We start from the raw sequence: 46847 nt of genomic DNA on the forward strand, positions 1-46847 counted from the left end.
GCGGTACACGATGTTGTCAAGGGCGGCATCAAGGTGAAGAAGTCCATTGAGTTGGTGGCGGAAATATCCGAAATCTACGTGCGAAACTATCAGAACATGCTGGCAGACCCGAACTACACGCCGGATGAACTCACCGCCATTTCAGCCGGGTACGCCAAGCTGCTCTCCGAAAGTGCGGACGTGTTGCAGGACTTGAAGAATGTAGTGAACGTGACGGGCATGTCGCTGACGGATGCCGAAAGGCTGGCGGTAATCAACAACGCCTATAAAAGCCTGCTCAACTACCGCAACCTCGTGAACTACTACACCCGAAAGAATATATCCGTGTCCTACCTGCGGGCGAAGAAGAAGAACGACACCGACCGGGTGCTGGCTCTCTACGGCTCGGCGGATGAACGCTACTGGTAACATATAAATCGGTATGCCTATGTTATTAGCAGCGGTGGATTTTGACAACCTGCACCAAGTGTTGCGGGTGCTGTACGATGAAATGATGCCCTTGTGCAGCAACATGACGGGGGTAGCCAAAGGGATAGCCGGGCTGGGAGCTTTGTTCTATGTAGCCGCCAAAGTGTGGCAGTCGCTCGCACGTGCCGAACCCATAGACGTGTACCCGCTCCTGCGTCCCTTTGTGTTGGGGCTGTGCATCATGTTTTTTCCAACTTTCGTGCTGGGGACTATCAACACGGTGCTGTCGCCAGTGGTGAAAGGGTGCAACCAGCTTATGGAAACGCAGACTTTCGACATGAACGAGTACCGGGCGCAGAAAGACCGACTGGAATATGAAGCCCTGATGCGAAGCCCCGAAACGGCTTACCTCGCATCGGACGAGGAATTTGACCGACAACTGGAAGAACTGGGCTGGTCGCCCTCCGACATGGTGACTATGACGGGCATGTACATGGACAGGACGGCTTATAATATAAAGAAGTCCGTCCGGGACTGGTTCAGGGAGTTATTGGAAATGCTCTTTCAGGCGGCGGGGCTGATTATAGACACGCTGCGCACGTTCTTCCTAATCGTGTTAAGCATACTGGGTCCGCTGGCGTTTGCGATTTCCGTCTATGACGGTTTCCAAAGCACGCTGACCCGGTGGATTTCACGCTATATCTCCATTTACCTGTGGCTGCCCGTGTCGGACTTGTTCAGCAGCGTGCTGGCACGCATACAAACCCTGATGCTCCAAAAAGACATCGAGCAGCTTTCAGACCCGGATTTCATCCCGGACGGGAGCAGTACCGTGTATATAATCTTTATGATTATCGGCATCGTGGGCTACTTCACCATTCCAACGGTGGCAAGCTGGATAGTGTCGGCTGGCGGTACGTCTGCCTATAACCGCAACGTGGCACGGGCTGGTTCAATCGCCGGAGCTGCGGTCGGTGCGGCAAGCGGGAAAGTAACCGGGAAACTACTCAAATAACCAACATCAATATTTAGTATATGGAATTTAAGTCATTAACGAACATCGAAACGAGTTTCCGGCAAATCCGGCTCTTTGCGCTGGTATTCATCTGCCTGTGCGCACTGGTGACGGGCTTTGCCGTGTGGAACTCGTACAGCTTCGCCGAAAAGCAGCGGCAGAAGATATACGTCCTCGACAACGGCAAAAGCCTGATGCTGGCACTCTCGCAGGACATGGCACAGAACAGACCCGTGGAAGCCAAGTCGCACGTGCGGCGTTTCCACGAACTTTTCTTCACCTTATCACCCGAAAAGGGGGCTATCGAAAGCAACATCAAACGCTCGTTGTTTCTCGCCGACAAGACCGCTTTCAACTATTACAAGGACTTGGCGGAAAAGGGCTACTACAACCGGGTGATTTCCGGAAACGTCACGCAGACGGTGGAGATTGACAGCGTGAAGTGCGACTTCGACCAGTACCCCTACAAGGTGAACACGTATGCCCGCCAGTTGATTGTCCGAGAAAGCAGCCTGACGGTGCGAAGCCTTGTGACCTCGTGCCGGTTGCTTAACGCCACACGGAGCGACAACAACCCGCACGGCTTCATCATCGAAGCGTTCACCATTACCGAGAACAAGGATTTGCAGACCATTAAAAGATAGCCTTATGGAGAGAAAACGAAACCACATCGAAAAGGTGCGGGACTGGGCGGACGACCGACTGCGCCGAATGTGCGGACGGATTACGCCGGGCAAAAGGCTGGCGGTTATCCTCCTAATGTTCTTCTTTTTCGGCGGCTTGTCTATCTACATCACCGTTTCATCAATCTACAATATCGGGAAACGGGACGGGCAAAGGCTGCAAATAGAACACATCAGACAACTGCCGTTGCACGGCAATGACACAACCCAAAGTATCAACCCGTTAAACAGACCGCAATATGGAAGAAGTACAGAAGAATGAGAACGGCACGACCGCACCGCAGGCGGACGGGAAGCCGAAAAAGGAAAATAAGCCCAAACGGGAACTTACCCCGCAGCAGGTGCAGCAGCGCAGGAAAATGATAGTCTTCCCGCTGATGTTCCTTGCCTTTGCAGGGTGCATGTACCTGATATTCGCACCCTCCGGCAAAGAGGACGTGAATGTGGAAAGCGTGGGCGGCTTCAATGCCGACATACCCCTGCCCGCAGAGGACGGGATTATAGCCGACAAGCAAAAGGCTTACGAGCAGGCGGTGACAAGCCGCAAACAGCAGGACAAGATACAATCCTTGCAGGACTTCGGTTTCACGCTGGATGATGATACGGAAGAACCACAAGAGGAAATCAACCTGCTGCCGGAAGAAGATCCGAAGCCACAAAGGGGCGGCGGTACTTCTTCACGGGCGGCTTACCGGGACATCAACCGCCAGTTAAGCACGTTCTACGAAACGCCCCCTGTGGACGAGGAAAAAGAGGACTTGAAACGGCAGGTGGCGGAACTGACCGACCGACTGAAACAGCAGCAGAACGCCACGCCTACGGCTGACGACCAAATGGCACTCTTGGAAAAGTCCTACGAGCTGGCGGCAAAGTACATGAACGGGCAGGACGGACAAAGGGGGCAGATTGCCCAAATACCGACAGCCGGGCAGAACGGCGGCGGCATCGGCACTCCGGCTATTCCGGTGCAGGCTATCCGGGAAACGACCATTTCGGGATTGCAGCAGCCCATGAGCGATGCCGACTTCATCCGGGCTTACAGCCAGCCACGAAACTACGGCTTCAACACGGCGGTAGGCACGGGGTACGCTATGGGAAAGAACACGGTAGCCGCCTGCATACACCAAGACCAAACGCTGGTGGACGGGCAGGCGGTGAAACTACGGCTGCTCGAACCCATGCAGGCGGGAAATATCGTTGTGCCGAAGAATACCCTTGTGGCGGGGACGGCAAAGGTGCAGGGCGAACGGCTCGACATACTGGTGTCCTCGATTGAGTACGCTGGCAACATCATCCCGGTGGAACTCGCCGTGTTCGACACGGACGGGCAAAAGGGGCTTTCCGTCCCGTCCTCTATGGAGCAGGAAGCGTTCAACGAAGCTATGGCGAATATCGGAAGCGGGCTGGGTACAAGCATTTCCTTTGCCCAAAGTGCCGGGCAGCAGGTGGCTATGGACGTGACAAGGGGATTGCTGCAAGGAACGTCCGGCTACCTCGCCAAGAAGTTCCGAACCGTGAAAGTGAAGCTGAAAGCAGGCTATAAAGTCATGCTGTATGCCAAACAACAATAACCATTTTATCAACCGTTAAAATTTCAATTAGCAATGAAACAGATTTTTGGATTGTTCGCCCTCTTACTGGGCGTGTGTGCGGCAAACGCACAAACCGCTGACACCGTGAAGTATGCGGCTGGCAACGACTTGTACCGGGGGATTACCCGGAAACTCCCGTACCGCCAAATGGTTACGCCCTACGGTGTGGAAGTGACCTTTGCCAAGACGGTGCATATCATCTTCCCCGCCGCCGTCCGCTATGTCGATTTGGGAAGCAACCACATCATAGCGGGCAAGGCGGACGGTGCGGAGAACGTAATCAGGGTGAAAGCCACGACAGAGGGCTTTCCGGGAGAAACGAACTTCTCCGTTATCTGCGAGGACGGCAGTTTCTTTTCGTTCAACGCCAAGTACGCCCGTGAACCGGAAATGCTCAACATCGAGATGAAGGACTTCTTGGAGAATGAAGATACGTCCGATTTCTCGCATACCCGGATGAACATCCATTTCCGGGAACTGGCGGGTGAAAGCCCGCTATTGGTGAAGCTGATAATGCAGAGCATCTACAAGAACAATGACCGGAAAGTGCGCCACTTGGGTAGCAAGCGTTTCGGCATACAGTTCTTAATCAAGGGGATTTACACCTATAACGGGATGCTCTACGTGCACACGCAGACAAAGAACAGTTCCAACGTGCCTTTCGACACGGACTTCATCAGGTTTAAGATAACCGATAAAAAAGTGCCCAAACGCACGGCTATTCAGGAAACGGTACTGGATGCGGTACGCAGCTACAACGAGGTGATAGAGATTGCCGGGAAATCGACCGTGCGCACGGTGTACGCCCTGCCGAAGTTTACCATTCCTGACGACAAGCTGCTGGTCGTGGAACTCTACGAGAAGAACGGCGGGCGGCATCAGACCATACGGGTGGAAAACGCCGACATCGTGAACGCAGAAGTGATTGACGAACTAAAAATCAAATAGGGAATGAAAAGACACATCTTTATAATGATGCTCTTTGCGCTGTGCCTGACCTCGTTTCAGGCACACGCACAAAGATACCTGCCGGGCATGAAAGGCTTGCAGGTCACGGCGGGCATGACGGACGGGGTGCATTGGAACGCTGGCAGTGATTTCGCCTACCACATCGGGGCGGCGTACAGCGTTTACACCAAGAACGCCAACCGCTGGGTGATTGGCGGCGAATACCTGCACAAGAAGTATGACTACAAGGATATGCAGATACCCGTGGAACAGTTCACCGCAGAGGGCGGCTATTACCTGAAATTCCTATCGGACAGACGAAAGACCTTTTTCCTTTCATTGGGCTTGTCGGCTCTCGCCGGGTACGAAACAAGCAACCGAAGCGAAAAGCTGCTGCCGGACGGCTCTACCTTGCTGGATAAGGACTGCTTCATTTACGGCGGTGCGCTGACGCTGGAACTGGAAACCTACCTGACCGACCGGGTGGCTCTGCTGTTGAACGCAAGGGAACGGGCGTTGTTCGGCTCGGACATCGGCAAGTTCCACACGCAGGTATCTTTGGGACTGAAATTCATTATCAACTGACCGCTATATAATAATGTATATGAAGAATGTAATGTATAAAATCATCATGGGCTGCTACATCGTGGCCGCCCTCGTGCTTGTCACCGCCTGTAATGACAACTTGGATATTCAGCAGGCGTACCCGTTCAGCATCGAAACACTGCCAGTACCCAAAAGGCTGAAAGTCGGGGAAACCGCCGAAATACGCTGCCGACTGGTGCGTGGCGGCTATTACCAGCCGACTGCCTATCAGATAAGGTATTTCCAGCCGGACGGCAAAGGAAAGCTGGAAATGGATAACGGCACGGTGTTCCTGCCCAATGACCTCTACCCGCTGGAGAAAGAAACGTTCAGGCTCTACTACACCTCGGCATCGACAGACCAGCAGACGATTGACATTTATATCATCGACAGCTTCGGGCAGATGCAGCAACTTACACTATCATTTAATAATGACAGCAGCGAAGAAGGAACGGAAACAATAACCCCCTAATAACAAAACGACATGGTAAAAATAGAATTGGATATAGAAGGCATCTCGTGGTACATAGAAACCACGTTGGAAACAGATACAGTTCCGGCAGTAGGTGACATCATCATTGTGGACAAGGACTGTATTTCCGAACGTGACAGTGCTGAATTATGGAAAACGCCGTCCAATCAGGTATTCAAATGGGCGGACGAAGAAGATGATGCGCCCGTAATGGTATGGTTCGATTGCGAAACGGAAATGCTTGTCACTAAGCGGACATGGAAATATGACATCGAGGAAGAAGAAACCGTGTGCATACTTGGTGTAAAATTTATTCACTATGAGGATTTATAGTTGCGACATCCGTTTTTATCATCCTCTTGGGAAACCGGGTATGGAATGATACGCAAAGCGTAAATATCGGGCAGACAGCCCGCCGGGAAGCATCGGCGGGCTGTTTCCATGATAGGGAAAACGAAAGGCTTCTTTGTTACTTTCTTCACCCGCTGGCAGGCTCACGGAAGAAAGTAACGGCGGCAAGCAGCCGCCGTCCTCTATCAACTGGTTTTAAGGCTCTTTATGGACGTGTATTTCTCTAACCACACCTTTACCTGCTCCATGTTATATTCGCCCGTGATGATTGCCGTATGGTCGTCTATGGCTACAAACCGGACACTTTCATAGCTGTTTACCCAGCCTTGCAGGGAACAGACGCCCCACGTGTCCACATCTGCAAAAACACTGCGGTCTATCCGGCTGATTGGCTCGCCGAAAACTACCGTCATTATCTGAAAGTCCGGTTTGTCCTCCAACAGTTGCAAATGATGCAGCGTGCCGAACTCGTCTATTTTGCGCCCCCACGCCCACACATCATTATACAAATCATCGCCCCACTGGTGCGGGTGGTCGAAACGGACTTTGACCGCTATGGAATGCTGGTCGTCTTGGATGTCCTCGATAACGCCCGTTACCATTAAGCCCGTAAAAATACACTCGCAACGCCTGCCGATAAGCTCCTTGTTTACTTCTGTCGTTTTCATGTCCCTAAAATTTACTTGTTTATTACTCCGTTCTTCTTCGCTACCCATTCGTCACGCCTGCGGCGGCACTCGTCCAGCGTTTTGGCTACCGTGCTGAAAAGTTCGCCGTCCGTGTGGCGGTAGTCATATTGATAATAAATTTGTCCCCTGAAAGCCCCTAAACGGCATTTCACGAACTTTTCTTCTCCCGGTGTTTGGGTGATGCTTACCCCGTTTTTGTTAAGTGACTGCATGATGTCTTATTTTTTTATGGTTATAAACTTGGTTGTTTTAAGCGGGCAGGGCTTTGACACCCCGCCCGGATTGGTTGTTATGCCGCCCGGAACACAAAGCCGTCATCAAACCAGTAATCGCACATGAACAGGTCACGGGCAAACTGTTTGTAATCGAAATAGGTCTTTGCGAACTCCGGCAGGTCGTAACATTCCTCTACAATTTCATAGGCGAAATCTTCTTCATCGTCATATTCCCCTTGATATTCATCCCGGAAATCACGTACAAGGTCGTCCGCATCTTCCTCGCCCAAATCATGGCTTTTATAGTTGCACCACACGAAAAAGGCTTCCTGCTCGGTGTCGCTCAAATCCTCCACCGCATCACGCAGGGCGAAGAAGTTTTCAGAAATCCAGCTTTCGTCGATTAAGCCCTCCGGCACGTTCTCCCAGTCCTGAAACATGTATTCCGCATCTTCCTCGTCCTTGTGAAGTTCCCGGCAGGCTTCATAAAATTCTTCCTTGTCCGAATAGTCCGAAAGGTCGAGCCATGCGCCGGACAATGAACCGTTGTTGTACTTGGCATAAGTGCCTACATAAACTTTTGCTTCCGATAATACCTTTGCTTCCATATTGCTGTAATTTTTAAGTTTTTAATTTTATGCGGATTTGAGAGGTGAGGGAGTTGAAGTTTCACTGAACTTTTTTCCTGTTTCCCGTAAATCCGACTTTTTTTTTATGCGTCTTCCGGTCGGGTCGGTCGTTTTCGTTTCACATAGGCGTAAAAGGGTAGTGTTTAGAGTTTGCAAGGTTTTGGGCAAAAAATACCTCGCAAGGCAGGGAAGATTTTTTCGCCAAACCGGAACGGCTCGACCTTGCAAAATCGTGAAGAACACGTAACTACCTTTGCCTATTGAAATGATTAAAACGACTGTCCCGGCTGGGGGACTGCGTAAGAGGAAGATTTACAGATAGGGAAACAGGGGAAAAGTGCCTGTTCTCTTTCATCTTTTAGGGAACACTCCATGCGGGCGGGAAAGGCAAGGGTGTTGTGAGCTTGCTTGCAATACGCTTGTGCGGGTTTCCAACGGCTCTTTTCACGGAATACAGTCAGCCATGCCACGCACGGCTGGCGTTTCGGGGAATGTGCCAGTTGGAAAAGGATATAAAAAATACGGGTAGTCGGTGGACTGCCCGCAAGGTGGAAGAATGTACTTCATTGGGATATAGTTTGTTAGGCGGAATTTCGTTACCGAAATCGTTACCTATTCGTTTTTGTCACGGTTATAGGTAACGAAACCTACCGGGCGGCGTTCTTTCTGTTGTTTCGACTGGCTCAAAAGCTGGGTAAGGGCTTGGTACAGTTCGTTGAACTGCGCATCGGTGCTTACCTCCAGTTCCTCGATGCGCCTTGACAGTTCCTCGTAACCGATTGCCATTTGGCGCATGAGGACAAAAGCCCGCATGATTGAAATGTTTACTTCTATGGCTACTTTGGAGCGGAGAACCGAAGAAAGCATGGCTACGCCCTGCTCGGTGAAAGCCATAGGCATAGCAACGCCGAAGTTGTAATCAGGGGGTATCACAAAATGTGATACCCCTATGGATAACAGCAAGTTAGCTTCCTCTCGGGTGAGTACAAACATAAAATCACCCGGAAAACGCTCGATATTGCGCTTGACCGCCTGCTTCAAGGCTCGTGTTTCCACTTGGTAGAGTTCTGCCAAATGATAATCGAGCATCACCCGGCAACCTCTGACCTCAAAAATCTTGTTTTGGATAATCTGCAAATCCATAATCGTATATTTTAGGAGATTTAGCAATGTTGGAATAATAGTAAGGACTGGTCACAAATTGTGACCAGTTCCATATAATCAAGATTACATGGCAACTTCCTTGTAAATCTTCTCGATGCCGACAAACTTCTTGTCAAGCCCCTGCATATCGCTGCCTATCTTGCTGTTGGTGATGCGGGCGTAGATTTGCGTAGTTTCTATGTTTGTGTGTCCCAGCATCTTGGACACCGTTTCAATGGGTACGCCCTTTGACAGCGTGGTGGTCGTGGCGAACGTGTGCCGGGCAAGGTGCACAATTTAAGCAAAAGCAACGGAAAGTGAATATGAGAGAAATGAACTGCAAGTGGTTGAGAATGAGCAATATTTCATAATTCTGCCAAATGTCTGCAAAGCAAAGCCGAGCAGGATATTGAGTTATTTCAGTTACCAAACCGTTAGCGGTCAGTTACCGAAACCAACACTGCTAACGAGGTGAAAAACAAATAGTTTGTCACCAGTGTTTGTTGCACTGTTCTGCACAACTTTCAATGACGGAGAATGCTTACTGATTGATTATTTTTGCAAACTAAAAAAGTAAGCAGATGAAAGTTGAAAAATTCAAGGTGTTGCTCTACCTTAAAAAGAGCGGATTGGACAAGAACGGTAAGGCTCCCATCATGGGACGCATCACCCTCAACCGAACAATGGCGCAGTTCGGTTGCAAGTTGTCATGTACGCCAAAGTTATGGAATCCACGTGAGAGCAGACTTGACGGCAAGAGCAAGGAGGCTGTGGAAGTGAACGCCAAGATTGACAAGCTGTTGCTGGCAATAAACTCAGCCTACGAGTCACTTGTGGAGCGCAAGACGGATTTTGACGCAAAGGCGATAAAGGATCTGTTTCAATGCAGTGCAGACACTCAGATGACCTTGTTGAAGCAGCTTGACGCCATCATTGCGGACATTGAGTCAAGAATCGGCATCGACTACAAGAAAGGCACACTTCCAAACTACCAGTACACTCGCCTGACATTGGTATTGTTCGTCAAGAAGCGTTATGGAACTGACGATGTGGCATTCGGTGAGCTTGACGAGCAGTTTATCCGTGAGTACATGGACTTTTGCTTGGACCAGAGAGGTCTTGCACTTGATACAGTCCGCCACTATCTCGCCATCTTGAAGAAGACCTGCCGAATAGCTTTCAAGGCAGGACACTCCGAGCGTTATCATTTTATGCACTTCAAGCTACCTCAAAAGAAAGAGAATCCACCAAAGGCATTGACACGTGAGGACTTCCTGAAAATTCGTGACCTCGAAATACCAGAGCGAAGAAAATCGTTGGCTTTGACCCGTGACCTTTTTCTTTTCGCCTGCTATACAGGCACGGCTTATGCCGATACTGTTTCTATCACGGAAGAAAACCTCTTTCGTGATGAGGAGGGCAGCCTTTGGCTGAAATACCATAGAAAGAAGAACAAGATGCTTGCACGTGTGAAATTACTGCCAGAGGCACTTGCCATGTTGGAGAAATACAAAGACCCGACAAGACCTACTCTTTTACCGCCACAGGAATTTCGAGTGCTGAGAGGTAACATGAAAAGTCTCCGAGTACTATCTGGCATAAGTATGGATTTGGTCTATCATGTTGGACGGCACAGTTTCGCATCGCTCGTTACGCTCGAAGAAGGTGTTCCGATAGAGACTATCAGCAGAATGCTTGGTCACAACAACATTCAGACCACGCAAATCTATGCACGTGTCACCCCGAAAAAGCTATTTGAGGATATGGACAAGTTCATCGAAGCCAACAAGGACTTCAAGTTTGTCCTGTAATATTATCACAAAATAAGAAAGGAACATAACAATGAGAAGTACATACAAGCAGTTTTATTATATCAACCGTGGAAGAGTAAAGGCAGACGGAACCACATCTATATTTTGCCGTATCACGATTGACGGCAAAGTGTCAGCCATAGCAACAGGTCTTTACTGTGCTCCCGAAGAATGGGACACGAAAAAAGGTGAAGCCAAGAATGCAAGAGTGAACGGACAACTGCAAGCGTTCAGACTAAGAATTGACGAAGCCTACGAGCAGGCAACAAAGGAAAAGGGCATCGTTACCGCCGAGATTCTGAAGAATGTTATTGTTGATGCAAATACTATCCCGATGACATTGCTTGCCACTGGCGAGGAGGAGCGTGAACGCCTTAGGCTGCGCTCCATCCGTATTAACTCAACATCTTCTTATCGCCAATCTAAGACATCGCAGCTCAACTTGCGAGAGTTCCTCGGGTTACGAGGAATGAATGACATTGCATTTGAAGATTTGACTGAGGAATTTGGCAAATCTTATAAGTTGTTCTTGATTGGCAAAGGGTATAGTGCATCCAATACGAACCATAATCTCTGTTGGCTGCAACGCTTGGTTTATATCGCTGTTGACAGAGGTCTGCTGAAATTCAATCCATTGGAAGATGTCGGATATGAAAAGACAGGCTCACCAAAGCGTAGACATATATCCAGAAATGACTTGCTGCTCATTATGGAGACTCCTATGGAGGATAAGGCTTTGGAGTTGGCACGCAGAATGTTTGTTTTCTCCAGCCTTACAGGTTTGGCTTATGTCGATTTACGTAACCTGTATCCACACCATATCGGGATGACGGCAGACGGTAGAAAATACATCCGTGAGAAAAGAGCAAAGACCAACAACGAAGCGTTCATTCCCTTGCATCCGATAGCTGAACAAATAATGTCGCTATACAATACAGCGGATGATAGCAAACCTGTTTTTCCTCTTTCTTCACGTGATTCCATGTGGTTTGAATTTCATTCACTCGGTGTGGCTTTGGGTATCAATGAGAACCTTACCGCACATGTTGCAAGACATACATTCGGAGTAAACATGGTTACTTCGGGCATATCAATGGAAAGCATCGCTAAGATGATGGGGCATTCCAACCTGCGAAGCACCCAGATCTATGCCGTCATCACCGATGACAAGATATCCAAGGACATGGACAAACTGATGCAGCGCAGAGAAACAAAAGAAACTGACCAGAATAAAAATAAGGAGGACGGGAAATGAACAGAGGGATAATAACAATCAGCGAGAGCGGAACGGTATCCATGCCGACCGATACTGTATGGATGACCATGCAGGAGATTGCCGACATGTATAATGTGTTCGGCTGCTATGTGCGCAAGGCTGTCAAGGCTGTATTCAAGGACGGCATTCTGAAAGAGCAGGGTGTGTGTCGTCATGTCAGGAAGAACGACCGCATCAGCTATGATGTGTATAGCCTTGAACTCGTCATTGCGGTAGCCTTCCGTATTGACAGCATTGAGAGCAGAGCCTTCCGGGAGTTCATCATGCAAGCCATCATCAAAAAGCAGACAAGCCGCACTAAACTGGTCTGTATCTTTACAGAGAATGCAATGGCATAGACCTGCCATAAAGCAACGTTCCTTGGAGGCTTTGCGCCTCCAGCCACTTGGGCGAACCACCGCAGTGTGTTTTAGCATGGTATTAGATTTATACAGGTAACACAAATGATACCCGGCAAACACGAACAACTCGGTATAGCCAATAAAACGAGGCGACAACCTATAACAACCACGCTCGGTAAGTTATACGTTGTCGCCTTGTTCATTTCACCCCACTCATCAAGGACATGTATTTCTCCTACAAGCCCTTCATTCTGTACGCCTCACGATAGTTAGCCATCAGAATCTTCTGAATGTCGGACTCGCGGTAGAGTATCTTTCCGCCAAGCTGGATATACGGGATGACACCGTTGTTTCGGTAGTCCTGCAGGGTTCTTCGGCTCAGTTGCAGCCTGGCACAAAGCTCCTTGTCCGTCATGAAGCGCTCACCGTCAAGCATGGGGCGGTAGTTCATCACGGCACGTTCAAAATTGTCAACCATTCGGTTGAGGTGGTTCACGATGTGGTTCATCCACTCGCTGTTTCTTGTCATTACTTCATTGCTCATAGTTGTCTCGTTTTATTGTTGACACTTACGTTACCCGGTTTACTTGCTGCTTTGGATTAAGTGGCTGTTGTATATTGACAGCCTAACCTGTGCGCTTGCGAAAGCGCATGTCCTTTTTCTTGTCCTCCACTACTGCTACGATAGCCATCACGTCCTCCGGCTTGTAGTAGGTCTTGTGGCTGATTTGCGTATAAGCCAAAGTTCCGTTGTCCCGAAGCGTCTGCACTGTCCGTGGGCAGATGTTGAGCGTCTGACACACGTCCTGCGTGTCGAGCCACTTGTTCATGGTCTTGTCCTCACTGCGCTCACGGATTCTGTCCATGCGCTTCACGAAGTTCTCCAACTGGGCATCAAGATAGTTGAATGCCTCTTCCTCGAATACGATGAATCCCATACTTTTCTTTTTTCTAAGTTAATACTATGTTGTATGTCGCAAAGCTCCACGCATATGCTGTGCTCCACGTTTGTGAGTGCAAAGATAAGGCACGGCAATCTAAAAACAAGCGTTTTCAATTTCTGTGGCAGTATGTTGCCGGGGTTTGCCGACTTCAACGCCAAAAACAACAAGAAAAACTTGCACGACTGCAACGAATACATGAACAATGATGAGTTGAGAAATACGTTGAAGTTCTCACAACTATCTCGGTATGCAAATAAGCAAGCCACAACTAAATTGCCACGTTACACCCAATCAGTTGCATGGCTGCACTCAGTACACTTACTTTGCACCCGACAATCGGTCAATGGTGCAAACCGTGACCACTATACTAACAAATAAAACAGCATAAGCTATGGCAAGAACAAAAGATGTAGTCTTGGCTCCTGAGCAAAAGGAGCTGATGGAAAAAGAGTATTTGGATTTTGTTAAACCATCTACGTATGGCAACAAAGCCAATCCAAGTAGTTGTAATTCTCTCTATGATGATGTAGAGAACCCAGAGTTGAGAGCAATTGTAGAGAAAGTTGCAGCAACAACTCCCTATAGAGAGGAAACATCACCGAATGAGGCTCAATCGCCACCGAATCCGCTGAAGCGCATCAGTGGCAAGCAGCGCAAGGCAACATTAGAGGAGTATCAGCAGACCTTCCTCCAAGTTCCAAGGATTGACGACCGCAAGCCGGTCTTCGTCAGTTCCGATGTACGAGACCGTCTTGACCGTGTCGTCCGCATCCTCGGAGGGAGACGCATGAGCGTATCGGGCATCATCGAGAACATCGTGCGCCACCACCTAAGCCTTTATGAAGAGGACTTCGAGGCTTGGCGCAAATTGTGAGAATTAAGGTCTGCGACCTTGGACGTGGATAGCTGAAAGGCTGTAGTTCCAACTAACGTGTTCTGAGAGGGAGCGAGGTTATGTTTTGGGAACCCCAAAACGCCTCGCTCCACCATGAGGGCGGAGGATTTTTGCTCCCGACGGTCGCAGAAAGTAAGTGTACCAACTGTAAACAGTATATCGAATGGCAAGCATACAGGAACAGAATAGGAAAAAGGGCGGAAGACCGCCTACGGGCAGGGTTCGCAAGCTGTCGAAGTCTGTCACGGTGAAGTTCTCGAAGCCAAGCTACGAGGCACTGAGACTGAGGGCGAGAAAAGCCAACCGCAAGTTGGCGGAGTATATCCGAGAGTCCGCCTTGAATGGCGAGGTGGTCAGCGGACACAACGCTGAGACGATAGCCATCGCTAAGAATCTCATAGGCATGGCGAACAACCTCAACCAACTTACCAAGCTGTCGCATCAGAGAGGTTTCCACGAAACCCATGTGTATGTGGTGGACTTGTTGAGAAGATTGAAATCCATCCTTGGCGAGTATCGCCAAGCAAGTCCAAAATCGAAGCCATGCGGAATAGGCAGAAAGGAGGATGCTACATGATAGGCAAGCTAAAGAAGGGCAGCTCATTTGCTGGTTGCATCCGCTATGTTACAGGCAAGGACGAGGCGAAAATCCTTGCCTCTGATGGTGTGTTACTCGGCACGAATGCCGAGATGACGCAAAGTTTCGAGCTACAAAGGCAACTAAATCCAAGGATTAAGAAGCCTGTGGGGCACATAGCTTTGAGCTTCAAGCCCGAGGACAAGCCACGTTTGACGGATGAATTCATGGCTAAGATAGCCCTTGAATACATGCAGATGATGGGGATAAAAGATACTCAATTCATCATCGTAAGGCATCACAACACGGACAATCCACATTGCCATATCGTGTACAATCGCATCAATAATGAGGCAAACTCATATCAGACGCCCACGATTACAGGCGTAATGAGCAAGTGACCAAGGCTCTAAAATCCAAGTATGGATTGACTTACGGAACGGACAAGAGCAAGACTAACACTCGCAAATTACGCAATGCCGAGCGAGCCAAATACGAGATTCACAATGCCGTCAATGATGCTTTGAAAGTCGCAGATAGCTGGCAAAAGTTCAAGAGTGGGCTTGAAAAACGAGGTGTTCACCTGGAGCTTGTCTATAAGGACAAGGAGTGGAGCAAGGTTCAAGGCATCCGTTTCTGCAAGGATGGATATAGCTTCAAGGGTACGCAGATTAGCCGAGACTATAGCTTTGGCAAACTGAATGCAAGATTTGAGGGAACGGAGAACCATGTATCAGCAAGAGCCATTTCTACTCAACAATATGAGCAAGGTAGTTTCAAGGACGAGCTGTTGTCATTCATGTCGGAGAACAGCCAAAACCCATGGAATGGTATTTCTTCCATTGGACTTTTTGCTCCAGCCAATGCTCAGACCTTTGAGCAATTCCCAGAGGATGAATCATCCAAGAAGAAAAAGAAGAAACGCAGAAGAGGCTTTAGTCTTTGATGCAAGTTACAAACCATTCAAACAACAAAAGAAATATGAAAGAAGAACTATTGGAAGCCATCTACGGCACAGTTGAGAGATTGGAGCAGAAAGTCGATGAACTTTCTGCCTCACCTAAGAACGCAGGAGCGGAAACAGTTCTCAGCCCTGCAAGTGTTGATACAAGCAAACTTGAAAAAGCCATCCTTTCTGTATCCGCAAGAGAAGAGGAAACTATTGGCAAATTAGCAAAATTAAGAGAGGCGATATGCGTCTATATCGACCTTACCAAGAAAGAAGTAAGCAAAGAGGAACAGCGAAGTAAACTCTTGTTTGATACCATTAATCAGGTGAAACAAGAACTGAATGACACATCAAAAGTTGTGCAGGACAAACTTCACGCAATAGGTTATACACCTCAAAAGAAGGTTGTCACCCACCGCTTAGAACCAACTTCAAAGTATGTTCTTCTTTTCATCGGGGGCTTGGCTCTATCCCTTATCTTCTCTATTTGGGGCAATCTCACCCAATGGCGAGAGCACCAAGATTGGGAGGAGGCAGACTTGAAGTATCGGGCATTGAAGATGGTTCTTCCATCTGACGACCCCAATGTTCGATACATCGAAAAGAACTTCTCTGTATGCCCTAATAAAGAAGTTATAGAGAATGTGAGAGCTCATGTAAATACTTACGAGGACTCAATTCGCTACCATATCGAAATGATACAGATGGCAGCAATTAAAGATAGCATTGCTAATAGCCTATTTAAAGAGGCGAATGAAATTAAAAAGAAAATTAATAAGAAATAATAGACAACGACCATCGGCTACAAGCGCATCCTTTGCTTCGATAAAGTAAAGACGAACGGTCTCCGTATCGTGTTTGATAGTGCAAGAACTTGTCCAATGCATCAGCAACATAGCAGAATCCTGACTTTTCATTAACTCTCAACTGTTCATTCGTGTCCGTGATGCCACTCGTTTGACATTGCGGACACTTTTTATTTTTATGATGGCTATGAAGAAGAAATAGATAATTATAGCAGTTTTGGTTATCTCACTTGTTGCATCTTATATCTTATGTGATACGAAACAAAATGATGCCGATATTGATTCCGTTAAAGCCGAAGAATATACGGCAGTCTAAGAAAACAGTATTGACTTGGATTCCATTGCAGGAACATATTGCGGTGTGTTGCCACCTAATGTTGAAACAACACTCACACTAAATGAAGATGGAACGTATTGCTTGAAGCAGGAATCTACAAACGATTCGGATAGTAGTGAAGTGTTGAACGGTATCTTCAAAGTGCTTGACGGCAGTATTCTGATGTTAGAACATTTGTCAAGTGGTTATAATATATTTTACAAGATAAAGAATGATAGTTGCATTATCTAATAGATTCATTTGGGAATGAGCCAAGAAGCGCAAAGACCGGTGTACTGAAGAAAAAATAATAAAAATAAAACCCGTGGGTTGTTGTGTCTCACTCACGGATTTTATTGATATTTTCTCCTAACTAATTATATATTCTTTTTATAGCAAAAATCTTTATAATTAAGGCTCTTGTAATTTCCTACTAGACTTTTCATCACACTTATAATGTAAATTTCCAGAAGAATCTGTATAAAAATACTTTATTATATTTACTTTAGCTCCCATCCCGTTATGTCTTATTACATATTGAGTGTTTGGTAATAGCCTTATATAGGAAGGATTATACCGAAATTCTTGCTTATAAGAAGACGATTCTATCGCTTTAAATTTCTTTGATATTCTTTTTTTTAAACAAATAGTATCCACCTCTCGACATGTTCCCTTTGTCCGCAAAAAGAAGTCATATGTATAAGATTTGCTAAAGCTATCTAATGGCTCAATAGAAAAATGCAACAGATTGTAAATATAAAAAGTCTGTTCCTTTTCATTGAATTCTACATCATGATTGTCACATGAACAAATCAAAAATAAACACATGAAAATTTCTATTATATATTTCATTCTCAAAAATCTATTGTGAATAGCCAAATCTTGACCATTCTTGTTAAACTTGTTTATTAAGACATTTTTTATATTGGGCGGTATTCACCAATTGTGAAACCGCCCAATTTGAGGTGTCTATAACAGGGTTTCATACAAATCTTTTTCTTCTATCGCAAAATTGAAGAAAATCAGATTCCAATATAAAACAACACTTTGTTACATAAAAAATGAAAAGTTCAAAAATCATTCACTTTCCTTATTCTTGTTTTGGACAGAAAATTCTTTCCACCAGAATTCTAAAGTTTTTATTTTTACCGATTCTGTTTTTTTACTTTTCAACAAAGAATCAATAGATGTATTGTGTCTCTTTTTAACAAATCGATTAAAACTATTAAATGTTTCTGTCCCATATTCAGCCTCTACTTCTCGTGGGGCATGGTCGTGGCTTAACGTTTTTATATACCCCCATATGGTTTTCATCAAGTACGTTCCTGTATCATTATCTCTGGCAATTTGCTTGATGTGACTAACTTCATGAGAAAATTCTTGCAACCAAAGTTCATAATCCTGTCCTCCTTCATTGTCATTTAGATAATATGGGGAGACAAGAATACGAACATTATTTGCTGAATTTCCAAGTGTTATGCAATTGCCAGATGGCTGATATTTGAACTCTAAAAGATCAGCATTTTTTATGTGTTCTATTGGAACACCAGAAACCAAAGACAACACATAAGCCGCAGACTCCGTGAATTTGTAATATGTTTCTTTCGCTGTATATGATACTACAGTGTTAGATATGCCAACAGCTTGAACTCTTTTAACATCTCGTGTATACTGTCTTACAAATTCTGTAGGGAATAGACCCTTTATATCTATATGGGTAATAGGTGAGTCGTAACAATATGTATATGCTCCCCAATGGACATATTTTTCAGCTAAAGGATCTACACTAATCCACAAACTCAACCTCGGGTCATAGTACCTCGCCCCATAGTAATACAATCCCGTCTCTTCATCGAATTCCTTCGCATTGAAAAGATAAGGCGTATTCCAAATGTTATTGCGCTCCTCAACGAATACTTCACCGAAAGGTACATACTCGATATGCTGCACTACCTCACCATCAAGATTGGTAATGTAACTACTGCTACCCAAATGGTCAGGGTGGTAGTAGAACTGCATCTTCTCGTATGCGTCGCCTTCTTGGAAGTTGTTCTTTGCAGCTCTCGCTAAAGCTCGTGTCTGAGCAGCCTCCAAGCTGCCGTCATTGCAGCAGAAGCCCTTGCCATCGACATAGTCGTTGTTGTCCTCGCCATTGTACGGCACTGCAAAGGTTGCATAATTATCCTTGATAACCTGCAACTGCCCGGTATATTTAGCTTTATAATCAACAGACAAGCCATCAGTCTCACTACCTGCATACTGGATGCGGCGTGGGTCTGATCCGTAAGAGTCGAAGTCTCCAATCTTGCTGACTACACGCTGACTACCAATATAGATATGCTTGGTATAGCGTCCGCCTTGGTTGGCAACGAGGTAAGGAGATACATACAATGAGAACTTGGCGGTGTTCGTGCGACCTCCAGCAAACTCTGAGTTCACATAAACCTGGTCACTCTCACCTGATGTCTTCACCGTACGCTCACCATCTGCATCATACCAATAGTTGGTCACGAAGCCATTGTCATCAGAAGCAAGAAGACGGTTCTCCTCATCCCATTTGAGTTTGCGTTCCGTGGTCTTCTCGTCAGTCATGCCATCCTTCTTTGTACGGCTTGTATTGACATAGACAAGATTACCGTTGGCATCATACTCATAGGCATGATTGTTGTTCACATTCTCGCTCTCTGAAGGCGTCTCCTCCGTGCGGTAGTTCACATCCTTCACATTGGCGAGTTGGAACTTCTTGCCTGTCTCTGTTCCATAGGTGTATGACAAATCATAACCAACATTCAATGTACCGTTGAACTGCACATTGTTCTGCGTGAGAATCTGACGCTTCGATGTGATACGGTGCATGTTGTCGTAACCCATCGCAAGAGTGTAGCTTGCGGTCTTGTTGTCCGCACCTGTATATGTACCAGTTGCACCAACAAGACGGTAGAGGGCATCGTATGTATAGGTATGCGCCATCTGTCCGCCAGCCTTTCCACTCTGTGGAACTGACGCACTGTTTACCACGCTGAGCACATTGCTCACCGCATCGTATGTATAGGCATTGTCCATAATGGTGTTGCCACCACTATTCGCCGTGAGGTTCTGCAATCTGCGACGCTGTGGATCGTAGGTGTAGAAGGTCTCAGCACCGTTGCAATACTTCAAGTATGTGCGCTGCTCGAACTTGTCATAGCCAATCTTGCTTACATAATCGTAGCCGTATGACTTGTAGCCATGAACCTTTTCAAGCTGACCACCGAGATTGTAAGAGTAAGTAATCTTCTCCTCATCAGGATAAATCATCTCCAACAGGCGGTTGTGGCTGTCGTATGTCCATTGTGTGACATAAGTAGCAATCGCCTGGTTAGGCACAATCATCGTGCGGCGGGTCTTGGTGACTTCGCCCATCTTGCCATAGAAATACTCAATGGCACCCGTTCCGTCCTCGCGGAGCATCAACCTACCGATACGGTTCTGAGAGGCATTGCGACCACCATAGTAATACTTCACGTTGTTCTCCGGGTGGTCAGGATAGTTGATACCCGTCAGACGCTGATAGTCATAATCGTAGGTGATGAACTTGCCTTCCTTTGCAAGGTTGGCAGTCTGCTTGGTCAGCACATTGCCGAGCGCATCGTATGTGAAGCTGGTGATGCCGCTTGCAGGATGGTTCACCTCAGTACGGCGGTCGCCCATGTCGTAAGTGGAGGTTGTTACGTTACCCTCCGTGTCGGTAACACGAACAAGACGCTGTATGCCATCATACTCAAACGAGGTGGTAATCTCGCCGTCAGGACCGCTCTTCTGGATGGTCTTCAAGGTCTTGCCACTGCCATTGGTATGGGTAGCCTGAACATTATGGAGTGCGTCTGTTACGGTTGTAACAAGTGCATGACTGCCGTTGTCAACAGTATATGCCGTAGTTGTCGTAGAGTTGTCCGGCAATGTCACTGAGGTAGCACGGTCGAGCACGTCATAAACAGTAACCGTTGGAGATACATTGTCAAATGACTTGTTGAACGTTGATTTCGATCCGGTTCCTTCCGTTGTAGGATAGAAAGCCTTTGCCACACGTCCGAAAGCGTCATACACGTTTCTTCCGCTGACTATCATCACGTTCTCATCCTTGGCAGAGTTGCCCTTGGATGCACTTGTCACAACACCGTCCTTCTTCACCTGCACGGCTCTTCCGAAGCCGTCAACGAAAGTAACGGTCTCCAAGTCATCGTTAGGATGCTGGATGTCGTAGTGCTTGGTCACGGCGTATGCAGGAGCGGTAATGCCACTCTCATTGAATGTAGCCAATGGCTGATACTCAAAGGCGATGGCATAAGGCACGCCCGTAGCCAACTCGTTAGGACCACGCACGCCAGTGATGCGACCGAGGTCATCTACATCAGTCTCATAATAGAAGTTGTTGAGGTCACGATGCTCCTTGGCTATACCATAGCGATAGTCAAAATTGCCTTGCTCGCTGCGGTAGCCCCACGCATCGTCAATACGCTCCACATACATGTTCATCTCTGGCTCATAGCGGTACTTGTACCACATGCGCTGTCCCTTACCGTTGGCAGGGAGGGTCTTCTGGATGATGTTGCCGTAAGAGTCGTACTTGTAATCAGTAACTGCCGCACCGTCATTCAACTGCTGCGTAATCTGGGTGATGTGGTTGGCATAGTTGGTGTTGTACTTTGCCGTAACATGATGGTAGAGTGAGCCGTCACCACCTGTAACAGTAACATCAACAGGAAGTCCGAAGATGTGCTTCACTGCATTGTCCGTATATTTGATAGCAGTCGCATAATCGAACTTGCCGTTTCCGTCCTCACCAAGGCTTCCCTTGTCGCTGTACTTATAAGACTTCAGTTCACCATGGTAGCCATTGAGGTAGTACTCATTCCATGCCTCGGATGTAACCACGCCATTTGCCGCACCCTCATACTGCAAGTTGGCGGTATAGCGGAGAGGTACGAATGCAGATGCACGGTCGCTCCAGAGGTTGGCGTCACGCTTGGCGAAGGTGTACTTGTCACCGTCGGCAGTCATATAATAACTGTCGTAGCGATTCTTAGTCTCCGTGTATTTGTTGCCGTTGGCATCCTCCACGGAAGTAGCGGTAACATTGCCCTGCGTGTAGTAGTTGGCAACATCGTAGTTCTCAACAGCCTGTCTGTAAACAGAATTGCCTTTCTCCGTGTCGAGGTTCTTGGTGATGACCTCACCGAAACCGAGGAACTCACGCTCATGGCGGTCACGCTTTCCGTCCTTATACTCAAAGGCGGTTGTCATGACAGGACCGTCGTCATGGATTCCGTCGTCAATCGTCAAGGCTGACATGACCCACTTTCCACCAGGAAGACCGTAGGTCGGAGTGGTGTGGGCATAGTCCAAAGTGAATGTTCCGCCCAAGGAATTGGTGACAGACTTCAACATGTTGGTTCTGCCAATGGCAGAGCGTGTAACCTTCAACTCGCTTTCCTTCTCAGACTCAACGATGTCAAGATAGCCGTCACCGTCCACATCCTGCAAGGAGTATGTAGGGCGGTTGATGCTGTGGGAGGTGGAAGCGCCAGGGTTGGTTGAAATCTTTACAGTCAATAAATTGAATGTTACTGTGAAAGCTGCATTTACAGATTCTGCTGTTGATGCTGATTCACTAAGTGCATTCGCTCCCTTCCAACTGATAGGCTCATCAAAGCCGTTACCAGTGTTGAGGGCAACAGTGATACCATTTCCGTTCTTCCATACCTTGTCTGGAAGACCATCGGAGTTGATGTCGATAAGATTGTATTCCTCCTCATTTTCAGAGGTAACGATGCCAAAGCCTGCGGAGAAACTGCCGGAGGCCTTGTTGATACCAGTTCCAACACCAAGATTATACGAAAGACTCTTGCCGCTTTGGATGCGGTCAAGTTCCCAGTCAATAGGCTCGGTAAAGGCATAGCCAAGATTTAATCTCACCTTCTTGTCGGAAAGAATCTTGTCAGGTAGTCCATCGCCATTAATATCTATGAACGATTCTACAGCTTCATCCGTATTCTTCGGCGCACTGCCGGAAATGGAGAATTGAGCCAACCATGAACTCTGTTGGTTCTGTGCGGAAGACTTGCTTCCGGAGATAAGTTTTGTAATATCGGACACAGAAGCTACTGGATTGCCACCATATCCCCATGCCTCAGAAGCATTGTCAGAGTTATTAGCTCCGATACCCTTGTAGATTTCTCCACTTAATCCACCTTGTGAATTGGTGTATTGGATAGTACCACCAGCAATGATGTCAGGGAATCCGTCACCGTTCATATCCATCATGGCAACTTCCGTCTTGGAACTGCCATTTGCATTGTTATGGGTAATGCCACGTGCACCACCTTGCACAACGGTACTCTTGCTTGATACCACTTGGCTTACAGCTGCCGCACCAGTACCCTGCAAATATTTACCTGCAAGTCCTGACACTTCAGCATTATTATCCAATGGATTGGTAAGGAGTACATCCTGTTCTGTCAATCGGGCTGTACTTGCCTCGGTTGCAGTAAGATAGATGTCCTGTCGCTGACCGACCCACTTGTCCATAGAAGTCTGGTCTGTACCCAATGGAGTGAATGCCATCGTGAGAGGGTCAACCTTGTCGTTCTCGTTTTCAGGCAATTTCAGCAATGACTCGTCAATAGGCTTTGCATATCTGCCCTCTGCCGAGTTATAAACAAAACCTCCCCAGCCACGGTAAAGCATACCGAAGCCAAGATTGTCATTCTCAGCATAGAATCCAGCAAGCACATTCTCTGTTACGAGACCTGCCGCATCTTTCAGAATGGAAACAGAGGCTGAAGTAACAGTTTCATTAGAGATTGCTGCCGGATAGCTGTATTCAAACCAGATGTTCTTTCCTGCAGTAGTTGCAAATCGCAGAGTATCGGCTTTCAAGATGCCATTCTCGATATTGAAAGACTTCTTGCCAACAAGTGCATCCTCTGTCTTGGCGGTCAAAGTAATCTGACCGTTGATAGAATTGTCTGAAAGGGTAAGCACTGGTGACACAACCATAATTGTATCAGTCGCTGTGGTCAAGTATGGCTTGCCCTCTGCCAAGGCATTTGCAAATGTCTTGTAGTGTGCAGGAACGGCTATCGTCTGTTCTATATTGGCAGAGTCCTTATAAGTCACGGAAGCTTGCCAACCAATGCTCTTCCAATCTACATTTGAGGTGGATGAAATCTCAAAGCTGAAATTGGTCAGTTTTTCTGTATTTTCCAGACTGATGTTGAGTGAATCGCCATTGAAAGTCTCATTAGCCTTTAATGTACGAGCAAAGACCGTCTTCTCGATATAGTTCGGGTTGTCGTTTCCGTCACTGTCTTTCTTTTCATTGCTGCCGATGATGCTGAGAACAACATCGTCGGTTGTTACAGGCTTGTGGAAGGCACTGTGAACTTCAACGCTTGATCCATTCTCCACATTGGCAGAGGTGTTCACATCATAGATGGCACCATCCTCAGGCTTGTACTCCGTTGAAGAAAGACCATTAGGCAAAGTCATTGCCTCGCCAGCGTATGTAATGGTTGGTGACCAGTTGACCTTGTCAAAGAAACCATTGCTTGTTTCCTCAGAGCCAGACTGCACACGGAAATAGATCCTGTCATCCCGCTTGACGGCAACAGATGATACGGCTGCGCTGTATGGACTGTTGTCACCCTTGGCTATCGTCTTGTTCCAAAGTTCATTGCCACCCTTTTGAATGGCAACCCTCACACCATCAGCTTTCTGGTATTCGTCAGCGTCATAGTCACCAGTCGGAGCGACAAGGCTCACTTGCCCTGCCACGCTGACAGTTCCATCCTTTGGCGCTTGCCATACACGCACAATATCCTCCATAGGGGAGTTCCTGATGGCTTCCGCCTGCTCATCCTTACTGACCTCCATGACGGAAGTGTCAACCTTGCCACCATAGATGATTGGGCTTGGCGTGTCGGCACTGCTCAATGTAAACGTAGGCACGGCATTGCCAGATCCGTCAAACTCCAAATGGTTGAAATATACCTTGCCATTGGAAACGAGGTCAACAAGTCCGTCACCGTTGATGTCGCTGAAATACTGAGTGGTCTTGGTCTTGGTGGTTGACTTGTCCGTTCCGACAACGGCAGTCAGGACATTCCAACCGACAACGGCATTCGCACCGAAAGTGTTGGTAGAACTTTTGGTTGTCGAGAAGTTACTGATGCCCTTTACCTTGACAGGCTCACCATATACGACTTCTCCGTTGTCTGTCTTAATCTGTGGACGATAATATACAGAACCACCGGACTTATATACCTTGTCAGGAAGTCCGTCACCGTTCAAGTCAACGAGTGCGGAAAGTCCCTTGCTCGTGTCGCTTGAATAGCTGTATGAGCCACCCACGGTATTGCCTTTCCAGGGACTTCCGTCCACGACACCCACACCTGCATAGAACGAACCGCTCACGGAAGAGCTTGTCGTACCGCCAAGTGCAGTTGGCTTGTCGCTGAAGCGCTTGCTGACAGCCTTTAAAGGATTGACGAAACCAGCGTCAAGTCCGTCATCGTGCGTGTTCCATTTCTCGGAATCATCCTTGAACGGAACATATCCCTTTTCAGCCTGGACATCATCATAATAGTCAAAGTTCTGGAAAGCCACTTCCTTTCCTGTGTTGTCATACTGTCTGACACCTGTGAGCATTTCCTTGTGGAATGCACCTTCCTTGTAGTCAAAGGCATAGCTGCGCAATGTCTCGCCCTGGAAATTCACGGTCACTTTCTCCAACAGCTTGTTGGAGGAGGCGAGGAATCCATAGCGGGCATTGTTGGTCTTTACCTGCTTTACCTTGTTGCCATCAAAGAGTACAACGGTGTGCGGTTCCTGTCCTGCATTACCTGCGTGAACCTCCTTCAGATATGCAGCCTTGGCCTTCAAGCCGCCACGCACATCCTCATCCACGATGTCATACACATATTCTATATAGTCACCGTGGAGTTCCTCGACACGTTTCAGCTTCCATTCGGCAATCACCTCACGGGTATTGCCCGAAGCATCGGTGACATTGCCCTTTACAACAGCTCCGTCACCACCATAGATGTACTTGACACCCTGCTTGTCTGTAACCTCCCAATAATAGTTGGCAGGACTGTCACCCTTGCGGATGATACGGCTGAAATCACCGCCTTGGCGGGTGTAGAACTGGCGGTCAGCCTTTCTGTTCATCTTCTCGCCACGGTGTGCGACTCCCATCTGTCCGTTGTCATCCATAGTGGATAGCATTGAACCGGACAAGAGATAAGTCTCCGTCTCTTTTGACTGGTCATAACGAGGCACGCCCCACCGGGTGTCAAGCGTAATGCTTGGCACGCTGACGTTCCAACCCTCGCCAAGCCAACCGCTACCGCCCTCGCTGCTGTACTGCAAGCCAAGGCTTGGCTGCATGCCGTTTCGTGCTGGCGGCATCTCGAACGGGTACTGCAGGTTGGCAGAGCCACGGTTGTTTGCGCTTGGAGGCGCAATGACATTGAGCTTCGCCGTCGGGTCTGCCGCCTTGATGTCGTTCATCATCGTCGGGGCAAAGCCTTCTGTCTGCGGTGACTCCGGGGCCTGTATCACGCCGTTGATCATGTCGGTGAAGTGGGTCGTCTTTGAAACGACACACTCTTCCTTCTTGTCCACACGCACACGCTCCAACGCAACCCAATGCTTCTCGGCCGGGTCGTAGTAATAGGTACGGATGTCGTCCTCGGTATAGCCGCTTGGTATTCTCGTGCGGTCATACTTTATCTTGACAGTCGCGCCCTCGCCTGTGAAGTGTGTTCCGTGAGGGAGAAAACGGTAGCCATGTCCTCCTGCCGTGACGTTGGTCATGGCAAAGTCAAGCTCAGGAACATTTTCCTCTCCGATAGAGTTCACGGAAAGGCTTCTGTTCCGAATGAGGTCTTTCTGAAGAACGACCAGTTTGCTACCTCCTACGGAGATACTGTCAGAGACACCCTTCTTGAAGAGTTTTCTCACGGCTGTCCCGTCCTTTGCCGAAAGGGACAGTGTGGCGGCAAGCAGTAAAACCAATGCCCACGCCACCTTCTGTATATAATTCTTCATGCGTATCTTCCTTTAAGTTACTTTACTGAGATTTTCCTTGTATGCTCCCCATTCTCGGAGATTGCCTTCACGACATACACACCCGATGCGGGAACCTTGAAGTCGGCTTGCTTGACGATTTCGCCTGTCATTTGGCGTGACACTACCAGTTTGCCTGATACGTCAAACACCATCAATGTGGCTGCAGAAGGCTTGTCCTGTGTGAGTTTAGCCTCGTAGATGCCTGTAGTAGAACCGTTGCCATTGACAGTGAAATTCTCGTCTTCTCCAGAGATGAAGGTATTGTCTGCCTGTCTGTCCGAGCTGCCCACATGGTTCTCCCTTGCCTGTGTTCCGTTAGGCATACTTGCATCACACTCGCTGCCGACATAGACGGTCATCGTTGTCGTACACTTCTTGGGTGTTTCTATCTGCACGTTGCCCCTTGTGGTGAATGAGGTTACAGGCGTACCGTTTACGGTAAGATCGGTGATATGCGTCTCGCCCTTTCCGTACTTGATGCAGAACCGCCATGCACGAAGTGACCAGACATATTCATGGTGCACGGTCTGTCCGTTCAACTTGTATGTGACCTGCATATTGCGGACTGTAACGCTGAGCACATCGCCAGGCTTGATGGTGACATATTTGGTTAGGCTTGTATATCCACCGGTTATGATATGCGCCTTGTCGCCCCGCACGTCGAAGCCATATTGGGTGATCTCGTCCGTGAGGCTTGGCTCCAATCCCACACGGTAGTTTGATTTTGTATCGTTCACCGTCCATGAGATGTCGCCAGACAGATAGGTCCTGGTGTCATGCGAGTATGAGGTGTAGAGTGCGTTGCCAGTGGCATAAATCTCGTTGCCTCCACCTTGTGATACGGACAGCGCATAGGCACCGGGGGCAAGATTCGTGATTCTATGCGTGTCACCGAAGAATGTTCCTCTGGCAATGGTTTCTCCTTTTACTTTTCCTGCAACGGTGTCAACGCTGAGCACATAGGAATAGACTGGTGTACCGATGTTGATGCCGATGTCGATATACCCGTCATTGCGTGGAACTCCATTCTCGCAACTTGACGGCGTAGGAGTGGCATCATAGGAAATGCCGTCATAATAGGCGAATGTGAACACATCGCTTCCGCTTCCGTCTGCATCCCATAGGATATTGCGGAATATGGTCTTGCCCCTTGTCATATCAGGCTTGGAGCATCTTATGTTGCTATTGCTGTTGATGTTGAAATCACCTTCACCGCTTGGGTCTATGAGCATGACGGTACGCTTGCGGCAATAGTCAGAGAATTCCTTGTTTGGCGTGAGGTCATAGCTCAACTCTGCCATATAACCGACATCGTCAATACCTCCAGTCCTCAAACCTGTCAGATTCAATGCGGCTTCTGTTCCTTCCGTTCGGATAATGCCTACGCTGGTATCTGTTTCTGCCGCATCCGAAAGGGATATGGTTCTTGTGGCACTTCCTATTCCGTCAACACGCAGATAGATGTTTTTGCCTTCCTTGCGGATAGAGATGTCCGTTCCATCAACATCCGTGGCAATGTACGAATTTGATACAGTGCCATTGATGATTGGGTAAACAGTCCCTGCGTTGGAGATTCGGAAACCGTACTTGCAAGTATTACCGCCATTGCTTCCAAAGCCAACGTCAAAAGTCGGGTGACTTGTAGGACAGGTAAACTCCAATGCGCCGCCACCCTCAACAAAGGCAGGAGTAATGGCATAAGCCCCAGAAGCGGCTTCCTCTTGAATGATGTTGTCGGTAAAGCCATTCCTCGAAACCTCAAATCCTTGTGCAGTCCATCTTGTCATTGTACTGTCAGACGTTGACGGCACATTGGTCTTGACCATCCATGTACGTTTCATGATGTGCCACAGGGAATCTGTCGGGGATGTGTAGGTTGCAAGTGACGCATCATCATCACCCCAAAATGTATATCCCTTGTCTGGCATCGGATTGCCGCTTTCACGTCCCATAACAAGCAGACGTGAGGCAGATGAAAGACTATAAGGGTTGGCATCATAATAGGTGTCATTGTCCTGCAATGCCGCATAAGTCGGACTTTCCTCATACGAGGTAGCGGAAAGCGGTTGTAAAAGACTTCCTGCTATATCGTTTCCAACGGCTGTCACACGATGATGATAGGCTTGGTTCTCCGCCAAGTCCCAAATCAAGTTTCCTTCGCTGTCAAGATATGAGCCTTTGAGGGTGATGCCATACTTCACTGCCAAGTAACTTTCCACCTTCCTGCGCTCGTCAGGTGTCAGCATCCTGCTGAAAACAATAAGCTCAGGGGCATATCCCCGGATGGAAGCATTACCGAAGAGCGAGGTCGGGAAATCCGTACCGAAACTGCCAGAGGTGGAAGGGGTTCCGATGAATAATGTGGTGTTGGAGTTGTCTCCCCACAATGTTGTTGAAGGATTGCTTACCTTGAAGTAGGAAACAACTCGCAGAGTGCTTTCCTTAAAACCGTTCTCGGACAAAGAATCGCTTGGTTGATAAAGCAGGTCTTCACCCGATGCTGAACCATAGTCCAGTGGTTCAACACCTCTACCCCTTACGGCTTTGTCCTTGCTCAGAATGGCTCCGTCGCCCTTGCGGCCATCAAGGGCATAAAGCACCATGTCTTTGCCAATGGTCGCCATTTCGGGGGCAAAGACACCAATGACGGTAGCCTGTGAGAGGTTGCCGTGCTTGAGGCTGGCACTCAGGCTGCGGAATCCGTCTGCGAGCCAGAGACTCGGATTGAAGTTGAAGTAATGGACTGAACTGTTCGGAAGAGTAAGTTCAGACTTGACGCCACGGCTGTCCAATAGCATCAGCCGTATGGAATCCCCAGAGAAATCCTGCCAACGGTAATAACCTTGCAGGTCTGAGTTCAAAGGCGCAGTCTTGAACCACAGTTCGCTTCCGCTGACTCCTCCGGGCGTTTGTGCGAAACTGCCGAGAGCGAAGCCTAACAGTAACAAAGAAGTAAACTTTCTCATGCGCTGTCAATTTGGAGTGTTTGAAAAATATAAAAACGTATGCCTCTGCCGCGCAGGGAGAGACCAGTGAGAGAGAACGGACTGCTACTACGGAGAAGAATTGTGATATAGGCTTGCTCCGTAAAGTCCTATTGTCACGTGGCAGGCCAACAGGCTTTACCACCAAAATAATGCTGCAAATATACAAAAATAATCTTAATAAACAGATATAATCTTTAAGAAATTTGCTGATTTGGTGTTTTTTTCTTATGATTTCGGTCGATTTTGCAGAAATCTTTTACATCTGTTGTATGTACTGGAGTTAGTTTGGCAAAAATACACAAATGGTCACGGCTTCACTTTCTTATATAAGAATGTAAATCATGGTTTGAAACTGTACACACTCGGAGTACAAATGAAAACAAGATATGCTTGTGTCGGAAAGGTGTATATGAGCTGATGGTAGAGTCGTCATCAACAACAATGGTCCTGATTTGATAAACTCAGCAGGAATACTTGCTATTCATTTTATGATGGGGTTATGTTCACAAGTTTGAGATTTCATGTAAAAAAGTCCTAATTTCTATATTTCTCTTCTTGTAAATTATGGGATATTAAGAAAAATATCGTATCTTTGTCGCACATCTAGGCGTTCTTTGTATATTGCAAGGTTGTGAAAGAAAAAGAATATAGCTCGTTTCTAAATCGTTAGCAGTTACATTCTTAGAAGCACTTAACTCGTTGATATTCAATCAATAAAAGATTTTATTATGACTCAAACAATGGAATGTCAGGTTCTTTTTAATACCGCATATATCGGCAATCTCTTTCAGGTAGGCGTTTAGCTTCTGATTGCTGATTACGGGAAGTATCTTGCCGTCCGGCAACTTGCCCTTGTACTTCTTCAAAATCATCTTGGGAATATCCAGCAGGGGAACATTCACGTCCGTATTCGTCTTTTGCCGCTTGGTGATTATCCAAAGGTTGCCGTCAAAGGACTTTTGGATATTCTCCTGCCGCAAATTGGCGACATCGCTGTATGCCAGACCGCAGAAACAGGAAAAGACGAACAAGTCCCTGACGTGTTCCAGCCGTTCGGAAACCATTTTCTTTTTAAGGATAATTTTAATCTCGTCCTCTGTCAGATAACCCCTGTCCACTTTCTCCAGCCGGATTTTGTAGCTGGCGAACGGGTCGCCCACCAGTATGCCGTTGTTGCGGGCAATGATGATGATACGCTTGAAGAACTGCATGAACTTGGCGGTGGTGTTGTAGCCGCACTTGCAGGCGGTACGCAAATACAACTCAAAATCGGTAATGAACATCGGGCTTATCTCCTTTATGGATATGTCCGATACGTTGTACTTGCTTTGGATAAATTCAGCGAGGTGGCGGCGGGTCACTTCATACTTGCGGTAGGTCGCTATCGTCTTGGATATGCCCACAAGCTGCTTCACATCGTCATTGTGCTTTTGGAACAATGAAAGGATTGTTTCGTGGCTCTCGCTATGACCTAAAAACTCGTTCTTCACTTTCTCGGCGGTCACGTAGTTGTCACGCCGCTGCATTTCGTGGTAAATGGTATTCAGGGAAGAACGTATGTCGTCCAAAAGGGCGTTTATCCTCCCGGCATCCCTGCCTTTGGCTTTGCCCGCAGCAATGCTCCAGTTGTCGGGCTGGATGCTCTGTTTCGTACTGAACTGGCAAAGTTTGCCGTCTATGGTGATGCGTGCCATAATCATAACCTCGCCGTTTTTCTTTTCAGAACCTTTCTTCAAATAAAAAAGAACCTTGAATGTCGATTTCATAACTCAAAATTTTTAGTTGCAAAATTAGTTTTTACCTCTCGTTTTCGAGTTATGCAGACTATGGACTAATATAGTCATTATCAGGTCATTTATGGACAAATCGTTACCGTTTTTGTCCGGCAGGGAACAGGTAACGATTTAGTAACGAAACTTTGTCTTTTACCGTACTTTTGAAGTCTTGGAAGCAGGACTTTCGGGCAATAAAAAAAGCCACAAATCATTGATTTGTAGCTTTTTGTCCGTTTGCTGACCATTTCTGTCCAGCACGTTCAGCGGAGAGACAGGGATTCGAACCCCGGGTACCTCGCAGTACAACGGTTTTCAAGACCGCCGCAATCGACCACTCTGCCACCTCTCCAAAACTCTTTTGCAAGAGTGCTTTATTTCTAAAGCGCTGCAAAGGTACGCATTATTTTTTAATACGCAAATTTTTGATAACATATTTTTAATTCAGGCCCTATTATTCCGTTAAAAAATGTACTTTTGCATATCAATTAATCTATAATAATAGCAATATTTCATCAGTATTAAATACGTGACCGAATGGAAAGCATTATCACAAAACCAGAAAGAGAGCAAATCATTGCTCTGATAAAAAGAGAAGTAGTTCCGGCAATCGGCTGTACAGAACCCATTGCAGTTGCCTTATGTGTTGCCAAAGCTACGGAAACTCTTGGCTGCCGTCCAGAGCATATCAAAGTACTTTTAAGTGCCAACATTCTGAAAAATGCCATGGGAGTGGGCATTCCGGGAACAGACATGATTGGTCTTCCTATCGCTATTGCGCTGGGAGCTCTGATTGGTAAGTCCGAATACGAGCTGGAAGTTCTGAAAGACAGTAACCCGACAGCAGTAGAGGAAGGGAAAAAAATGATAGATTCGCAATGCATCGACATCGCGTTAAAAGAAAATATCGAAGAAAAATTGTATATCGAAACGACTTGTACGCATGGCAATGACTCGGCTACAGCCATTATCAGTGGAGGACACACAAATTTTGTATATGTAAGCCGTAACCAGAATGTCATTTTAGATAAAAGAACTCCTCAGGCATCCGAAGCACAAGCTGCTCCTGTTGAACTGACCCTGCGCAAGGTCTTCGATTTCGCCACTACTGCTCCACTGGATGAAATACAGTTTATACTCGAAGCAAAACGTCTGAATAAAAATGCAGCCGAACGTTCTTTTCAGGGAAAATATGGTCATGAACTGGGCAAAATGCTGAGAAACAGCAAAACTGAAAAGAACATCATGGGCAATAATACCTTCACTCATATTTTATCGTACACTTCGGCAGCCTGCGATGCCCGCATGGCAGGTGCCATGATTCCGGTAATGAGCAACTCCGGCAGTGGAAATCAGGGTATAGCCGCTACGTTACCGGTCGTAATTTATGCAGAAGATAATCACAACTCTGAAGAGGAACTGACAAGAGCTCTTATACTCAGCCACCTGACTGCCATCTATATCAAACAAAGTCTGGGACGCCTGTCGGCGCTGTGCGGCTGTGTTGTTGCAGCAACAGGAAGCAGTTGCGGTATTACTTACCTTATGGGTGGAGGATATCAGCAGGTAATGTATGCCGTACAAAACATGATTGCTACACTTACCGGCATGATTTGTGACGGTGCCAAACCAAGTTGTGCACTTAAACTGACCAGTGGAGTGTCGACTGCCGTCATGTCTGCCATCATGGCAATGGAACAGAAATGTGTTACTTCGGTAGAAGGAATCATCGAAGAAAACGTAAATCAGAGTATTCGTAACCTGACCAAAATCGGTTCGGAAGGTATGAATGAAACCGACAAGATGGTACTCGACATCATGACTCACAAACATTGTGACTGACCATCGATGTAAAAACGATAAAGAAACGGCTGTTTTTCGCAAAAGATAACGGATTTTTTACGAATAGACAGCCGTTTTTCATTTACTTTGCGCCGTTATGAAAACAAATACAAATATACAATATTTAGAAAAGCTGATATCCGAAGGAGAACATGTACACCAGGATTTTAAATTTGCTATATCCGACGCAAGAAAAATAGCCAAAAGTTTATCTGCCTTTGCCAATACCGAAGGTGGCAGACTGCTGGTTGGAGTGAAAGATAACGGGAAAATAGCCGGTGTACGATCGGAAGAAGAAATATACATGATAGAAGCCGCTGCCAATTTATACTGCCGTCCGGAAGTACAACTCGACACACATATTTATCATGTGGAAGGAAAAGATGTACTGGAAGTACAGGTAAACGAAAGCAGACAGAAACCAATCTATGCGCTGGATGAAGAAAATCATCCATGGGCCTATGTCCGCATTAAAGATGAAAACATTCTGGCCAATCCCATACACCTGAATATCTGGAAACATGACCGTGCAGAAAAAGATGTTGTCATGACATATACCCAGCGAGAACAGCAGGTGTTGACTATTCTGCAACAGCATGCTCCCCTCACCTTAGGACAATGCAGCCGACTTACTCACATGAACCGAAAACAAATAAGTCGCCTGCTTGCCGACTTTATCCGCTTCGGTCTGGTAGAACAACTTTTCATGGAACATACATTTTATTTTCAGCTTAAAGACAGTGAATAAAAAAACGAACAAAAAGATTTCCTATCTTTGTACGCAAATAAACAATTTATATTATTATGAGTATATTTTCTAAAATATTCGGAAAGAAACAAACCTCAGAAACCGACGAAACAGTACGTGTAGGAGGAATGGAAGATTTTATGACGCTGATACGCGTATATTATCAGTCGGTCATGGCAGCACAGCTGGGCATCAGCAACATTAATTTCTTGCCCGACATGGCAGTATTTAAACGTACCCTCAAGATTCCTACCCAAAACAATAAATTAGGAATAGCCGAACGCTCCAAATGTAAAAAGATGCTGAGCGATATTTACGGTCTGGACGACATTTTCTTCAAAGAAATAGACAATTCCATTAAAAAGAACTGCAAGAATGTGAATGACATCAAGAACTATCTATTCATGTTCCAGGGATTCAGCCAAGACCTGATGATGGTAATCGGCAACCTGATGCAATGGAAATTCCGTATGCCGGGAGTATTTAAGAAAATGTTGCGCGGTATGACGGAAAAGGCTATCCATGACATCATGACTAAAACCAACTGGAAGGATGACGGCGTACGCAAAACCTGCGGCAACATCCGTGTTTACCAGCATACATTGGGTTATTCGGAAAGCTGGATGACAGAATATGTGTACAACATTGTCTTGCTGGCTAAAAAAGAGCCCAAGCCTAAAGCCTGATTTGACGCCCAATGAATACTGAAAAGATTATTCCCGTAGAAGCTCACCCGCTGGAACCTTTCCTGCCTGCAAACGCTGTATTGCTGATGCTGGGAAGCTTTCCTCCACAAAAAAAGCGCTGGAGTATGGATTTTTTCTACCCTAACCTGCAAAACGACATGTGGCGCATTTTCGGAATAATCTTTTTTTCTGATAAAGATTATTTCCTGCATCCTGACAAAAAATCGTTCGACAAGGAACGCATTATAAAGTTCCTGAATGAAAAAGGTATTGCACTATACGATACGGCTTCGGCCGTACGCCGTTTGCAGGACAATGCTTCTGATAAATTTCTGGACATCGTAGAGCCGACTGATATAAATCTTCTGCTGAAACAGCTTCCAAACTGTCGGGCCATTGTGACGACAGGACAAAAAGCTACGGATACTTTACGGCAGCAACTGGAGGTAGCAGAACCACCCATAGGTGGAAAATCTCCATTCGAATATGCAGATCGCATACTTTATCTGTACCGAATGCCATCATCCAGCCGCGCCTATCCGCTGAAAATAGAAAAAAAGGCAGAAACCTATCAACTCATATTCAAAGACTTAGGGCTAATATGAGAGAAAGCATCCATATTTTTACCGAAAAGCATTTGCAGATATCAAAATTTATAGTACCTTTGCAACCGCAAACACGGGAATAGCTCAGTTGGTAGAGCATCGGTCTCCAAAACCGAGTGTCGGGAGTTCGAGCCTCTCTTCCCGTGCCGAGATAAAAAGCTGTAACTCAAAAAGTTGCAGCTTTTGTTCGTTTGTAGGTCGGACAAATCTCGGACACGAATTTTCTGAATGTCAAACTGTATTACGCTTTCGAACTCGAAAAACGTAATAAAAAAATGTTTTCATCAAGAAAGAAAAGCGCATCGATTTTTAGCATCATTTCGTACACTGAACCCAAACTTCACACTGGTAAAACATGGTATATTGATTTCAAGTCTTACGATCCCGTCGAGCAAAAAATGAAAAGAAAGAAGTATATGCTCGATGGAATACCTAAGGTTACCGAACGCCGCCGTCGAGCTAATGAAATCATCACCAATCTTAACATCAAACTCCGTTCCGGATGGAACCCATGGGCGGATGTCGAGAACTCAAGGCAATACACCCCGTATGTAGATATTATCCAAAGGTATCATATATATCTGGAAAAACTATATGCGGCTGGTACCATCAAAGAGAACACTCTGAAGGATTACGAGAAGCGCCTGCGAGTATTTGAAGAATACACGGCGAAGCACATCCCAGCAATCGTATATGCATACCAGATTGACCAGTCTTTTATATCAGACTTCTTAGATTATGTATTGCTCGACCGTGATTCATCAGCCAGAACCCGAAACAATTATCGTACCTGGCTGTCTTCACTTTGCAGCTGGATGATGGAAAAGCAGTACCTTATCAAGAATCCGGTAGAGAATATCCGCATGTTACAGGAAGAGGAGAAAAAACGGTCTGCCCTATCGTCTACCGATATACAAAAGCTGAAGAAATACCTCAAGAAAGAGAATCCGTACTTTTTGTTCTTATGCCAGTTCGCTTATTATACCTTTATCCGTCCGGACGAAATAACCAACATCAAGCTGTCCGACATCTACTTGAAGGAACAAAAGGTATTCATCGCATCGAGCATCAGCAAGAACCGCAAAGACGGCATGGTCGGTCTGAATGACAAACTCATTAAAGCAATGCTTGATCTTGATGTTTTCAGCAATCCTGGAAATTATTATCTGTTCGGTAAAGGTTTCAAGCCCTCAAAAAATAAAGTAACCACTAAAGTTTACAGAAATTACTTTAATAAGGTACGTGAAAAACTGAGATTCCCAGACAGTTATCAATTCTACTCCCTGAAAGATTCAGGAATACGTGACCTGGCCAATGCTGAAGGTATTGTCATTGCCCGTGACCAGGCTCGCCACGCGGATATCTCCACAACCAATAAGTATCTGAAGGGTAGCAATATGACGGTACATGAAGAGACCAAGCATTTTGAAGGGGAATTTTAAAAACAAAAGGCACAACACCCTCACGATGTCATGCCTCCAATATAAAATGTAAATAAAAAAATGTATCTAATCATCTAAAAATATACAGCTACTTGCGCAACATGATCCACGCCGGACGGCCATCGGGGGAAATGGTTAGTTCATAGCCCAAATCCACCATCGCCCTGGCGATATCGTTAATGCTGATCTCTGCCATATCAGACAGTTCATCCTGGATCTGCTGTGAAGTTTTGTAGATTACATCATCTGTAACTTTATCGGCAGGAAGATATTCCTGGAAGTAACGATAAAGAATATATTTGTCGAATTCTACTTTTTTATTTGCCATGGTCTGCCTCCTTTCTATCGCTCAATGCGATTCCCATAATTTTATACAATCTCTCAAAATCTTCACGAGGACACATTATAGAGTCACGTCCATTCATGAATATCTGGTACTCTTCAATGAACAGACCTTTTTCGTTATAATATGCCGTCTTTTGTACCTTGAAGCTGGTTTTATCGTCATCCATTATAAACCTCCTTTCTTACAAAGCAGAACGGAACAGGTAAACCAGCACAGGCAAGCAACGGCAGCCAGCCAATGAATAAAAAAGGAACAGCTAAGAATGCTGAAGGAAGCAAGTACTTGAGAAACAAGCACAGCCTGACGGTTTGATACTCTCTCTTCCATAAGAGCGGAAAAGATACAATTCTCACGGTTCAGCCATAACGATATACGGCTTTCTCTTGCCTGGCTTGCAGGCAATGCAATTTGATTTTTCATTTTGGAGATCAATTAAAATGAAACAATATGTTGGTTAATATTACGGGAAAGGAAACAAAAAAGGTTCCGCTTTCCCGTTGATCTCCACCTTGTGCAGGCAGTGGGCGCATTAACGCTCCACACGGGGGTCGGAACCCTATGGGTATTATAAACAATGCTATGGACATAAAAAATGCCCGCAGCAAAGATATTTGGCGAGCCATCGTCGCCTACACAAAATGGAGATCGATACAAATATGAGGATTTATTTTGGAATAACAAAAGAAAAAGCGGAAACTTTTTGGGTTTCCGCTTTTTCTTATAAGATTATTTTTTCTTTGTATCAGGCTTTTCTTTGTTAATAAATATTGAAGCAACTGTAACTAATGTGCCTGCTCCTAATATTCCAGCAAACCAAGGTCTATCTAAATATAAAGCATAAGCAGCAAGAGCTACAATTACTACAATAGATAAAAAAGCAAATGCCATACCCCACCAATTCATTCTTCCTGTTCTTGATTCAGACTTTCGAATTAGGTCGTACTTTACTTTATCCATCTCATGTCGATGTTTTTGTTCCTTAACGGAAGCTTCCATCAAGAAAGTAACAATTTGAGGATCTATTTCCTTATAGGCTGCTAATTCTTGGGGAGAAGGCAAACTGTTGTCATCTACGGTATAAGTTCTTTCCAACTGCTGACCTACACCACCTTGTCCTGCAACGACAGTTTCTTTTTGTTGAATTTGTTGTTTAGCCATTACTTAGTTTTAATTTTTCCCAAGCATCTCTTACATCTTTTTCAATATTCTTTCTATCCTGCTTTAATTTGGATTTATCATCCATCTTATCAGATTCAATAAAAAGTTCTTTCTTCAATTGGGAAATAATTTCAGATTCTTGTTTGTATTCACCGCGGGAAGAATCACGCAAAACTTTTGCCCCATTCGCGATGAATCGAGTAACGTCTTTAATTACACACATGATACCTCCTTTTTTTAATACTATTTTAGCACTTCTTATTGCAAAAGTAATTATTATTTTTATAGTATACAATAGCAAGTCTAATATCTTAGATATAAATAACAATATCTCTCCTACCTGCATTATATAATTTAACATAAGAACTAAAACACATAAGATAATAAACTATTCCACCTCTAAAAAGTAACATCCACAATTATAAGACCACCAAGAATAAGTTAGATTTCAAGCTTTTACACTGATATAATTAGCAATAACAAATAAACTTTTAGGATATAACTTTCCCAGTAAAAGAAACAAACTTAATGCCCAAGATAAACAGACATATAAACTCTATTCAGAATCTGCAAGATAAAAAATGCCCTCTGCTATTTTATCCATACCTTTAGGCGTTATTTTATAGTGTACTTCTTTACAGTAGTATTTTTTATTGCGTATGACAAAAATCCTGTTTAGATCATATACTTTATTCGTCAAAAACTGAAAAGTATATTCGACTGAAGTATCTATCTCACGTTTATTCTTATAGACTCTATTAAACAAACCATTATCTCCATCCAGAGTAATTGTATAATCGGGCAAGGTAAGAATACTCTGATCACCGCCAAGCGTAGTCGGCTTTTGAATGAAATATCTATCATTCGAACCCATTGGCATTTTATCCCAATACTCACCTGGGTATTCATTAGGGCCTCGATTTAATGCTTTTTGTATACCATAATAAATACCGACATACAGCCTGTCAGGGATATCTGTATTATTGCCAGAACTATTTATCAAATCATTGATGGCAGTGCTTTCAGGATCCACCCTTAACTTTTTTACAGCCGGACCAATAAGGTAGCGTCCACCAGTAGTACTATGTATTTCTATTTTTTCGACTTCAACAGGTACAATCTGGAATGAGCTTTTATCCCGTGAATCTAAATTACCTGCATCCTTGAATCGGTCAACGATTATCAGACCTTTTTTGGTTTCTCCAGAAACAGAATAATCGGTAACAACATAATCAAGCCCATAGTCTTCTGAATGTAAGATATAGGGGCCGGAATAATACTGATCATACTTGGTTTTAAAATCATCCCACTCAGGACTGGAAACGATAGAACAATTCTCTCTTACCCCCTCTTTCAATTTCAGGTAATTGTAATATTCATCGCTGGGTAAATCATAAGATACATAAGTATATGCAAACGCATAATTTGTATCCACGTCGTATGTCTTTTCGGTACTGTCATCAATAACATCGTCTAAATAAACAATATCCTGATTTTCAAAATATTTATTTAAACTGATTATATTGAATTTTTTATCTACCTTATCTATAACAATGATACAGTCAAGGTATAATTCAATCTGCTCAATAAACTCATTTATCGTCCAGTCAGGCAACAGTTCTTGTAGTACTGAATCCTTATAGGGATTAACGATAAACAATCTACTCCATACAGGATCATTCTCCAGCTCATTTACTCCCTTTGTGAATCCTAACTTCGTTATCAAATTCTCTATCACATACAACAGATAATACTGAGGAGATATGTTTTCTACATCTGTGAAGGATATATCTTCGTCCACCTCTACGTTGTTTAATATCGAAAAACTTCCGTCCGATTCTGTGTAATTAACCACCGGCGAATATACGACGTTGTTTTCCGGGAATTTACCGAATAACGTATCAATAGCCTGCTGCGAAGTCATTGAAATCCCATCAAGAACTATACTTCGTATATCCGTATCACCCCCTTCGTAATTCAACTGGGAATTACCAGCTACAATCTGAATTTTAGCGGTATAGTTTTCAATCGAAAGAACAACCTCCACACCTGATATTATTTCAAGGGCTCCTGACATTAATGTCGCCTTACGGTTCTTTATTCCTTTTGTGACATCAGACCTGTTGATATTCTGATAGATTCTCCGATTACCAGGATCTCTCAAATCGATATCTATGTCATAAGTATATTCTCCATTGCGGGTGAAATACGGATTTTCTGTTATCAATTCGAGTTCAAAATTTTCGGAAAGCACAACCTCCTGGCCGTCGATGAATAATCTGGTCATAATTTAATCCTCCTTGATACATTGTTTTTCATACGAGCCACCAAATCCTGAGCTTCGTTTACTCCCATCTTGCCAGTAGCCCGAGTATATGTATAGATCGGTTCATCCAATCTCTTATTAAGTAAATCAATAACCTTTACCGCCTTCAGCATAATAACAGACATTCCGTTATCAGCAGGTACATTCTGCTGATAGTAGGTATTGTTTGTTGTCGATGCAACACCCGATAAAACCGCAGAAACATCTTTTGCAGTCAGGCTACCGATAGTATTGTTCCGTTGCGCCTGATCAATTAAGTCCAGAACCGGACGAACAGCCGGATTCTGCACGGCATAACGGTTAGCGACAAATTCGCCAGCATGGACTATACCTTTGGGTTCATCATGTCTACCGGTACCGGTGTAACCACCCGTTTCAAAGCCATTGATCGCTGCTTTTGCAGTTTCGAAGGCTGCTGTAATCAAAGCTATCTCAGCACCAGCTTTAAATAGTCCAATGAACCCTAAAGTTGCAATATTTTTCATTTGTCTTTCTGCGATAGAGGCCAACATTATTTTTTGCAGTGTTTCCAAAGTCAGCGATACCAATGTCTTCATATAATCTTTCATCGTCGCTTCTGAATCTGAAACTAATTCCGCAAATGTAGATCCCCAATCGGAACCAATTTCTTGAGCTAGTGCAACAGCTTTTTGAACCTTTCTTTTATATTCCTCTTGATTTTTCTCTGTATCTGTCAAACTTTGTTTTTCTATCTTATCCTTTATCGCAGCCTTTTTTTCTTCCGACACACGGGTAGAGTTTAGAACAGCATCATAATATCTCTTTTGGATTTCAGCCAACTCCTGATAATATTCTTCTTCCGAAGAAAGAGATTCATAATGCCTCTTTGTCGCTTCCTGTATCTCCAGCTGATATTGTTTCTCCAGCCTGGTGAAAGTTTCTTCTGAAATTTTTTCTGTTTCTTCTTGTTCCAGTCGAGTACATTCGTCCTTAAATTTAATTTGTGCTTCGAGGATCTTCTGCTCGATCTGCTGCCGTTTCTCTGGTTCTAGTCCGGCAATGGCCAGCATGTTCTCGAGGTGACGCATCTCCAAATCTTCCATGAACTGACTATATTCCTGCTGCGTCATCTCGTCGCTGGCGAGGTACGACTTCTTCAGGTCTGCCAGTTCATCGTAGTACCGTTTATTCTCTGCCGTTACCTGAGGATTTTCTTTTGTCGCAGGAGAACTATTGCTTCCGCCTTCAGTTGGATTTGGGTCTGAATCCACAACCGGAGTTACTATATCAGGAATTTTATCAATGATATTTTGAAGTTCTGTCCTTTGTTTAGCCAAAGCTTCAATCGCTTGTCTTTGCGCTTTGAATTTACCATCAAGTCCCTTCAGCAGAACTTTTCTAGTAGTTGCATTTATATCGTCACGCTCCTGAATACGTTTTTTTTCTTTTTCAAACTGTTCGTTGTAAGCAATCTCTTCTTTTGTAAGTTTATCCTCTATAATAGCCAACTCCTCTTGAGCGTCCGTTTTAAGATTCTGCTTCTGACGATCATTCAATTTGCTTAAATTATCAGCACGCTTATTTATATCAACAAACGAATCTGAAATTTTAGTCATTTTCTCCAATTCTTCATTGTATGATTTCTGCTCGTCTTTGGCTTTCCGAGTATTCGGAATCACGTAAGTCATCAGAGCCGTTGCAATAGCCGTCAAACCAGCTACAGCTAATCCAAAAGGATTTGCCTTTAGTACCGTATTGAAACCTCGTGTTGCTACTGTTGCCAATTTTGTCCAGGTTTCGTACAGCTTGGTAGCTATTGTGGATGCGTTTACCGTAACTGTATATGCAGTTATAGCAGCAGTTGATGTAATGATAATTCCTTTGTACTTTATAAACCAATCTATCAGTTTTGGAAGAGCCACGATGATCTTCGTAGTCCATCCGGTCAGGAGTGACAACGATGGATTAAGCCGCTCCATCAGCTCGATACCTGCCTCCTTGATATTATTACGGTACTGCGCCATCTTAGCTTCGTTGGTATCAGAGTTGATAGCTGCCTGTTCCATAGCGATATTGGTATCCGTCACGGCTTCGGTATATTGACGTACCTTATCTGCATTATCTATCAAGATGGTAGCGGCAGAGTAGGCTTCTTCGCCGAACATAGTCTGGATCTGTGCAGCTGACAATGACTTTTTATTCAGGTTCTCGAGCGCAGTCTGTAAGCCAACCACTTTCGGATTCGTTTCATCTGGCCCAGTCTGCAATACCAAGAAGAACTTACGAAGTGCGGTACCGGCCGGCTCTGCCTCCAGCCCTTTCTCCGCCAGCATCTGGATTGTACCATCAAGCTGTTCGATACTTACTCCAGCTCCGGAGGCAGCCACACCTGCATTCTTGATCGCGGCAGCCTGGGCCGATACATCAGCTGCACCCTCTTTAGATCCGGCAGCCAGTACGTTCACGTAACGCGCCGCCTGATCAGCTGATTCACCATACATATTCAGAGAAACGGTAGTAGCGGTAACGGCATCCTTCAAGTCGATTTTTGCAGCCGCCGCTAAACGCATAGCTTCGATGGTTACGGCGTTTAGAGCTTCTTTGTCTTTTAGCAGTTCCGGCTTCTTAGAGCCGATCAACATATATGCCTGAAGAATCTCGTCGGATGACTGACGGATACGTAAGCCAGATTCATCCATGGTAGTAGACAGCTTCTCCGCCTGTTCGGTAAGCCACTGAATAGATGAATCATCCAATCCGGTCAAAGCTTTCAGCTCGGCCTGAGAGGATTCCTTAGAGTCACGGTTATTACGAAGGGTATTCAATGCCATGGAAACCCCAGTGAGTGTAGCAGCACCAGTCGCCAGTAAGCCGCCCCACTTCGTCAGTCCGTTATTGAAACGAGAAATCCAACTTTCGGTTTCCTGTACCTCCGTCTTGATCTTCTGGAGTTCGGCCGTCACCAGTTTAGCCTGCTGCTGATAGTATTTCCATTCCGCAGATCCTCGCTTGATGTAACCACTGTTTAGTTGTCGATTAATGGCCGTCAGAGTAGCACGAAGTTCTTTCGGCGTTGCTTTATCAAGGTTGTTCATCACCTCAGTAAGCGCCGTAGTATCTTTCTTCAACGTCTTAATCTGCGCTTCAGTCTTACGAAGCTCGGATGTAACCTGTTTGATCTTAGACGTATCACCAGCTTCGTAAGCATCAGCCAGTTCTTTTTTTAATCCGGATGCTATCGCCTCCAGATTCTTGAGTTCCTGCTTGGCTTCCTCGCCATTTACCCGGACCTCTACGGTCGCTATCTGGTCTATTGCCATATTATGTTTTAATTAAGATTGAACGAACTTTGAAAAATGCGAACAGCACAATGAGAATCAGCCCTACAACAGTGAACACCACGCAGAATTTTTGCCACGACGTAAGTTCTTTCTCCACCTCTACCATTTGCACGGTCTTTTGGATAATTGTACTGTCTTTACCTGGTATGAATACTGTATCTGAAGGAACCTTAAAGTCCGCCATCAGATTACCCATAGAATCCAATTTGAACCGGAGGCGTGCGTTTTCCGACTGTACCATATCCAACCAGGAAAGCACAACCCTGCCATTTGAATCACACTCCAACAAAGCCCGGATGGATGCGGAATCCGCAGGCTTGAATACCGGTATCAGCTTATCATGTACGATGATCTGCGTGTGATTGTCGGAAGTAAGGTGTTTCCCAGTCTTACAACCGAGAAACACCGAGCAAAAAACAATTGTAAAGAATGAAATAATGAATGTTCTCATAATAAGTCCCAGCCTGATTCAACATCTTTCATAATAGCCGGTACACCATTTTCAACTTGTGAGATAGCAGCTGCAAAAGCGCACATGGTTGCCTTATCCTCTACATCCGGAACGTAGGTAGTCGGTACCTGCATTTCCTTGCATACGCGAGAAATGTATCCGGATGTGTTGTTTTCGGTTCTGGGTGCCCAACGGCTGATGAAGTCTGCAATCGTCTGACATCCGTACTTACGACGGTAGTTCTGTAGCAGCTTGATCAAAGCCCGATAACCATGTGCCATGTCTTCGAATTCTTCGAAGGTGTTGTCTCGTTTCTTAGATGCAGGAACTTCGCCCTGCCAGTCGGTAGCATCTGAATTGCGGATATTACCTGGATTATTGTTCCGCAAGCCTCGTGGTTGTGTTGTCATAAATTCTTTATTTTATTTATAGTTAATAATCATTAGGAGGTTGTCTTTTACCACATCCTCTCACATCACATCGTTTTACAGTCAACTTCTGATTTTCCAATTCCAGAGCTGTATTCTTCTCCATCAGCTCCCGAATCCGTTGCCGGTCTTCATTCTTTTCTGCATAAAGCTGATCTATCTTATTATCCTGCTCCTGAACCTTAGCTTCCTTTTTCTCATATAATTCCTTCCATTCAGCAGCATAACTGGTTATATTATCTGTATCTGCTTTTCGAGCAGCAGCTTCTTCTTTATGTGCGGTCGCCTCTTCTTTTCTTCTCCGTGCATCATAAAACATCAGTGCTCCAATTAATGGAAGAAATATTGAAGAAAGAATACTACTCAGCGTATTGACTATCTCATTTAAAAACTCCATACAGGTAAATGATTAAAGTCACAATCAATGGGAAAAGAATACCAGATAAGACATCTAACCAATCCCATTCTGCATCAATGTTTTTTTGAATATATTCTACAGAACACATTGCAACAAATACACACATAGTGCCTGTGAATGCAGCTTGCAAAATGGACATAGATGTTAAAGCCAGTACAACAGTAATCCAAACGATGAAAATGATAATGCCTGCTTTGACGTGCTTTGGGCGGTTACTAATCTTCAGCCACTCAAAAAGATTTGAAAAAATTGTCATGTTTTTGATTGTTTGTTAACCAAAAGTATGAAACCTGATATATGAGTAAAAAGACAAAAAAGGTTTATTGAGTCATTTCTATTTATGAAATATAACAGGTAAAACAGAAACTTAATCATTGTCGCTTATAATGAAGTATACAAGTATTTTCATTATTACTATATTTGCAGGTATTAAAGTGTTATTATATGTCTAAAATATATCATTATACAAGTATTGAAATTCTGGCATTAATTTTGTCAAGTCACAAAATTAGATTTACACGTTTGGATTTATTAGACGATATGCTTGAGTGCGAAGCTTTTCCTCAAGAAGCAATTTTTCTAGCTCAAAGTATATATGCTTCATCCTGGACTCGAGACTCTGAAGAAAACATCCCATTATGGAAAATGTATTCTTCCATTGACAAAGGTATTAGAATTGCAATGCCAGAAGATCTATTTAATCATTATATTATTGAGCCTTTTTCTTGTTCAAATCACGGTATCAGTAAAAGATTGATCTCTCCTTTTACAAAAGAACAATTACTCTATAATGGAGAATATTTAATTACCAATATCTTTAATAAAGAAAGGCATGATTTCTTTAAAGATGTAACATACATCAATGATGTTAAATCATTTTATCAAAATTCCATACATATGTTACAAAATTCACAAACAGGACTCTGTGATATAAGAATAGAAAACTATTGGGATTTTGGGAAATACAAAGAAAAAAAATGGGAATTCCAGAAAGAATCACGATTCGTGTTATTCACAAAAAAATTACTTCCTCTCTCACATCCCTTAATCAATGAAAACATTCAAAAACAATTTGATCCAGAAGCAATTTCACATATTATGCCCAATGATAAAAAATACATAGATGTTGAAATTAGTGATGAAGCTTTTAAACAGATGGAAATAACATTACCTCCATGTATAACTCCAGGATATCGAATCATTGTAGAATCTCTTATAAAACAATACAATCCTACTGCCATTATTCACAATAGTACATTAAAACTTCGAAAATAAAAAAGATAGGGTCTTCCCTATCTTTTATTGCTTCAGTACAATTATAATGACTTATATTTCTAATAAACTTACCGAGTAATTCTACAAGCTGAGCATTCTATACAAAGTATATTTTGCAAAGATGTAGTTTAACTTCTTTAGTGCTAAAATGGAGTCCGGGTATCTATAACCATTTCTTTTCTTATTCCACCCAGTATAGGCAATGTAATATAACCGGACAACTCTGCACAGTCCTTCTCTTATAATCATATATAGAAAATAGAGAAACATAAACAAGCACCACAATAATATTATATATCTAAT

At 45.0% G+C, this 46847-nt stretch carries 42 protein-coding genes, 2 tRNA genes and 4 pseudogenes; 25 read left to right on the plus strand and 23 right to left on the minus strand.

From position 1 onward, the window contains the following. From WKT12_RS13270 to WKT12_RS13310, 9 genes and pseudogenes are all read left to right on the plus strand, one after another. A pseudogene (locus tag WKT12_RS13270) lies at positions 1-408 on the plus strand (DUF4141 domain-containing protein); the annotation flags it as partial. Between the two features lie 19 nt (positions 409-427). Further along, positions 428-1423 (plus strand): conjugative transposon protein TraJ, encoded by a 996-nt coding sequence (traJ, locus tag WKT12_RS13275; protein WP_122145304.1) that lies wholly within the window; start codon positions 428-430, stop codon positions 1421-1423. A 20-nt stretch (positions 1424-1443) separates the two neighbouring features. Continuing rightward, positions 1444-2067, plus strand: coding sequence for a conjugative transposon protein TraK (traK, locus tag WKT12_RS13280; RefSeq protein ID WP_004308760.1), 624 nt, complete (start codon positions 1444-1446; stop codon positions 2065-2067). Between the two features lie 4 nt (positions 2068-2071). Next, positions 2072-2368, plus strand: coding sequence for a TraL conjugative transposon family protein (locus WKT12_RS13285; RefSeq protein WP_007845742.1), 297 nt, complete (start codon positions 2072-2074; stop codon positions 2366-2368). Next, positions 2346-3677, plus strand: a complete 1332-nt coding sequence (gene traM / locus WKT12_RS13290; protein WP_215710321.1) for a conjugative transposon protein TraM — start codon at positions 2346-2348, stop codon at positions 3675-3677. The genes WKT12_RS13285 and traM overlap by 23 nt, the downstream gene beginning before the upstream one ends. A 33-nt stretch (positions 3678-3710) precedes the next feature. Next, positions 3711-4646, plus strand: coding sequence for a conjugative transposon protein TraN (gene traN, locus WKT12_RS13295; protein WP_007845745.1), 936 nt, complete (start codon positions 3711-3713; stop codon positions 4644-4646). Positions 4647-4649: 3 nt separating this feature from the next. Continuing rightward, complete coding sequence (locus WKT12_RS13300) at positions 4650-5231, plus strand: conjugal transfer protein TraO (RefSeq protein WP_007845747.1); 582 nt, start codon at positions 4650-4652, stop codon at positions 5229-5231. A 13-nt stretch (positions 5232-5244) separates the two neighbouring features. Beyond that, on the plus strand, positions 5245-5703 hold the full coding sequence (locus WKT12_RS13305; protein ID WP_118147061.1) for a DUF3872 domain-containing protein: 459 nt from the start codon (positions 5245-5247) through the stop codon (positions 5701-5703). A 12-nt stretch (positions 5704-5715) separates the two neighbouring features. Further along, on the plus strand, positions 5716-6036 hold the full coding sequence (locus WKT12_RS13310) for a hypothetical protein (RefSeq protein ID WP_004327301.1): 321 nt from the start codon (positions 5716-5718) through the stop codon (positions 6034-6036). 203 nt (positions 6037-6239) lie between these two features. Here the strand turns inward: WKT12_RS13310 and WKT12_RS13315 are convergent, their stop codons facing one another. From WKT12_RS13315 to WKT12_RS13340, 6 genes and pseudogenes are all read right to left on the minus strand, one after another. Further along, positions 6240-6722: a DUF7258 domain-containing protein gene (locus WKT12_RS13315; RefSeq protein WP_118147062.1), complete on the minus strand. Its 483-nt coding sequence runs from the start codon at positions 6720-6722 to the stop codon at positions 6240-6242. 11 nt (positions 6723-6733) lie between these two features. Then, a complete protein-coding gene (locus WKT12_RS13320) occupies positions 6734-6955 on the minus strand; it encodes a DUF3873 domain-containing protein (RefSeq protein ID WP_005924228.1) in 222 nt (73 codons plus the stop codon). Positions 6956-7032: 77 nt separating this feature from the next. Further along, positions 7033-7566 (minus strand): antirestriction protein ArdA, encoded by a 534-nt coding sequence (locus WKT12_RS13325; protein WP_004329650.1) that lies wholly within the window; start codon positions 7564-7566, stop codon positions 7033-7035. 290 nt (positions 7567-7856) lie between these two features. Beyond that, a complete protein-coding gene (locus WKT12_RS13330) occupies positions 7857-8057 on the minus strand; it encodes a hypothetical protein (protein ID WP_080597449.1) in 201 nt (66 codons plus the stop codon). 142 nt (positions 8058-8199) lie between these two features. Further along, positions 8200-8730, minus strand: coding sequence for an ORF6N domain-containing protein (locus WKT12_RS13335; protein WP_117887854.1), 531 nt, complete (start codon positions 8728-8730; stop codon positions 8200-8202). An 84-nt stretch (positions 8731-8814) separates the two neighbouring features. Continuing rightward, positions 8815-9021 (minus strand): annotated as a pseudogene (locus tag WKT12_RS13340) (tyrosine-type recombinase/integrase); the annotation flags it as partial. A gap of 290 nt (positions 9022-9311) precedes the next feature. On the opposite strand from WKT12_RS13340, the gene WKT12_RS13345 reads away from it, so the two are divergent. From WKT12_RS13345 to WKT12_RS13355, 3 genes are read left to right on the plus strand one after another with little or no spacing between them, the layout of a single operon-like run. Next, positions 9312-10541: a site-specific integrase gene (locus WKT12_RS13345; RefSeq protein WP_217743438.1), complete on the plus strand. Its 1230-nt coding sequence runs from the start codon at positions 9312-9314 to the stop codon at positions 10539-10541. A 31-nt stretch (positions 10542-10572) separates the two neighbouring features. Beyond that, positions 10573-11796: a site-specific integrase gene (locus WKT12_RS13350; RefSeq protein WP_340319984.1), complete on the plus strand. Its 1224-nt coding sequence runs from the start codon at positions 10573-10575 to the stop codon at positions 11794-11796. Then, entirely contained in the window at positions 11793-12155 is a 363-nt protein-coding gene (locus WKT12_RS13355; RefSeq protein ID WP_340319985.1) for a hypothetical protein, read from the plus strand. The genes WKT12_RS13350 and WKT12_RS13355 overlap by 4 nt, the downstream gene beginning before the upstream one ends. 238 nt (positions 12156-12393) lie before the next feature. Here WKT12_RS13355 and WKT12_RS13360 read toward each other — a convergent pair whose 3' ends face one another. After that, complete coding sequence (locus tag WKT12_RS13360) at positions 12394-12702, minus strand: helix-turn-helix domain-containing protein (protein ID WP_025066990.1); 309 nt, start codon at positions 12700-12702, stop codon at positions 12394-12396. 82 nt (positions 12703-12784) lie between these two features. Beyond that, positions 12785-13096 (minus strand): helix-turn-helix domain-containing protein, encoded by a 312-nt coding sequence (locus WKT12_RS13365; RefSeq protein ID WP_008656559.1) that lies wholly within the window; start codon positions 13094-13096, stop codon positions 12785-12787. Positions 13097-13228: 132 nt separating this feature from the next. On the opposite strand from WKT12_RS13365, the gene WKT12_RS13370 reads away from it, so the two are divergent. From WKT12_RS13370 to WKT12_RS13395, 6 genes and pseudogenes are all read left to right on the plus strand, one after another. Beyond that, a complete protein-coding gene (locus tag WKT12_RS13370) occupies positions 13229-13480 on the plus strand; it encodes a hypothetical protein (RefSeq protein ID WP_237474045.1) in 252 nt (83 codons plus the stop codon). Between the two features lie 13 nt (positions 13481-13493). Further along, entirely contained in the window at positions 13494-13976 is a 483-nt protein-coding gene (locus tag WKT12_RS13375; protein ID WP_295405211.1) for a DUF3408 domain-containing protein, read from the plus strand. Positions 13977-14160: 184 nt separating this feature from the next. Next, positions 14161-14574: a plasmid mobilization protein gene (locus WKT12_RS13380; RefSeq protein WP_153137449.1), complete on the plus strand. Its 414-nt coding sequence runs from the start codon at positions 14161-14163 to the stop codon at positions 14572-14574. Next, a pseudogene (locus tag WKT12_RS13385) lies at positions 14571-15520 on the plus strand (relaxase/mobilization nuclease domain-containing protein). Before WKT12_RS13380 ends, WKT12_RS13385 begins: the two are co-directional and overlap by 4 nt. A gap of 35 nt (positions 15521-15555) precedes the next feature. Next, on the plus strand, positions 15556-16308 hold the full coding sequence (locus WKT12_RS13390; protein WP_118082134.1) for a hypothetical protein: 753 nt from the start codon (positions 15556-15558) through the stop codon (positions 16306-16308). A 352-nt stretch (positions 16309-16660) separates the two neighbouring features. After that, a complete protein-coding gene (locus tag WKT12_RS13395; RefSeq protein ID WP_233550548.1) occupies positions 16661-16897 on the plus strand; it encodes a copper resistance protein NlpE N-terminal domain-containing protein in 237 nt (78 codons plus the stop codon). Positions 16898-17722: 825 nt separating this feature from the next. Here WKT12_RS13395 and WKT12_RS13400 read toward each other — a convergent pair. The 4 genes and pseudogenes from WKT12_RS13400 to WKT12_RS13415 form a co-directional block, all read right to left on the minus strand. Continuing rightward, on the minus strand, positions 17723-26737 hold the full coding sequence (locus tag WKT12_RS13400; RefSeq protein ID WP_340319986.1) for a SpvB/TcaC N-terminal domain-containing protein: 9015 nt from the start codon (positions 26735-26737) through the stop codon (positions 17723-17725). Between the two features lie 17 nt (positions 26738-26754). Then, positions 26755-29724 (minus strand): T9SS type A sorting domain-containing protein, encoded by a 2970-nt coding sequence (locus WKT12_RS13405; RefSeq protein ID WP_340319987.1) that lies wholly within the window; start codon positions 29722-29724, stop codon positions 26755-26757. 749 nt (positions 29725-30473) lie between these two features. After that, a pseudogene (locus tag WKT12_RS13410) lies at positions 30474-31511 on the minus strand (phage integrase SAM-like domain-containing protein); the annotation flags it as partial. 273 nt (positions 31512-31784) lie between these two features. Then, a tRNA-Ser gene (locus tag WKT12_RS13415) sits at positions 31785-31869 on the minus strand. Positions 31870-32063: 194 nt separating this feature from the next. Here WKT12_RS13415 and WKT12_RS13420 point away from each other — a divergent pair. From WKT12_RS13420 to WKT12_RS13445, 6 genes are all read left to right on the plus strand, one after another. Beyond that, complete coding sequence (locus WKT12_RS13420; RefSeq protein WP_340320002.1) at positions 32064-33359, plus strand: L-cysteine desulfidase family protein; 1296 nt, start codon at positions 32064-32066, stop codon at positions 33357-33359. A gap of 97 nt (positions 33360-33456) precedes the next feature. Further along, positions 33457-34107 carry an RNA-binding domain-containing protein gene (locus WKT12_RS13425; protein WP_340319988.1) on the plus strand — a complete coding sequence of 217 codons (651 nt, stop codon included), beginning with the start codon at positions 33457-33459 and terminating at the stop codon, positions 34105-34107. Positions 34108-34163: 56 nt separating this feature from the next. Further along, positions 34164-34793, plus strand: coding sequence for a hypothetical protein (locus tag WKT12_RS13430; RefSeq protein WP_021971445.1), 630 nt, complete (start codon positions 34164-34166; stop codon positions 34791-34793). Positions 34794-34804: 11 nt separating this feature from the next. Next, positions 34805-35398 carry a uracil-DNA glycosylase family protein gene (locus WKT12_RS13435; RefSeq protein ID WP_340319990.1) on the plus strand — a complete coding sequence of 198 codons (594 nt, stop codon included), beginning with the start codon at positions 34805-34807 and terminating at the stop codon, positions 35396-35398. A 73-nt stretch (positions 35399-35471) separates the two neighbouring features. Beyond that, a tRNA-Trp gene (locus WKT12_RS13440) sits at positions 35472-35544 on the plus strand. Between the two features lie 252 nt (positions 35545-35796). Beyond that, complete coding sequence (locus WKT12_RS13445; protein WP_340319991.1) at positions 35797-36840, plus strand: tyrosine-type recombinase/integrase; 1044 nt, start codon at positions 35797-35799, stop codon at positions 36838-36840. Positions 36841-36928: 88 nt separating this feature from the next. On the opposite strand, the gene WKT12_RS13450 is transcribed toward WKT12_RS13445, so the two are convergent. From WKT12_RS13450 to WKT12_RS13500, 11 genes are all read right to left on the minus strand, one after another. Further along, entirely contained in the window at positions 36929-37168 is a 240-nt protein-coding gene (locus WKT12_RS13450) for a hypothetical protein (RefSeq protein WP_072529767.1), read from the minus strand. Further along, entirely contained in the window at positions 37158-37352 is a 195-nt protein-coding gene (locus WKT12_RS13455) for a hypothetical protein (RefSeq protein ID WP_340319992.1), read from the minus strand. Before WKT12_RS13455 ends, WKT12_RS13450 begins: the two co-directional genes overlap by 11 nt. Continuing rightward, the gene (locus tag WKT12_RS13460) at positions 37352-37606 is read right to left on the minus strand and encodes a hypothetical protein (protein ID WP_340319993.1); all 255 of its coding nucleotides are present in this window, start codon (positions 37604-37606) and stop codon (positions 37352-37354) included. Before WKT12_RS13460 ends, WKT12_RS13455 begins: the two co-directional genes overlap by 1 nt. 306 nt (positions 37607-37912) lie before the next feature. Continuing rightward, on the minus strand, positions 37913-38344 hold the full coding sequence (locus WKT12_RS13465; RefSeq protein ID WP_340319994.1) for a DUF2335 domain-containing protein: 432 nt from the start codon (positions 38342-38344) through the stop codon (positions 37913-37915). Continuing rightward, positions 38337-38690: a hypothetical protein gene (locus tag WKT12_RS13470; RefSeq protein WP_340319995.1), complete on the minus strand. Its 354-nt coding sequence runs from the start codon at positions 38688-38690 to the stop codon at positions 38337-38339. The genes WKT12_RS13465 and WKT12_RS13470 overlap by 8 nt, the downstream gene beginning before the upstream one ends. Positions 38691-38900: 210 nt before the next feature. Then, positions 38901-40631 carry a hypothetical protein gene (locus tag WKT12_RS13475; RefSeq protein ID WP_340319996.1) on the minus strand — a complete coding sequence of 577 codons (1731 nt, stop codon included), beginning with the start codon at positions 40629-40631 and terminating at the stop codon, positions 38901-38903. After that, positions 40628-43951 carry a phage tail tape measure protein gene (locus WKT12_RS13480; RefSeq protein WP_340319997.1) on the minus strand — a complete coding sequence of 1108 codons (3324 nt, stop codon included), beginning with the start codon at positions 43949-43951 and terminating at the stop codon, positions 40628-40630. Before WKT12_RS13480 ends, WKT12_RS13475 begins: the two co-directional genes overlap by 4 nt. A gap of 1 nt (position 43952) precedes the next feature. Beyond that, positions 43953-44423, minus strand: a complete 471-nt coding sequence (locus WKT12_RS13485; RefSeq protein ID WP_340319998.1) for a hypothetical protein — start codon at positions 44421-44423, stop codon at positions 43953-43955. Continuing rightward, entirely contained in the window at positions 44420-44833 is a 414-nt protein-coding gene (locus tag WKT12_RS13490; protein ID WP_340319999.1) for a structural protein P5, read from the minus strand. The genes WKT12_RS13485 and WKT12_RS13490 overlap by 4 nt, the downstream gene beginning before the upstream one ends. A 22-nt stretch (positions 44834-44855) precedes the next feature. Continuing rightward, positions 44856-45248 carry a hypothetical protein gene (locus WKT12_RS13495; protein WP_317339778.1) on the minus strand — a complete coding sequence of 131 codons (393 nt, stop codon included), beginning with the start codon at positions 45246-45248 and terminating at the stop codon, positions 44856-44858. Further along, a complete protein-coding gene (locus WKT12_RS13500; RefSeq protein ID WP_340320000.1) occupies positions 45232-45525 on the minus strand; it encodes a hypothetical protein in 294 nt (97 codons plus the stop codon). Before WKT12_RS13500 ends, WKT12_RS13495 begins: the two co-directional genes overlap by 17 nt. 188 nt (positions 45526-45713) lie before the next feature. Between WKT12_RS13500 and WKT12_RS13505 the strand changes: the two genes are divergently transcribed. Beyond that, positions 45714-46544, plus strand: a complete 831-nt coding sequence (locus WKT12_RS13505) for a hypothetical protein (RefSeq protein ID WP_340320001.1) — start codon at positions 45714-45716, stop codon at positions 46542-46544. Positions 46545-46847 lie beyond the last annotated feature (303 nt).

Source organism: Phocaeicola sp. HCN-6420, assembly GCF_037890145.1.
GTDB lineage: Bacteria > Bacteroidota > Bacteroidia > Bacteroidales > Bacteroidaceae > Phocaeicola.

Excerpts from the sequence above, each read along its gene's own strand:
- WKT12_RS13305 (WP_118147061.1), top strand. The coding sequence starts at position 5,245 with ATGTATATGAAGAATGTAATGTATAAAATCATCATGGGCTGCTACATC.
- WKT12_RS13425 (WP_340319988.1), top strand. The coding sequence starts at position 33,457 with ATGAAAACAAATACAAATATACAATATTTAGAAAAGCTGATATCCGAA.
- WKT12_RS13490 (WP_340319999.1), bottom strand. The coding sequence starts at position 44,833 with ATGACAACACAACCACGAGGCTTGCGGAACAATAATCCAGGTAATATC.
- WKT12_RS13315 (WP_118147062.1), bottom strand. The coding sequence starts at position 6,722 with ATGAAAACGACAGAAGTAAACAAGGAGCTTATCGGCAGGCGTTGCGAG.
- WKT12_RS13445 (WP_340319991.1), top strand. The coding sequence starts at position 35,797 with ATGAAAAGAAAGAAGTATATGCTCGATGGAATACCTAAGGTTACCGAA.
- WKT12_RS13505 (WP_340320001.1), top strand. The coding sequence starts at position 45,714 with ATGTCTAAAATATATCATTATACAAGTATTGAAATTCTGGCATTAATT.
- WKT12_RS13375 (WP_295405211.1), top strand. The coding sequence starts at position 13,494 with ATGGCAAGAACAAAAGATGTAGTCTTGGCTCCTGAGCAAAAGGAGCTG.
- traK (WP_004308760.1), top strand. The coding sequence starts at position 1,444 with ATGGAATTTAAGTCATTAACGAACATCGAAACGAGTTTCCGGCAAATC.
- traN (WP_007845745.1), top strand. The coding sequence starts at position 3,711 with ATGAAACAGATTTTTGGATTGTTCGCCCTCTTACTGGGCGTGTGTGCG.
- WKT12_RS13335 (WP_117887854.1), bottom strand. The coding sequence starts at position 8,730 with ATGGATTTGCAGATTATCCAAAACAAGATTTTTGAGGTCAGAGGTTGC.
- WKT12_RS13350 (WP_340319984.1), top strand. The coding sequence starts at position 10,573 with ATGAGAAGTACATACAAGCAGTTTTATTATATCAACCGTGGAAGAGTA.
- WKT12_RS13460 (WP_340319993.1), bottom strand. The coding sequence starts at position 37,606 with ATGAAAAATCAAATTGCATTGCCTGCAAGCCAGGCAAGAGAAAGCCGT.
- WKT12_RS13435 (WP_340319990.1), top strand. The coding sequence starts at position 34,805 with ATGAATACTGAAAAGATTATTCCCGTAGAAGCTCACCCGCTGGAACCT.
- WKT12_RS13430 (WP_021971445.1), top strand. The coding sequence starts at position 34,164 with ATGAGTATATTTTCTAAAATATTCGGAAAGAAACAAACCTCAGAAACC.
- WKT12_RS13285 (WP_007845742.1), top strand. The coding sequence starts at position 2,072 with ATGGAGAGAAAACGAAACCACATCGAAAAGGTGCGGGACTGGGCGGAC.
- WKT12_RS13470 (WP_340319995.1), bottom strand. The coding sequence starts at position 38,690 with ATGCAGGTAGGAGAGATATTGTTATTTATATCTAAGATATTAGACTTG.
- traJ (WP_122145304.1), top strand. The coding sequence starts at position 428 with ATGTTATTAGCAGCGGTGGATTTTGACAACCTGCACCAAGTGTTGCGG.
- traM (WP_215710321.1), top strand. The coding sequence starts at position 2,346 with ATGGAAGAAGTACAGAAGAATGAGAACGGCACGACCGCACCGCAGGCG.
- WKT12_RS13365 (WP_008656559.1), bottom strand. The coding sequence starts at position 13,096 with ATGGGATTCATCGTATTCGAGGAAGAGGCATTCAACTATCTTGATGCC.
- WKT12_RS13380 (WP_153137449.1), top strand. The coding sequence starts at position 14,161 with ATGGCAAGCATACAGGAACAGAATAGGAAAAAGGGCGGAAGACCGCCT.
- WKT12_RS13320 (WP_005924228.1), bottom strand. The coding sequence starts at position 6,955 with ATGCAGTCACTTAACAAAAACGGGGTAAGCATCACCCAAACACCGGGA.
- WKT12_RS13500 (WP_340320000.1), bottom strand. The coding sequence starts at position 45,525 with ATGACAATTTTTTCAAATCTTTTTGAGTGGCTGAAGATTAGTAACCGC.
- WKT12_RS13300 (WP_007845747.1), top strand. The coding sequence starts at position 4,650 with ATGAAAAGACACATCTTTATAATGATGCTCTTTGCGCTGTGCCTGACC.
- WKT12_RS13495 (WP_317339778.1), bottom strand. The coding sequence starts at position 45,248 with ATGGAGTTTTTAAATGAGATAGTCAATACGCTGAGTAGTATTCTTTCT.
- WKT12_RS13450 (WP_072529767.1), bottom strand. The coding sequence starts at position 37,168 with ATGGCAAATAAAAAAGTAGAATTCGACAAATATATTCTTTATCGTTAC.
- WKT12_RS13370 (WP_237474045.1), top strand. The coding sequence starts at position 13,229 with ATGTTGCCGGGGTTTGCCGACTTCAACGCCAAAAACAACAAGAAAAAC.
- WKT12_RS13325 (WP_004329650.1), bottom strand. The coding sequence starts at position 7,566 with ATGGAAGCAAAGGTATTATCGGAAGCAAAAGTTTATGTAGGCACTTAT.
- WKT12_RS13310 (WP_004327301.1), top strand. The coding sequence starts at position 5,716 with ATGGTAAAAATAGAATTGGATATAGAAGGCATCTCGTGGTACATAGAA.
- WKT12_RS13455 (WP_340319992.1), bottom strand. The coding sequence starts at position 37,352 with ATGGATGACGATAAAACCAGCTTCAAGGTACAAAAGACGGCATATTAT.
- WKT12_RS13465 (WP_340319994.1), bottom strand. The coding sequence starts at position 38,344 with ATGGCTAAACAACAAATTCAACAAAAAGAAACTGTCGTTGCAGGACAA.
- WKT12_RS13475 (WP_340319996.1), bottom strand. The coding sequence starts at position 40,631 with ATGACCAGATTATTCATCGACGGCCAGGAGGTTGTGCTTTCCGAAAAT.
- WKT12_RS13405 (WP_340319987.1), bottom strand. The coding sequence starts at position 29,724 with ATGAGAAAGTTTACTTCTTTGTTACTGTTAGGCTTCGCTCTCGGCAGT.
- WKT12_RS13345 (WP_217743438.1), top strand. The coding sequence starts at position 9,312 with ATGAAAGTTGAAAAATTCAAGGTGTTGCTCTACCTTAAAAAGAGCGGA.
- WKT12_RS13390 (WP_118082134.1), top strand. The coding sequence starts at position 15,556 with ATGAAAGAAGAACTATTGGAAGCCATCTACGGCACAGTTGAGAGATTG.
- WKT12_RS13400 (WP_340319986.1), bottom strand. The coding sequence starts at position 26,737 with ATGAAGAATTATATACAGAAGGTGGCGTGGGCATTGGTTTTACTGCTT.
- WKT12_RS13360 (WP_025066990.1), bottom strand. The coding sequence starts at position 12,702 with ATGAGCAATGAAGTAATGACAAGAAACAGCGAGTGGATGAACCACATC.
- WKT12_RS13485 (WP_340319998.1), bottom strand. The coding sequence starts at position 44,423 with ATGAGAACATTCATTATTTCATTCTTTACAATTGTTTTTTGCTCGGTG.
- WKT12_RS13480 (WP_340319997.1), bottom strand. The coding sequence starts at position 43,951 with ATGGCAATAGACCAGATAGCGACCGTAGAGGTCCGGGTAAATGGCGAG.
- WKT12_RS13355 (WP_340319985.1), top strand. The coding sequence starts at position 11,793 with ATGAACAGAGGGATAATAACAATCAGCGAGAGCGGAACGGTATCCATG.